The following is a 57,671-nucleotide window of genomic DNA, read 5'->3' as shown; positions in this document are numbered from 1 at the left end:
ACAGCAGCTCCCGATTTCTGATTTTGAAACTTTCCGTCAAGCCATCACTGTCTCTGAAGAATGCCAAAATTTGGAAGAATATTTGCAGTGTTTCAATGCTATCCTCCCAATTTTACAAACTACTGAAGCTCTAAGTGCTGCGGCATATGACGTGGTTGCCCAAGGGGCCGCTGAAAATGTTCACTATATGGAAATTCGTTTTGCTCCCCAACTACATACTAGAAACGGTCTAACCGTTAAGGAAGTCATTACGGCGGTCTTAACTGGTCTAGAACGTGGCCAGACTGAACTAGGCGTTAAAAATAATGCACTCTTATGTGGCATGCGCCACCACAACCATGAAAAAAATAACGAAGTCCTAAAAGCTGCAACCGACTTTTCTGAAAACGGGGTTGTAGGTTTTGACCTAGCTGGGGACGAAGCCAACTTTCCACCTCATGAGTTCGCCGAATTGATTCAACAAAAACCGGCAGGCGTTGGTCTGACGCTACACGCTGGCGAGTGCGGCTGTCCGCAAAACGTCGTCGAATCTATCCGCATGGGGGCGACCCGCATTGGCCACGGCATCGCGATCAAAAAAGAACCTGCCGAATGGGCTGCGCTGGCTGCTGCCGGTACTACCTTGGAAATGTGTCCCACAAGTAACTTCCACACCAAAACAGCAGACTCATTGGCGGACTATCCTTTCCAAGACTTTCTAGAGGCTGGGATTGCCATTTCTATTAACACCGATAACCGGACTGTTTCGCAAACTTCTTTGACGCAAGAATTCCAGCAATTGTCTGAGTGGTATGGTATTTCCTATGACATCATGCATCAATTGACCCAAAATAGTGTCCAAGCAGCTTTTCTAAAGGAAAACGCTAAAAGTGAATTAGCCGCTGCCATCACAGCAGGTTATCAACCTTACTTATCGAATCTATAGAAAAAATCCTGAGAAAGTTTTCAATAACTTTCCCAGGATTTTTTGATAACACTAACGAATACTTTTTAAAATGTAATACCCTTTATCTTTAGCAACAATTTCCACATTTCCAAAAGTTTCCTGCATCTTCTTTTCTGCACTAGGCGCGCCTTGTTTTTTCTGAATGACGACGGTTAAACTACCACCTGGCAGCAAACGCTCATAGGCGCCTGTTAAAATTTCATGCACTACTTTTTTACCGGCTCGAATTGGTGGGTTACTGACAATCGCCGCATATTGTTTTTGATGGGTTTCGCTATAAACATTAGAAGTATGAATATCGACTTGCGTCAATAAGGCATTGCGCTTGGCATTTTCCTGCGCTAAACCTAAGGCTCGTTCATTTACATCAATCATCTCTACTTTATGACCGCTGGCAGCAGCTAAAGATAATCCAATTGGCCCGTAGCCGCACCCGACATCCAACAACCAACCTTCTGGTAACTCTGACCAAGAAAAGTGGTCAATCAACACACGGGAACCGAAATCAACTGTTTTTTTAGAAAAAACGCCACTATCTGTCACAAATCGAAACGGGCGGCCAAGTAAGGTAAATGACCACTCCTCCAGTTGATGAGGGGTATCTGGATTTTCTGTAAAATATTGGTTACTCATTGGCTTCACTCTCCTGATTCAGCCATTTTAACCTTTAACGCATTGATAATCAAGGCGGCTAGAAATTCATAGCCCCACTCAGAGAAATGCAGCCCGTCTTCTTGCACAAACTCGTCACTACCTGGATAGAGCGTCATATGATGATACATGTCGATAATTGGTGTGCCGTACTCTTTGCTAAGCTCATGAACCTTTTCACCGTAAGCCAAGATCCGTTCTACTGGACGCTCTGGTTGCTTCTTAGAGGTCACATAAGGTGGTGTAATCAGAATTACTTTTTCAGCCCCAACCATTTCAATCATTTTTCGCAAATTCTCTTCATACTCATCGATTGGTACTAATTTATCAGTTGCCAAATCGTTAATACCAAAGAAAATCGTGACATAAGCTGGATCATACTTCACTACGTGGTCCTCAATACGAGCCAAACCTTCGCGGGTTGTTTCGCCTGGAACACCGGCCGAAATCACTTCAAAATCCGTAAAATCTTGAGCTTCTAAATCTTGTTCCACTAAATCTCGTAATAAAGGCGTTACTTCGCCTGCCAAATAGCCGGCGGTAATGCTGTCACCAAATAAAATCACCTTTTTCATCCGTTTCACCTCATTTTATTTTCTTTCTTCATGATACCATGAAGTTTCAGATTGCCAAAAGGCCAAGCCCTTAGGAATTCTACTCTCGATTGGATTTGTGAAAAGATTGCAAATCGTCACCATGAAAATTTTCAAAGGAACCCCTCATTTTAGGGGAAAAGACTGTAGTTTTCACATATTTGTGTTAAAATAAGCGAAGAATATCGAAGCGGGAGGTTGACATGGACGAAAAGATGAATTACTATCCCATTTCACGGGAAGAGTGGCAAGGTTTTTATCGTAATGGAACGCCACCACTAACCGGGGAAGAGTTGGAGAGTATCAAGAGTTTCAACGACCGGATCTCGATGCAAGACGTACAGGATATCTACGTACCTTTAACGCATCTGATCCACATCTATATGAAAGAATTTGAGTCGCTGATTCTCAGCAAAGGTCTCTTCCTTCATAAATACGTCCCATTACCACCGTTTATCATCGGCATTTCAGGGAGTGTCGCAGTCGGCAAAAGTACTACGGCTCGTCTGTTACAAAAAATCCTCTCCCGTACTTTCAAACGTCGGAACGTCCAATTGATTACGACCGACGGCTTTTTATATCCAAATAAAGTTTTGAAAGAGCGCGGGATTATGGACCGGAAGGGATTTCCAGAAAGCTACGATATGGAAAAGCTGATCAATTTTCTCAATGAAGTTAAAAGTGGGAAAGACGACATTCAAGCGCCGCTTTATTCTCATGACAGCTACGACATCGTAGAAGGTGAATTTTTAACGCTCCACCAGCCGGATATTCTAATCGTGGAAGGTATCAATGTTTTTCAGTTACCGGCGAATCAGCAGATTTACGTTAGCGACTTCTTCGATTTTTCATTATTCGTTGATGCTGATCCAGCCTTGATTGAAAAATGGTATCTCGAGCGCTTTGGTATGTTACTAGACACTTCTTTCAAAGAACCAGGCAACTATTACTATGATCTAGCGACTGGTGACCGCGAAAGAGCCTTTCATTTCGCTCGCGATGTGTGGCAGAACGTCAATTTACGCAATTTGACGGACTACATTTTGCCTACTCGTAACCGAGCAGATGTGATCTTACACAAAACTGAGAACCACATCATTGACAAGATTTATTTACGTAAATACTAGCATTTTAATGTGAAGGCCCAACCTTCCTTTAAGATAAAATTTAGAAGAATAGGGGTAATCAATGTGACAAACGTTGCCGATATGACAGACGTTGAAAAGATTATTGTATTAGACTATGGCAGCCAGTACAATCAGCTGATCACACGCCGCATCCGCGAATTTGGTGTGTTCTCTGAACTGATGAGCCATCGTATCACTGCCGCTGAGGTCAAAGCGATCAATCCAAAAGGAATCATCCTTTCTGGTGGACCAAATAGCGTATACGATGAGGGCGCTTTTGGGATCGATCCGGAGATTTTCGAATTAGGGATCCCCGTTTTAGGGATTTGTTACGGCATGCAGTTGATTACGTACAAATTAGGTGGGAAAGTCGAACCAGCCAAAAATCGTGAATACGGTAAAGCTGAATTAGAAATCACCGATAAAAACGCCGTGCTTTTCCAAGGCACACCTGAAAAACAAACCGTTTGGATGAGTCATGGTGACTTAGTAACGGAAGTACCAACAGGCTTTGAAGTTGTTGCGACAAGCAAAGATTGTCCAATCGCGTCAATCCAAGACACCAATCGTAACTTCTACGGGATCCAATTCCATGCAGAAGTCCGACACTCTGAATACGGTAATGAATTATTACGCCATTTTGCTTTTGATGTATGTCACTGTGAAGGCAACTGGACGATGGATAATTTTATCGACATGGAAATCGCAAAGATTCGCGAAAAAGTTGGCGATAAAAAAGTCCTACTAGGCCTATCTGGCGGTGTTGATTCCAGCGTTGTCGGCGTCTTATTACAAAAAGCCATTGGCGACCAATTAACTTGTATCTTCGTTGACCATGGTCTTTTACGTAAAAATGAAGCAGATCAAGTAATGGAAAGCCTAGGCGGGAAATTTGGCTTGAACATCATCAAAGTGGATGCCAAAGACCGTTTCTTGAATAAATTAAAAGGCATTTCCGACCCAGAAGAAAAACGTAAAATCATCGGAAATGAATTCGTCTATGTCTTTGACGACGAAGCGGCTAAACTAGCTGGCGACGAAGGTGTTTCCTTCCTAGCCCAAGGTACTCTATACACCGACGTCATTGAATCTGGTACCGAAACAGCCCAAACCATTAAGTCTCACCACAATGTGGGTGGTTTACCGGAAGATATGCAATTTGAATTGATCGAACCTTTGAACACGTTGTTTAAAGATGAAGTACGTGAATTAGGGACACAATTGGGAATGCCGGATACCATCGTTTGGCGCCAACCATTCCCAGGACCTGGTTTAGGGATTCGCGTTCTTGGCGAAATTACTGAAGACAAATTAGAAATCGTCCGTGAATCAGACGCTATCTTACGAGAAGAAATCGCTAATGCCGGCTTAGACCGCGATATTTGGCAATACTTCACCGTGTTACCAGGCATTCGTTCTGTTGGTGTTATGGGCGACGGCCGTACCTATGATTACACTATTGGTATCCGTGCCGTTACTTCCATTGATGGTATGACAGCTGACTTTGCTCGCATTCCTTGGGATGTCTTGCAAAAAATCTCTGTTCGTATCGTTAACGAAGTGGCCCACGTCAACCGCATCGTGTATGATATTACGAGCAAGCCACCAGCAACAGTTGAGTGGGAATAAAGAGCCAACACAAATTGAATTGAGAACGCCCATTTAACAGCGTTTATTGTGATTATAAAGTGGATAAAACTGCTTAATTTTATATGGTTTCCTGCCAAAAACCCTGCCAAACTTTCTATGTTTAGCAGGGTTATTTTGCATTACTTTCATCCTTTCACTACCAAAAATAGAAAAGGATGGATATAAAATGAAGACACCTACAAAATACAGCAAATTAGTAAAGAACAATGAAGTAGACAAAGAGTTGATTGGACATGTAGCTTTTTTACAATCAATAAACGTGCTAAGAATTATCGTGACAAAAGAAACGAATATAGATATTCAAATTATAGACACGCTTATTCATGCATGCAGAGTTATGAAGAAAAAATGAATGACGCATATACTATGAAATCAAATATCTTAAGTTTGTTTAAACCTATTGAAATCCATCAAGCAACTTTTAAGAGTGAGTTTTATAAAATTGTATACAGCGATCAACCCGAATACTCACAAATTAAACCTCATCAAGTCAGATCAACAGGTTGGTCATTAACTACAGGAAATAAATACAATTCTGATTGAAAAGAGCAGAATACAATATTTTCTTTATTATAAAATTGACAACTTTAAATTTCATCAGCCAATTGATGAGATTGAGTTGGAGAATTATACAGACTTATCCGTCAAGACTTTAGAAGATAACTTCAAAGTTGACGGAAGAAAGGGTACTGAATTACTAAGTGCTCAGTTCTGTAAAAAAGTCTATCAATTGATTCAATCAGAAAAATATACCTTTATTGAATAAATTAAAAGCAACCCAATCAATTTTGAGTGGATTGCTTTATCTCATTCAATAAACAAGTAATCAGTACAATCTTAAATATACACCGTCCTAATTATATTTTATGGTGACTTTATCAAGTCTTTCATCATAAGTTGCAAGTCTTTTTTCTTTAAGCAATCTAGCAAAATTTAAATAATCCTTGGAAACAGTCCTTTGACCCTTTTTATTAGAAATCATTGATACTAATTTCACTATATTTTGCTCATCACTTGGAACTTCGTTTAATAAAATGATACTTTCTCTCACTAATAATTCAACTGTTTCTCCCTCAAGTGATTCTTTCAAGAAGATAGAAATAAGATTTATCGAATACTCTATGCCAATTTTTTCATTGTGTAATAATTCTATTAAGTATTTTTTTCTCAAAGTGTAATCTTCAAAATTATTTAGTACTTGAATTACTGGTGCTTCATCCCAAGTCAATATTTCAGAGTATAAAGCTTCTTTTTTCTTATCAAATAGAAATTTCAATATTTTTAAATCACAGACACTAATACTTTCAAACGAATACTTAACTTTATCCCATTTATAGAGTATCTGTAATTTTTCCGGTGAAGAAATTGTCGTCGTTGTTTCTAAGATATCATCGTATTTTTGTACATACTTCTCAAACAGTTCAGCATCCACATTCTCATTCTCATTCTCAAAAAGAGCTTGATATACAATGTTTTTAATTTGTTCATCCTGAAAAATGTCTTCAATATCATTGTACAGTTGATAAAAATCAAAATCCCAATGTATTAATATTTCCTTTATCATTTCATCCTGTTCCTTATCTTCAATAGCAGTAGATTCATATAAATACTGCAAATTTAGATATGAGTTTTCATATAATATAGTGTATTTTGAAAAAATTGTAAGTTTAGAGAAGCTCAAATTTAAATCATTCAATGAGTGAAAAACTATTGGATTAAACTGACTCAAAAATTGTAGCGCTTCATCAAAATCACTATCACTTTGTTCATTAAATAAAAGAGATAATATTGCTTTATCCCATTCTTTTTCTAAGCTAAAAGATAGATTTCCATTTTTCTCTATATAGTCAAATAACTTAGTTTTGTTTTCTAAAGAATACTGTGCATACGGTTCAAAATCCTTTATTCGAGTGTTTTCAAACTCAGAAAGAATGAACTCCACATTCTCAATATTATACTCATATATATTATTCTTATATATGCGTGATAACAGTGCATCATTCTTAATATCTGAAAGTAATTTCACCTTGATGTTCTTCTCTATTCTGTATGCTCTGAACACGATTAATGCACTATTTTCATCTAAATTCGGCGTAAATATGCTTAGGTCTCGGTTGAATTCTTCTAGCCACTTACTATTATCAAAATCTTCTTCATCACGAATAAGATTTTCATACTTTTCCAGAATAAGATTTAAAAGTTCTACGTAGCCATTCCTTACTTTGTCAATAACAAAGATCAACGTTTTGTCCTCTGACATATCAGCTATTTCAAGCATTATCAATTCTTGATACAACTTTTCCTTATAATTCGTTGCCAGTATTGGGAGGCTATTTTTTTGAGAAATTCGGGATACAATACGTTCAAAGTCATCACAATTTCCATCTAACCAATCAATTATCTGCTTAAGACTATCAGAATTCTTAACTTGAGATATATTTATAAAAAGAAAATCGATTTTATCTATATCTTGTTCAAATTTTAAAAATTCATATATAAAGCTTTCCTCATTAACTGCATTATATATTAATTTATTGGTCTTACTATTTGATATCCCTTTTGTGTATATCCAACTGATAAGGTAAACATTCAAACCATTATGATTTCTGATTTTGTCTTCCTTCATTTTGGATAAAATCGTCGCAGGATCATATAGTTTAAGTGTATATAAATCTGTTCTGTTTTCTAAGAGATTAAAGTTCTTAATAAAAGTAGCGTCGTTAACTTCCAAATAGTTGTTTGAAATGTACATATTATAGTCATTCATATTCAAAATATTTTCAAGAATTCCCAGTTTAACAAAATCTATATTTAGAAATTCTTTAATTGAAAAAACAAGCTTATTCGGATCGTTTTTTCTTCTGTTTTCAACATCTTTAATAATTCCTGTAATCAATTCACTCTTATCAGAATAATACAAGGAAATAGTCTCTGACATACTTCTATCACTCAAGAATACAGGTGTTTTTCTTTTTTTTCTATATTCTTCTGCTGAAAAAATATACTCCATATTATTAGACTCAATATCTTCTAATACTTCATCTAATTTCAATACGGTTCCATATGAACTATACAAAGTGGTATTACCATAATTGATACTAACTTCTTCAATACTAGATTGCTCCTTTACACCACGCCAAAGTTGCTCCAGAGTTGAAATATTTATATGATTATTGGCATTTTTTCTCGCACCGACAAGTAAACATCTTGAAAAAAAATCTTCTTTCCGATTCTTTTCTATATGCTCATATTGGTCCTTACTATTATAAAGCTTTGTAATAAGCCGCATATCTTCAAAGATATCATGTATTATTTCATAAAAATTATAAAAGCGACTTTTTAGTATTGTGAAATAGAATAATTTTAAATCACTAAACTCTTCTTTATCGCCAATATCAATAATAGCCTTCATAATCTGATAATCATTAACCACATCAATTAGTACTCTGGGAGAATTAATATATTGAGAAATCATAAACAAGTCTTCATCTTTCATAGCTCCCTCACTAACTATGTTAGGGAATGTCTTCTTAATGAATTCATAGCTATTTTGATTATCCATAACCGGCGTAATGTTTATAGCAAAGTCAAAAAATTTTGTTACATTATCCTTAAAACCAGAGTGATATATCTTATCTATATCCACTTTATCTTTCTTTGAAAATTCTGAAAACAAACTATTTCCAACTGCATAAACAAACTTATAAAAATTTTTTTCATCACTACCATTAAGCAGATTATTTACTTCTCTTAACTGTTGGAAAATTTTTATATTTTCATATCTATCGATATCTTCAATTATAAGTAATAGATTCTTATTTTTCCTTCTCAAAAGATAGATTAGGTACTCTAAATAATCAAACTCGTCACTTGTGATGACATCTGTAAATTTTTCAACTTCTGCATCAATAGTCGACGCAACATTAAACTTACTAATCTTGAACCCCGATAGAAGTTTTGGATATAAATAAAGCAGAAACAGTACCACCGTTGCTATCAACAGAAAATACTGTACAATTTTGAATATTTCTAACGGAATCCCCCAATTTAGAACATGATTTACTATTGGCAGCTTAGCTAATAACTCTGTATTCATGAAGAAAAAAAACAAAAAAATAAAAATAAACATTGAGATAACAACTAACGATTTACGATTCAGTTGTAATGATCTAAACTTTAAAATGTTGTGTTCCAAATCTTTTTTAGGATTTTGAACAATTTGCTTAATTATATTTTTCAATAAAATTAAACTATCAGTCTCATCATTTTTAAGTGTCAGCAAAGACACGTTTATCACGTCATATTTATCATTATCTATTTCGTTTTTTACATAGGTTCCAATAACTGTGCTCTTACCAGTTCCATAGTCACCTATAATACCTATATTATTGATTTCATTCTTTTCAGTAAAACAATAATCCAATGCCTCTTTATATGTTTCGTAATTCTTTACTTCCTCTTTCCTATTTCTGGGTTTTAATGAAAAAAAATTCACTATCTCCCCTCCTCTCACAGTATATTTTTCGATAATTAGATCATTTCAATTTTCTGATTAGCTCTCTTCACTTTTTTTCATATTTTCTAAAGCATATTCACAAGCTTGAATAACAAAGCTTGAGAAAGTTGCATCATTCTCTGCTATAACTTCCTCAATTTTTTCTATTAAAGGAACAGGAAATCTAATAGTTTTATTTTCCGTTTCTTTTCTATTAGGTTTAATTCTAAAATTATTCATTTGTCATACCTCCATTATAGCTAATTGTATTTTGTTTAGCACGTCAAAGAAGCATTGCATTTTGCAATTCAAAAGCTGGTTATCATTGCTAAAATGGTTATTGTAAGCAAATTGATTAAGGAGGAAACTATGAAAAACAAGGAGTTCAAAAATATTACTGTTTCAGAAAAAGTGGAAAGAAAAACAATATACAAAGCAAAGAAAAAATGGCTTATTAAAAGTCTTTTATTCTCAACTGTTTTAGGTGGATCGTTACTATTAAGCGATACATCAGCTTTTGCCGATGAAAATGACGGTGTCTGGATTGCTCGAACAGCAGAACAAATCAAGGAAGAAATAAATGGGAATGAATATCTAATAAAATGGGGCGATACCTTATCTGCGATTTCAGAAGCAATAAACATTTCAATCACTCGTTTAGCTGAGATCAATCAGATTGAAAATGTTGATCTAATTTTCGCAGGAAACAAACTGGTTTTTGGTGCTGAAATTGACAAAAAAACGGGTGAAGATAATCGAGTGGTAGCAGTACAAGGTCAAGATGGTAAAACTAAAGTAGTAATGAATACAGATGAAAATAAGCCTGTTGTTAACCAAACTGAAACTGACAAAGCAAAGAATGTAGAAAGTAATGGTGGCACTTATACTCCACCAAAGAATAATGATACAAATACTAACCAAAATACAGAGAAACCAACTTTACCTTCTGCACCAGAACCACCTGTTCAACCTGAAACTCCTGTTGAACCAGAGAAACCAATTGATCCAGAACCACCTGTTAATCCTGAAAAACCTATCGATCCGGAAAATCCAACACCAGTGATCGTGGATAAAACTGTCTTAACCAATCTTTTCAATTCAGTGACTAACTTAATTTCTACTGAATATACACCTGATTCGTGGAACAACTTTAAAGTAGTAAGAAATGAATCCCAAGCATTGTTACAAAATACTGATGCTACTCAGGATGAAGTCGATACAATGGTTTCAAATTTACAAAATGTTATCGCTGGTTTAGTTAAAGTTGAACAACCTGTTCAAGTGGATAAAGCGGCATTGGTTCAGCTATATAATAGCGTGACTGACCTAACGAGTACGGATTACGAAACAAATTCATGGAATACATTCAAAACTGTTCGTGAACAAGCAAAAGTGATTATTCAAGATACTAATGCGACTCAAGTACAAGTTGATAATATGACTACTGCCTTACAACAAACAATTGATGGATTAGTAAAAGCTGAACAACCTGCTCAAACATATAAAAGTGCCTTGCAAGCGTTAATTAATGAAGTAAAAGATTATCAAGCTGATTCATATACAGCAGAATCGTGGAATTCATTCCATCAAGCTTTTTCAGAAGCAGTGACTGTTTTAGCCAATGAGAATGCCACTCAAGAAGAAATTGATAATGCTAAAGATTCTTTAGAAACAGCGAAAAATAATTTGGTTAAACAAGCAATCATTAACAAAGACGCGCTAATCTCACTTTATAACTCTACTTCTTCTTATGATCCAGATAAATTTACCGATTCTTCGTGGAACAAGTTTATCCAAGTAAAAGCGGAAGCAAAACAAGTGATTAATGATAAAAATGCTACCCAAAAACAAGTAGATGATATTAAGCAGAAATTGCAAAACGCAATCAACCAGTTAGAAGAAAAACAAGATACTTCTGATTTTTCGAAATTACCTGAAAAAACGCCAACTTATTCAGCAAGTATGACTGCCAAATTTGAGAGTGCTTTGAATGCTTATCGTCAAGCTAAAGGTTTCTACAAGAATGTTTACATTGAGTGGGAATAGCATAAAAGAGCTTAGAACCTTTTATTTATAAGGGTTCTAAGCTCTTTATTTGTGAACAATAAGTCTTTTTAACTTGATTTATTCTATAAGCTCAATACCTTTCTTCCTAGTCATCCTTCAATAATATCTTCCTAATCATATTCAAGAATTCTTTGCTAACATCACCTTATGCTATACTAAAAACTAAAAAGGAGTATTGTGATGCAGAAAAAAGCCTTGATTCTCACCTACGAAGGAATGTCATTGAGCGAGATTACCTTATTGACTGATTACTTAACGGTTTTCCAGCCATGGGAAGAAATGTGGCAGTTAGATACCGTTGGAACGGGAAAAAAGCTGATTCAATCGGAGGATTGTTTTCAAATCCAGCCAAATAAAAACTTAAAGGAAGTCAACTTTTCTGAATACGAAGTGATCATTTTGAGTGGGATTATGAATCCTTATCCAATAGCAGAAGACAAAGACCTGATTAAATTTCTGAAGCCGCTAGCAACTATGTCCGTGCGACCGTTGATTGTTGCTATTTCTTCTGCGCCTATGCTACTTGCCAAGGCTGGTGTCTTGGATAATGTGAAATTTACCTCCGGCTTGTTTGAGGAAACTCTGGATGAATTCACCTTTTTTCAGAAAGAGAACATCGTGCGTCAACCACTTGTTTATGATGACCAAGCCCGTATCTTAACCGCGATTGGTTTTGCATACCGAGAGTTTGCGGTAAAAACAGCACAATTATTAGGATTTGAAGTTAAAGATACTGCCTTCTCAGGCATACGTATGGCGCCACCCTACACAGCAGAGGAACTGACTTTCCATATGACTCCTAATGTACAGGAAGAATCTTAATCCTTTTTGCTTATAGTTATTCATTCTAGTCAGTGTTTTTATAGCGCTGACTTTTCATTTTTTTAAAATAATCGCCTTTAAAATAACCAAAAACTGCCAACCACCTCTAGCCGGCACAAATATTCGTATTTTTTCAAAAAACGTAGTAAAATCAAAATAATTTATCGGATCAATCTGATAAAGCATACATAAAGGAGGAACTTCCACCATGAAAAAAATTGGGTTTTTGAGTTTTGGTCATTGGATGGACCGCGGTTCATTGGTTAAAACTGCCAGTGATGCTTATCTGCAATCTATTGAGTTAGCCATAGAAGCAGAAAAAATTGGGATCGATGGCGCTTATTACCGGGTTCACCATTTTGCACCACAAATCGGTTCACCTTTCCCATTATTATCTGCGATTGGCGCTAAGACTAGCAAAATCGAGATTGGGACTGGTTTGATCGACATGCGTTACGAAAATCCGTATATGATGGCTGAAAATGCCAGCTTGACGGACATTATTACACAAGGGCGTGTGGAATTAGGCGTGGGTCGTGGCTCACCTGAACAAGTATTAGATGGTTGGCAATACTTTGGCTATGATTATAGTGAAGAAGAAATTAAAGAAATTACGCGCCAACGGACGTTGGAATTTTTGGATTTACTAGAAGGCAATGCTTTTGCAGAACCTAATCCAATGCCCATGTTTCCACAAGGACCTGGCAAATTGCGCTTGGAACCTTATTCTGAAGGTTTACGCGAACGCATCTGGTGGGGCGCTGGCTCAATAGAAACAGCGATTTGGGCGGCTCAGCATGGTATGAACTTACAATCTTCTACCTTGGTGAACTATGAATCCAACGAACCATTCCATGTCCAACAAGCCAATCAACTGCGGGCCTTTAAAGAAGCTTGGAAACAAGCAGGTCATAACTTTGAACCAAGAACACTAGTTACTCGTTCGATTCAACCAATCACCACTGACCTTGACCGCAAATTATTCGGCGCAGATGGCGAACCACAAGAGGATTCTGTTGGTTACTTGGCCTATCACCGTAACCCAACTATTTTTGGTCGGACTTTTGCTGGTGAACCAGATCAATTAGTGAAAGAATTGGCTGAAGACGAAGCCATCAAGGAAGCAGATACGGTGTTGATTACGATTCCTAATACACTAGGTGTCGAATACAATATCCACTTATTAGATACCATCTTAAAAGATGTCGCACCAGAACTTGGCTGGCGCTAAGCTCATTTTCAAACAAAATTAAAAGCTCCTTGATTCTGACAAATTGTCGAATCAAGGAGCTTTTGTTTTTATGCTTTATGGCGTTGGTCTTTGACTCGTACTACTACGCGAAACTGTCGCTCGGGATGATGCTCTAGATTGACCGTTTGAATTCGGGCCTCGAACAAATCAGAATGCCCGAAATACAAAAACGTACTAAACATCGTATTTTTGCTACTAGGAATATATCCTAATTTTTTCCCTTGATAGTATATAGCAACTGCGTCGGGATCATGAGGATTATCCGGCTCTCCAACTAAGGTTACTACTGTCCCCAGCTTCAGTTCTTCAATGACCTCCAAACCATCATAATAAGCAAAGCCGGCAATATGAAAATCCATGAAAAAACGACTAGGCTCATACCGTTGTTGACGAATTGATTCAAAGACGGCTTTTGGTACAAATTCTTCTGACATCTCAAAACACCCACTTCTTCTTTTCTTCATTATAACAAATATTCAATCAAACAAAGTATACGCTTTCTTTTTATCAACCTTTAAAAGCATAACCTACCTGAATTTTGAGTCTAATCGTTCATTTCAATAACTATTGATAAGGTACTCTCCGGCTGTTACAATACAATAAAATTAATCCGAAATTGATTTATACTCATCTGCTACAGGGGGGCCAGAACCGGTGAAAACTTCTTCCATCAAAATTTTTGCACTTTGCGCCATTGCGGTCTGCGTAAACATCGTTTTAGGAACCTTTATTGCTTATATACGTATTCCTTTTCTCTACTTAGACGTGATTGGTACGATTTTTATTGCTGCTAATTTCAAAATGCCCTACGGAATCATGACGGCCATCTGTACCAGTCTGCTAATTAGTATTGTCAGCGGTCCCTTATTTCTGCCTTTTGTGTTCGTTAGTATCGCCATTGCCATTGTGACAAATCTGATGGCTCGTAACGGCTTTGGTTATAAAAAAGCTCTCTTAACAGGCCTTCTGGTTACTTTAATAGGTTCTTTAGTGAGTGCCCCCATACGCCTTATTATGTTTGGAGGTCTATCGAATTCCATCACTAATTTTTTGATTTTGTCTTTAAAAGCGTCCGGACAAAAAATGATTACAGCGGCGTATTGGGGTGCATTTGCGGATAGTATCGTGGATAAGACGCTCTCGTGCCTGCTGGTGGCTTGGTTGATGCAGTTGCCTCTGTTTCAAAAACATTTGCAGACTATAGGAAACTAGTAGTCATTGTATACACATAAATTCTAAATCTCGCAATACTGCTCCATTTATAAGATGACTTAACTAATGCAGCCTTGCTCTTTTGCGTATGCCATATACTTCAAAACTTTTGCTTTTTTCTGCTGCTTAATTTGCTGAATTACTTCTGAATCAGGCTGGTGCAAACCTTCCTGTTGCAGCATTTCCATCACTGCCATCAACTGATAGTATTCTGTTAAAATCTCCTGCTCATTTGTCACGGTTGGTGTTTCCGGACGATGGTCCTGCAAGCCAAAACGTAAACTTTTCGCTATTGCCTGTTGAATCTCCGCACATTCCTCCATTGCCACTACCATTAAATGTTCTTTTTTATTCATGCCTGCTACTCCCTCCGTATTCAAAAAACCTCAGAAAAAGACAGTCGCTTTTTCTGAGGAAATTTCGTTAGTTTTCAATCAAGCCAAAATGAGCCATGGCCACGGCAATTCCGTGATCATCATGGGTCTCAGTAATATGATCAGCTACTGCTTTCAATTCATCACACGCATTCCCCATCGCAATACCTGTGTCAACTGCGGCAAACATTTCCAAGTCATTGTGACCATCGCCAAAAGCAAATGTTGCTTGATTACTCTCCCCGAGATGATTCAGTAAGTGCTGGATTGCGGTACGCTTGCTGATATTTGCCAAGGCAATCTCACCACTATCTTTTCCAAATGCGGGTACTGTACTGCGCATCATTTGAAACTTTCCATGGTACGTTTCGTGGATCTGCTCATAAGGAATTGATTGGTTAATAAAAGAAACCTTATTGATATCTTGATAGTCGATTTTCGTCTGATCTTCTTCCAACAAGTCTAAAAACCACTCAATTGTTGCTAACTTTTCCAGACCTTCCGCAGAAGTCGGATCAGTTCCTGCCAAGATGACCTTACGCAGCCGCGCTTTTAAGCCCGGGCTAGCAAACAAGCCTTGATTAGATTCTAAGTAATATTCAATTTGATTTTTGCTCAAAAAAGTCACCAATTGACGGACTTCTTCTTCATCAAACACCTTATGTAAAATGACTTCATCTTGTACTTCGCAATAGCCGCCACCGGCACCAATCATACCATCTAATCCTAGCGCCGCTACCTCATCTGTAATTTCCGCCTTTGAACGTCCCGTACATAAGAAGAAACGATGCCCACGTGCTTGGGCTTTTTTGATAGCTTGTTTAGCACTTTCTGGTACGATTCCTTGCTCGTTGCATAATGTTCCATCCACATCTAAAAAAATAATTTTTTCCATACTTCACCTCGGTAGTTGTTAGAGTAGGTCCATCATACCGAGCCTGGCATGAAAAGACAATCTTCTTTTAGTTTTAAAACTCAAATTTAGAGATAGGGGTCACTTGCTGCTCTTCATAGTTTCGTTCAAAATTCCGGTTAAAAATACATGAGTATAGTACGTTCAGCATGTATTCTATCGCCAAATGTGATGAAAAATTAGACACTTTAAACTTGGCACTTTCCTTATTTGGTAACAATAATACTTCGGAGGCATAAGTGGCTAAAGGGCTATGTTCATCACTAGTAATAGCAATAATTGGTGTCTTATTCTGGTAGAAAGTTTTCGCGTCATTAACAATTTCTGCTGTTCGGCCACTGTAAGAAACCATGATAGCCACATCGTCTGCTTGCGAAGATAGCGCTAAATGATACTGTTCAGCTTGCAAATTAATCATTCGAACAAACATATTGATGCGCAACAGTTTAGTCTGAAAATCTAATAACCGAATATAACTATCGCTAACACCGATAGCGTAGATATTTTTTGCTTCAATGATTTTTTGAACACAGTGGTTTAATTTCTGAGTAGTCAGCATTGCTTGTGTGGCTTCAATTGTTTCCGTGGTCAAACGAGCAATTTTTTGCGAAATCATCCGATCGGTATCCTTTGCCGTAAACGGAAGGTTAGCATCAACTTCTGAAATTGTCCGTAAAGAAGTAGCCAAATCATGGGCTAAGATGATTTTAAATTCTTTAAAACCTGATACTCGGCATTTTTTACATAAACGAATAATCGTAGAGGTAGAAGAATTGGTTTGGGTAGCCAAATCATAAATGGATAGATGCAATACCACTTCCGGATCTTTAAGAATAAATTCCACAATCAATTGCTCGTTATATGAGAAATGTTGTTCAGTCTGTAATTTTTCCAGTAGGTTCACCTTTTTCGCTCCTTTTGACACTTTATTACGCTTTCATCATACCTTATTTCCTTTTTATAAGAAACATTGTATCTCTTTCTTATCAGACTATTCTGTTTTGAGTTCAAAGTCCGTATGATAAAGGAAATTAACGAGGAGGTTTTCTCATGGAAAAAATGACAAACTGGGTTGAGCAGGTTTTAGTACCTCGCGTATCCAAAATTACGGAACTACGTTACTTCCAAGCATTACGTAACGGTTTTTTTGCTATTATGCCTTTAACAATTATTGGGTCTATTTTTATGCTGATTACAGATTTTCCGGTAGCTGGTTATGGTGATTTTATGGCTTCCATTTTTGGCCAAAATTGGGCAGATTTTATTTCACCTGCTTATCGGGCTACTTTTAATATGATGGGCTTGATGTTTGCTGGAACAATGTCTTATAAACTAGCGGAAAGCTATGATATGGATAAATTAACTTCTCTCATTCTGGGAGTCGTTGCTTATGTCATTGTTTTACCAAAAAGTGTCATTACAGAATCTGGTGAAGTCGTACAAAAAGTCCTTTCCTTTGATTGGACAGGTACGCAAGGTGTTATTACAGCTATCATTATGTCAATTGTGTCCGTTGAAATCACGCGTTTTTGTATCAAGAAAAATATCATGATCAAAATGCCCGATAGTGTTCCGACAATGGTTAGTAAGGCATTCAGTGCACTGATTCCTGGGGTCTTGATTGCGCTGGTTGCATTAGTTATCAATGGATTAGGAATCATGATTTCTGGATCGTTTCCTCAAATGATTTATACGATTATTCAAGCCCCGCTCCAAGGTTTGATTGGCACGCCATTTGCCATCATTATCGTAGCTGGTTTAAATGGTCTGCTTTGGTGGTTTGGTATCCATCCAACCGTCATTAATTCCATGCTTTATCCAATTCTTTATGCAAATGCTGAAAAAAATCAATTGCTTGCGGATCTCGGTCAACTTACTACACAAAATGGTAATTTTGGAACAGTTCAAATGTTGGATCAATTTGCCACAATTGGTGGTGCTGGCTGTACGATTGGTTTAGCCGTAGCAATGGTGCTAGTAGGGCGTTCTTCTCGTATGAAAGCAATGTCTAAGATTTCTTTTGTGCCAGCTTTTTTCAATATTAATGAACCCTTGATATTTGGATTGCCTGTCATCTTTAATCCTTTAATCTTAATTCCTGTTACAATTGCGCCAATCGTTGCTGTTTGTATCGCTTATCTTTCTATGTCTATTGGGTTTATGCCAATGTTCACTGGAATTCAAGCGCCTTGGGCCACACCGTTCCTATTTTCAGGATTTTTAGTTTCAGGTTGGCAAGGAGCAGTTACTCAAGTAATTGCTGTTCTGGCTTGTATTGCAATCTATTATCCGTTTGTTAAAGCATTAGATAATCAATATCAAAAAGAAGAAACCCACGAAATTCCAGACGTTATTTAGGAGGAACCTATTTTGACACACCCAGAAGAAAATTTTGACTACTATGAAAATATTTGCTGTGAAGTTTCCAAAGAAGTAAATACTGATTTTATTCCTATGGCACCAGAAATCGTGCAAACATCTTCCTTTTACTTCCCAACTTACGAAAAATTCATGGATGCTAGCGATGACGAAAAAAACCATTATGTTTATAGTCGTGGAACCAATCCGACAACAGAAACATTGGAACGAATGCTAGCACAGCTAGAAGGCGGTGAAAAATGTAAAGTTTTTGCCTCTGGTATGGGTGCTATCTCCGCAACTTTGTTTACCTTGTTGCAAGCGGGCGATCATGTTCTGATGGTAAATACAATTTATGGCGAGGCCGTTTCATTTATTCAGTATATGACAAAATATGGTATCAGTGCCGATCGTGTTGATGTTGCTACAACAGAAGACATCCTAAATCATCTGAAATCTGAAACAAAAGTCATTTACTTCGAAAGCCCTTCTTCACAAAAATTTGAGCTCTTGGATTTAGACTTAATCACTGCTATTGCAAAAGAGCGGGGTATTACTACGGTAATTGATGGGACTTGGTCCTCACCCCTTTTCCAAAAACCGCTTGCTCACGGAATCGACTTGGTCATTCACTCTCTGTCAAAATATATTGGTGGACACTCAGATATCGTAGGTGGTGCAGTGATTGGCGCAACACAACTTGTGGATACTATTTTTGAACACGGGCACCAAGCTCTAGGTGCTGTAAGCAGTCCTTTTAATTCGTGGTTAGCAATTCGCGGTATTCGTACTCTACCAGTAAGAATGCAGCACTTATCTCAAGCAATCACAACATTGCTGGACGGATTAGCAGCTGATACTCGAATTGCTAAAATTTTTCACCCTCACTGCGGAAATACGGATCAGCAACAATTGGCCCAAAAATATTTGACCGGTTATGGTTCTCTGTTTGCGATTGACCTAGCCGATGAAAGTTTTGATAAATTGAAAGTTTTCGTTAATTCCTTATCTCTCGTTTCTATTGGAGTTAGCTGGGGCGGCTTTGAAAGCTTGGCCTTGCCAGCATATAAAGGAAATAATTTAACAAACTTGCAAGCACGGGGTTTATCACCCGCGCATATCCGAATGTATCTAGGATTGGAACACCCAGAATCAGTTTTAGCCGATATTCGCCAAGCGTTAGATAAAGCTTACGGACCAATGGAGGAATGTTAACTATGAAACAAGTATTAAACTCAAAACAATTAAGTCAACTAGGACCCTATTCTCATATTGTAAGAACCGGCAATACCTATTATTTTTCTGGACAATTAGGTATCAACCTTCAAACGGGTCAAATGGGTGAAACGATTGAAGAGCAAACAACCTTTGCCCTAGAAAATATTCAATTGCTGTTGCAGGAAGCCGGTCTAACCAAAAATGCAATTGTCAAAACATTGGTACTTTTAAAAGATATCCAAGATTTTCCAGCAATGAATCAAATTTATGGTAACTTTTTTGATCATGAACCACCTGCTCGCAGTGCTTTTCAAGTAGCTGCTTTACCAAACAATGGCCTAGTTGAAATTGAAGTCATCGCAGTAAACGAGTAAAACTAATTCCTTTTCCTTAGAACATTTTTCTGCTATACTCGTTTCCACTAAAAGGAGACGAGAGAAATGCACTATGTGATGGCAGAAGAAACTTTTACTTGTCCAGCAGAGGCTTTGGCGACCTTATTAGGAAAAAAATGGGTGCCGCAATTGCTGGAACAACTTGCTACTGGGGAAAAACGCTTTGGCGAATTACATCGTGCCCTGCCTGGCAGCACTCCAAAAATGCTTAAACAACAGCTGCAGTTACTGATGACCAACGACTTAGTCCTAAATAGCAAACAAACTATCGGCAATAGCCTACGCTCTAGTTATTGTTTAACGAGTAAGGGACTTTCCTTGATTCCGCTCGTTCAACAGCTAAAAACTTGGGGTCAGCGTGAATTGGTTTGTGAAGCCTAAAAAAACAGTATCGTCATGATGACGATACTGTTTTTGCTATTATTTCAATACATCATTAAAGGCTTCTGCCATGGTTGGGTGAGTGTAGATCATATCCCGCAGTACGGTATAGCTAAGATCAGCTTTCATAGCCAAAGCAACTAGATTAATGATCTCATGCGATTCTTCCGCATAGATAGAGGCGCCTATTATACGTTCATCAGGTCCTACTAAAATCTTGAACATTCCTTTTGGGTCTTCTAACACTTGCGCTTTTGGCACATTAGCCGTCATAAATTTAAAGACTTTATAGTCCAAGTCTTGCGCCTTTGCTTGCTTTTCTGTTAAACCAACATTTGATAATGGTGGTGTCAAGAAGACCGTGTAAGGTACGATTGTCCGGTCAGATACCCGGCGTGTTCCGGCGCCAAACAGTTGATCCATTACAATTCGATAATCATCTAAGGAAATATAGGTAAACTGTAAGCCACCTTTGACATCGCCCAAAGCCCAGATATTTTCGGCTGCCCGCAATTGGTCATCCACCACGATGGCACCACGTTCGTCTAGCTTGACGGCTGTATGTTCTAAGCCTAAATTAGCCGTGTTAGGCGTACGACCAGTAGCTACTAATAGTGCATCACCACTAATTTTTTGTTCAACGCCATCCTGATAGGTAACCGTCACTTGTTCGCTTTCTGCCACACTTAAAATATCTACACCTAGATGGAAAGTAACGCCTAGGTTGACCAGGTCTTGATAAATCATAGCAGCAATGTCATCGTCTTCTCGGGGAATAAACGCCTTGTGAGTATCTAAAACTGTCACCTTGGTACCATAGCTAGCAAACATCGCGGCAAATTCCAACCCAATATAGCCAGAACCAAGTATCACTAATTCGCGGGGCAGTTCTGCTAACGTCATGGCTTCTGTTGATGTCACGATTCGTTGGCTAAGCGCCAAGCCTGAGATATTGGGAATCACCGGTTTTGCACCGGTATTGATAAAAATGCGTTCACCTATTACTTCTTGCGTGCTACCGTCTAGCATTTTTACTTGTAACTGATGATCATTCATAAAAGTCGCCGTGCCCGTCCAGACCTCACCAGTAGCTTCGTCTGCAATCAGGTGATAATTCTTGTTGCGCAAACGACTCGTCAGATCACCACGAATCGCCACAGCCTCGGTAAAGGGTGTCCCCTTTTCACCATTCAGAATCATGGATTTAGAAGGGATACAACCAATATTGATACAGGTTCCGCCGTACATCTGATCACTTGCTTCAATGACTAGTACTTCCTCGCCTCGCTGCGCCAGTGCTTTGCCTAAAGTTTTACCACCTTTACCAAAACCAATAATGATGTTTTTTACTTTTTTCATGACGTTCCCTCACTTTCTATTTCCAGTGTAAAACGAAATAGTAAAAGGAGCAATTAGTTACTTTCAAGTAACTAGTTTGCTCCTACGTGTCCGCCACAATAAAATGACCAATTTGATCCAAATATTGTAGTGATTCTTTTAAAGGATATACCACAAAATCATGCATCATTTCCGGCACCACCACCAAATCCAAGGTTGTCCCTTTTGAGTGCTTGATGCTTTGCTGCAGCCGCAGAACATCAGGGTAAAGAATATCATCTGTCCCACTAATGACTAATAATTGCCCCAATTCATCAAAGCCACCATAAAGGGGCGAAACTCGTGGATCATCCAACGCCCAATCACCCGCGTAAGCTTTGCCAGCTTGCTTCAGCAAGTCCCCCGCTAGCAAAACATCTTTTACAGCTAATGCTTGTGACCGCGGATCGCTTAAGGTCATATCCAGCCAAGGTGAAATTAAAGTCATTTTTTTCGGGCGCTTAGACCAGCCTTCATTCCGCGCCTGCTGTGCCAAACTCATTGCTAGCCCACCCCCAGCTGAATCGCCAAAAAAAGTAAACTGATCATCTGGATATAGATAAGCCAATCGCTGAAATGCTTCTTTGGTCAGCGCCAACGTTTCCTTAGCTGTATGCTCTGGTGCCAGTGGATAATTGAAGTAGCTGACTTTCAGTTGATACGTTTCCACAAAATAGCGCTGAATTTGCGCATGAAAAGGCGAAGCCTCTAGGGCATAACCACCACCATGCAAATAAAAAATATGTCGATTACCCGTCATTTTAGGAAACAGCGTCACCAGCTCCTGTCCGCCGATCCACTCCGTTTTTTGAGGAATCGTTGTCTGCTGTAACTGTTTTGCTGTCAAATGCCGCCGTTTTGGTGGTGTCACCATGGTGCGTCCTACGAGCTGTTTCATTTGAATCACTTTAAATACGCTTTTAACAAATTTAGCTGAATAGCGCACCACACACCCTCCTTTTTACTGATAATCGCCCTATTTTCAAACAAGTCGTGTTAAAATAACAATATAAAATTAGCATAAACTAGTCTGTAGGAGGTGTCCACTATTTCACCTAAACGCGAGCTCATTTTTGATAATGTGCGCGGAATCCTGATTTTTTTAGTCGTCTTGGGACACGCTCTCGAGTATTTCCGGCTGCATAGCGGGATTGGCTCATTTCTTTATATCTTTATTTATTTGTTCCATATGCCAGTCTTCGTCTTTATTTCTGGCTATTTTTCCAAAAATCTGCAAAAAGGACGGCAAACAGCGGTTAAAACCTTTTTGATACCATACTTGTTGCTGAATATCATGTTAAGTCTGATTTTACTCGCGACGGGGAAGATTGAAGCCATCCTAATCCTCAGCCCCGGATGGACCTTATGGTTTCTCTACTGTATGTTTATCTGGCGGCTATTGTTACCTGACTTAGTCAAAGTTCGTCATGTCTTGATTTTGAGCCTAATCGTCGGAATTTTTTCTGGCATGTTAACAGAATTTGGAACTTACATGGCAATGGCCCGAACGCTGGGCTTCCTACCCTACTTTTTGGCAGGTTATTTTACGACACCAGAGAAGGTTCAAAAAATCCGCCAATTTCCTTTTCGTAAAACCTTAAGTCTACTGATTATTGGATTAGGCGTTGCAACTACAATTCTTTGGCGTCAACTACAATTACCCGCAGAATTACTATGGGGAGATCGTGCATATAACCTCTTTGACATTCCCTTATGGCAAAATCTTTTAGCCGATATTTACTGGTATGCCTTGGGATTTGCCTTCGTTTTTGTTTTTTTAGCATTGACGACCAAGCGTACGACCTTCTTTACTCTATGGGGCAAACACACGTTAGCAATTTATCTACTTCATATCTACTTAATTGCCCCTATTGTGTATCTAGGCGAATGGATTCCCAACCCCATTATGCATCTAATTTTTCTCATACTCGGTTCTAGCTTGACGGTCTATTTCCTCTCACGTAAAAAAGTCACCGACTGGTTGAGCCAGACATTAGACCGCATTATCCATTTTATTATGAAGCCGTAAAACAGCTGACAACAGGTTTTCCTGCGGTCAGCTGTTTCTTTAGGCACCTACGATAAAGGTAAATTCGCAGCTACAAACTTTCTTCTCTTCAACAAATGCCGCTGCCTGTGCCGTACCAACATTGCCCCGAACTTTCTGGATATCAAATACCAGCTTTAATACATCTCCCGGCACAACTTTTTGACGGAAACGTGCTTTGTCAATACCGCCAATATAGGCTGTTTGCCCTTCAAACTCTGGTGATTTTAAAATTAAAATCGAGCCAGCTTGTGCCAAAGATTCTAAAATCAACACGCCTGGCATGGTGGGTTCTCCTGGAAAATGTCCTTGGAAAAATTCTTCGTTGATTGTCACATTTTTAGTAGCCATGATATGATTTTCTGACAGCTCATCCACATAATCGATATAGCAAATCGGATAACGATTGGGAATAATCTCCATCACTTCTTGTGCCGTAAAAACTTTTTTCATTTAGTCTTCCTCCCATTTTTTCAAACAAATCACTGCATTATGACCACCAAAACCAAAGGACTCACTTAACGCATACTGCGGCTTGATTTCACGAGCTTCTGGGAGATAATCCAAATCACAGGCCTCGTCTGCCACCCGTAAATTTGCCGTAGGGTGGGCCCAGCCAGTACGCAAAGTACAAACAGTGGCAATGGCCTCCACTGCGCCAGCCGCTCCTAGTAAATGACCAATCATACTCTTAGTGCTAGAAATAGGAATTTCTTTAGCCGCTGCCCCAAAGGCTCGCTTGATAGCGGTAGTTTCGGCCGCGTCATTGGCAGGAGTGGATGTACCATGAGCATTGATATAGTCAACATCTTCCCCTGTAATACCCGCTTCGTTCAACGCCGTCTGCATCGCCTCAGCTGCTAATTCGCCGTCTGTTTTTGGCGCGGTCATATGATAAGCGTCACAGTTAGCACCATAACCTACTACCTCTGCTAAAATCGTTGCTTGCCGCTTTTGTGCGTGGCTCAACTCTTCCAAAATCAGCATACCTGCACCTTCGCCCATCACAAAGCCATGGCGCTCTTTATCAAAAGGAATGGACGCACGCTCCGGGTCGGTTGCTTTACTTAAGGCATTCAGCGCGGCAAAACCTGAGATTCCAATCTCACAAATCGTGGCCTCTGCGCCCCCTGTCAGCATGACATCCGCTTCACCATATTTTATTTTGCGAAAGGCTTCGCCAATCGCATTTGTCGCAGATGCGCAGGCAGTCACCACCGTCTGCGAAATATTTTGTGCACCAAATTGTAAAGACAAATTTCCAGCAATCATATTGGGAATCACCATTGGTACAAAAAATGGTGTTACCCGTTGCGGACCCTTAGTATCCATCACGCGAACTTGATTTTGCAGCGTCGTCATGCCGCCGATTCCGGTCCCAACAATCACACCAAAACGCTTGGGATCAATGGTTGTTTTTTGCAGTCCTGCTTCTTCATAGGCTTGCATTGCTGCAGACACACCATATTGCGAATAGAGATCCATTCTTTTGAGTGCTTTTTTTCCTAATTCCGCTCCATCAAATTCTTTAACTTCGGCAGCTAATGTAATCCCCGTCGCCTCCGCATCAAAATGCGTGATAGGTCCAAAACCAATCTTGCCTGCTAATAGATTTTCCCAATAGTCTTTCACCTTATTTCCTAGCGGTGAAATAATTCCTTGTCCAGTAATCACAACTCTGCGCATAAAATCCTCCTATTTAGTTTGATTATCAAAATTTATAAGATTTGGTATTTTAGCAAAAATATAAAATATCACTAATATATATTTTGATAGTCAAAGTATTTATTTAAATAAAAATTGATAATGATTATCACTATCGTGTGTAATAGTATCAATAACTAGATATAACGTCAAATTTATTTTTACTCTTCTCATCAATTTCTTTCGAACCTTTTTATCCTGGACAAATAAAATAATAAGACACCTCACAAAGTAAAAGTTTTTATGGCAGTTTATACGAAATATAAATAACGATACATTTATTTTGTATTCTTCTCATTATTATTTAACTAAATACCGAAAAAGCGTTTTCTTTGCATTCTATGTTCAATTTTAGTTATGCTAGAAGCAAAGGAGGAGTTCGATGAAAGTTGCTACGATTTTAACCGACTTAGTAGAAGATGTTGAAGTAACCTCGCCCACAGAAGCCTTAGAAGCCGCTGGCCATGAGGTGGTCTTGATCAGTGATTCATTAGATGAAGTAAAAGGCAAAAAAGGAACTATCTTTGAAATCGATCAAACCATTGATGACACCCGTCTTGCCGATTATGATGCCCTTTTGATTCCAGGGGGTTTTTCTCCCGATCAACTGCGTACGGACGACCGCTTTGTACAACTAGTCAAAGACTTCCTGCAATCCGACAAACCTGTTTTCGCCATTTGTCACGGACCCCAGTTGTTTATTCAAACTGAGTTGTCTAACCAACTACAATTAACAGCCTATGAATCAGTTCAACCAGATTTACGTTACGCTGGTGCCACTGTAACAGACGAACCCGTTGTTTTCGACCAACAATTCCGACTAGTAACGAGTCGGAATCCAGATGACCTTCCTGCCTTTAATCAAGCTATTGTGATGACGTTGTGATTCGCCTTTTCAGATAATAAAAACAGCCTGCTACTCACCGTTAAAGATGAATAGCAGGCTATCTTTATAAGCAACCATAATTTGAAATGAAGTATTGTAGAATGATATTTGCAAAGTAATCATCTGATAAGAATCCGCCAACCATTATACAGATTGATTAGTAGCACCACTGCAATCACAGCTTGAAAAATTGTGGTTACTTTCTTAGGCGAGAGCTGCTGACTTGCCTTAGCACCTAGTAAACCACCTAGTATTGCGGCCGGAATCACATAAAGTAACATCGTCAGATCATAGCGGTCAAAACCAGTGTTAACGGTGATGGTTACTAATTTGGCTAGCTGGGAAAAGAAAATCGTACAAATCGAATAGATAGTCGCTTCCTTGATAGGCAGGCTAAACATCAGCATCAACAAAGATACGTTGATAGGGCCGCCACCGATTCCTAGTAAACTCGCTAAAAAGCCTAACGTAAAGCCGCAAAATAAGTAACCGATAATAGAATCAAAGTGGAAACTGCGCCAATCATACTTTGTATAAAGAAAAGCAAACAACAACGTCACAATCGTTAGACCAATCTGAATCAGTTGGACGGTGGACTCACTATCAAAATATCCTAGCAATGATTCAAAGCTGATATTCCCCAAAATCCCGCCTACAACGGCTCCTAGAGAGACCCACAGAACCGTTCGCCATCGAATCGTTTGACCGCTCTTAACTTGGCGGATTGTTGAAGAAATCGACATGGTAAATACGGCTACTGTCGAGTAAAACGAGATAGCAGCCACCGAGTGATAGCCGATAAAATCCAGAACAGGCTTGATGATCACACCACCACCCATGCCGGATATCGCACCGACTGTATTGGCCAAAATAATCACAATAAAATAAATAATTCCAATCATCACATACTCCTTAAGTCTTCTTATAAAAATTATCTCATACGAAAGAAGTTTCGTTAAGTCTAAAGAACGCCTTGAAGTGGAAGTCCTTCAAGGCGTTTTTCAAATTAGTCTGCGACGTATTTCTTCAGATAACTCATAAACTATTCCCGTTCCTGTTGGGATCTCAATCTGCGCGATTCCATCATCGGAGATCTCTTCAATAAATTTCACTAATGCTCGTAACGTGTTGCCATGAGAAACGACTAAAATATTTTTATCTTCGTTTATATACGGAGCAATTTCGTCTTGCCACCAAGGAATGAGTCGTTCCATTGTCTGAGCTAAATTTTCGCCTAATGGTAGTTGCTTAGGCTCTACACCTTGATAACGGCGGTCTTTCATGGGTTCACTGGCTAATGGTAACGTTGCCCGGTAGTCTCGGCGCCATGCTGCGACTTGCTCAGCACCATATTTTTCACTATTGACGGTTTTATCTAGACCTTGTAACGCTCCATAATGACGTTCGTTTAAGCGCCAAGTTTTAGTCACCGGTACATATAATTGATCGAGTTCTTCCAAAATAATATTAGTAGATTTGACGGCTCTTGTTAAAACAGAGGTGAAAGCCTGGTCAAATGGAATCGCTAGCGTTTTCAACTTTTTTGCAATTGCACGGGCTTCTTCTACACCAAGATCTGTAAGCGGTTCGTCTAGCCAACCAGTGAAAACATTTTGTTGATTGGCCAAACTTTGACCATGTCGAATCAGCACCAATTTCATGAAATCACCTGAGTTTCTTTTTCCTTAGTGTACCACAAAAAGATTCTCTTTTTTCTTCTATAGATTTCCAGCAGATTGCCCTGCGATACGACCAAAGGTAATAATATCCGTAATAGCATTACCACCCAGGCGGTTAGCTCCTTGAATCACACCAGTTAATTCTCCAGCTGCATAGAGTCCCGGAATGGCCTGATTATTCTTATCCAAGACTTCTGTCTTTTCGTTAATAACTAATCCACCCATTGTATGATGTACTGAAGGAACAGCTTTTTCAATATAATAAGGTCCTTTTTCCAAAGAGACTAACCCACCTCTGTGGTGAAAATCTTGGTCATCGCCACTTTTGGCATACTCATTGACTTTCTTGATAGTGGCTTTCAAATTGTCTACATCAATATCAAAGAAAGCAGCGGCTTTTTCGATTGTTTCTGCTTTTACCAATAATTTCTGCTCAATCAATTCATTATACTCATCTTCGTGTGCTTCTTTTGTTTTAGAAATGGCATCAATCGTGTCATTCCATAGCTGGTAGGCATAGCCACCAGTTTGATTCAAGATTGCTTGCGAGATCACATCCCGACGATCTAATTCTTCTACGAATCGTTGACCTTCTTGATTGATCAAAATTGCACCGTCAAAACGAGTGTCTGCTAGTAGTGAGATGACCCCTGTCTCAGGATTCGCTACTGGATAGGTTTGAATATTTTCCATATTGGTCAAAGCAGCACCTACTTTTTCTCCCATTACGATACCATCACCAGTTGTTCCTTCCGTATCAGTGGATTTGTAGCGTTCATCATATTCAGAATTGTATTTTTTGCGCATTTCGATATTTGAACCAAATCCACCAGTGGTCAAAATTACTGCTTTTTGGGCATTAAAAGTCACTTGATCCTTTTCATTATGAATAGCTTTAACACCTATGACTTTCCCATCTTTATCTTGAATCAATTCAGTTGCTTGGGTATTTAAGATGATAGGAATCTTCAAAGTTTCAGCTTTCTTTTTCATTTTACTAATAATTTCTTGACCCGTGTGCCTTACAGGAATCAGTGCGCGTTTATAACTATGTCCCCCAAACTGGAACAGCTGATCTTCTAAAAATTCCACTTGAATCTCATCCCGCAACCACTCAGCTGAGGTGAGAGCTTTTTCAGCCATTATACGCACCATTTTAGGATCACCAACATTGTCGCCCCCCTTCATCGTGTCTTCATAATAACTCTCGACAGAATCCCCTTCGATTCCTAGATTTTTTTGGACCCAATTTCCTGGAGCGTTCATTTCGCCTCCAGAAATCAACGTGTTTCCTCCAACAGTGGGCATTTTTTCAATGATTGCAACGGATTTACCTGCTTCTGCCGCTTCGATCGCAGCACTGAAACCCGCGCCTCCGGACCCAACAACAACCACATCGTACGTCTGATCTGATTCTAACTTTGTTTCTTTTCTGTTGGCTTTTTTCACAGCTGCCAAAGTCAAACCAGATTTTTCGATTGCATCCTTTACTGCTGCGATATACCCTTCACTAGTTGCTGTTGATCCTGAAACTACATCAACATTAGCAGAGTTTCCAGCAATGATTGTGTCCTTTAATTGACCATAAACAGGTTCTGCCAAGACATCATTTTCCTTTTGAGACAGCACTTTGATATCTTGAATTTTTTCGTCTTTTAAGGAAACTTCTACTTTAATATCCCCATGTTTCCCTTGTCCAACGCCTTCCACTGTTTGTGCATTCCCCGTACTACACCCCGCTAAAAATCCCAATAAAATAATTCCCGTTAACCATTTTCGTCTCACTTTTTCCAACTCCTCTTCCTATACTTGATAAGTTCAGTATAATGAGAAGTAACTAAAACGTCTTTGGACTTTCCCTATATTAAGTGGACATTTCCGACAAAAAGTGAAAAAATGAGCAAAGGAGCCTTTATGAAGTCCTTAAAAAAACAAATTATTGTCGTCTTTATCTTAATATCTGTTTCATTAATCGCTTCAATTTACGGTACAATGCAACTCCAATTAACTAGAATGGTAATACCTCTCAACATTTCAATAACACAAAAATTTGTAGATAACCGCACAAGCCAGATCAATAGTTGGTTTGGTGAACGCTTAGCAGAGCTTCGCTTACTTGCTGACTTACCTACTCGGGTAGCGTATGATCAAACGCAATTTTTTCAAGAAACCATCGCGGTATCTCGCTATGATTCTGATAACTACCTGTCCATTCGGTTGGTGACCGCGGATGGTATTTCACATTCACCCGACTACCCAGATTTTTCGATTGCAGACCGAAATTATTACCAAGAAATGGTTACACACCCTAACCTATCTTATACTGTCAGCCACTTGCTATCTTCTAAAGAAGATGATCGTGATGCGGTAATCATTCTCTATCGGCTGTCTCGACCACTAAATGACGGAACAATGTATATCGCCGCGGCAATCCCTTTGCATAAGGTACAATCATTAGCCCATGAATTGACCCTTTATGACGGACAGGGCTCTTTATTAGGAGGAGATAGCGATGCTTTGAAAATTGATCCTGTTAAAGAGCTACTCTTTACTAGCTCTATTGATTTGCTGTCAAATTGGAAGATCAATTATGTTGTCCCAAAAGCTAGCCTTGGGCAAAGTGCTAGCCAAATGCGTGACTACTTAGTGTTGGTTGGAATCATTGTGAGCCTTCTACTCGGATTGTTGCTATTCTATCTTTTTCGACAAATTATCCAGCCCTTATCTGCGATTCGCCATACTATGAAAGCTGTACAGCAAGGAAATCGCGGTGCTCGCAGCTTGGTCCAATCACCGCAAGAGATGGTCGAGTTAAGTCAGGCGTTCAATCAAACATTAGATGACGTTTATCAAAAAGAACAACAGTATCGATTGGCTTCTATCAAAACGTTACAAGCTCAAATCCAACCGCATTTTTTATATAACACGCTAGACACTATCCAATGGCAGATTCTTGGCGGCGACGCAGAGGAGGCCGTCACAACGATTGAATACCTCAGCACATTTTTCCGTAAAGGATTGAATCACGGAGCTGAATGTATCACCGTTTCCGAAGAGCTAGCTCATGTCCAAAGCTATTTAGCGATTCAAAAGATACGGCACGAAGAGCTTGCAACTGTCACGGTACGCTGTTCTCCAGACCTGGGCAATTCTCTCATGCTGCATTTTTTATTGCAGCCACTGGTTGAAAACGCCCTAAATCATGGGATTCGCCCGCAAAAAAGACCAGGAGAAATCTTAATCGATGTCTCCAAAAACGGACAATTTTTGCGTATCGCCATTCAGAATAGTGGTTCACCTATTTCACCGACTCAAGTAGATCAACTGAATCGAGGCTCTACGACTGGTTATGGTATTCTCAATGTCCGGCATCGGTTACAGCTCTTTTACCAAGGAGCTGCTTCTTTAACCTTTACTAGCGGCGAACGAACGACAGCAACCTTATTGCTACCAATTTGGGAGGAAACAGATGAAAAATCTCTTGATTGTGGATGATGAGCGAGCCTTAAGGGAAGGCCTCGCAGGCTATCTACGAAAAATAGTTAGTCCATTTGACAACATTTACACTGCTGCTAGCGGACAGGCTGCTCTTCAATGTTTGGAAGAAAAAAATATTGCTGCAGCATTAGTGGATATCAATCTAGGCGATATGAATGGACTCGACTTGATTGAAATCATGAAAAGTCGGTCACCACATACAATACTAGTAATTATCAGCGGCTATGATGATTTTGATTTCGCTCGCAGAGCAATTAAGTTAGGTGTCTATGACTATTTATTGAAACCTATCCCCAAAACCGACTTACAGCACTTACTTCAGAATTTGGCAACAGCCTGGCAGCAGCCAGCACCGCCTCCTATTCCTGAAAACAATCTCGTAGAAACTGTTATTCGTTATTTAGAAAATCATTATTCTGAAAAAAATCTAACATTAACTCAAGTAGCTCAGCGTTTTTTTGTTAGCGAGACTTACTTAAGTAAGCAAATGAAGCAGACTCTTGGCGCCTCCTTTTCAGAGTACCTAATTAATTTCCGTTTACAAAAAGCACAGGAGCTACTACAGGATGCTCAGCTTCGCTATACTATTGCAGAAATTGCCTTTAAGGTTGGTTATGAAGATGCACACTATTTTAGTCGTCTTTTCAAAAAGAAGCTAACTTGTTCACCTAAAGAATACCGACAACGTCATCTATAACTCACTTGTGGTACACTATTCTAAAAAGGAGAAAAAGAAATGCGTAATTCATATTTTGATGGCGGCTTATTATCCTATATTGGTACTTGGATTTTAGCGACTTTGGTAACCGTGCTGACTTTCGGTATTTGTGCACCGTGGGGTATTTGCATGATGTATAACTGGAAAATCAAACACACTGTGGTGGATGGCCACCGACTAGGCTTTGATGGTACTGCCATCCAATTATTCGGGAACTGGATCAAATGGTTTCTGCTAACTATCATCACCTTGGGGATTTACGGGTTCTGGGTCTTTATCAAAGTGGAACAATGGAAAGCTAAGCATACATACTTTGTGTATTGAGCCATAAACTCAGTGAAATAGTATAGGTGAATACAGTCAAAACGGTATCCTTACTAGTGTTCCTACTATTTTAAACCGTAGTGGTGCTAGTGATATTCTGGATGTGCCTTTGACGGATGCAGAACAAGCTAAATTCCAGCATTTTGTGGATATCATCCGTAGATACATGGCTAAAATTACCAAATATGCAGAATAAATCTACTTCACAAAAAAACCAGCGAGACGGTGGGCTAACCCTGGTCTCGCTGGTTTTTATTGATATTCTTTCAAAAAGGCTATCGTTTGTTGGTAACAAGTCTGTGCCTCAGGCAAGGCATAATCAAACTGATATTCATGGTTTAGTGCTTCTTGGAAGAAAAGAGATGTCACTGGGACTTGTAAGGCAGTCAATTTTTGCACAAGGGCCTCGCCTTGTGATTGGAAGGAAAAGTTTTGTGCGTCCGTTATAAATGTAGGTGGAAATGAGGCTGTGACGTGTTGTGCTACGCTAGCCTGCTGCAATTGGGCACTATGCTGCCAATCCTTTGTACCTAACAGTGACCAAGCGACTGTTTTGACAAAAAATTTCAAAAAGCGATCCTGTGATTGCTCATGCGCTACTTGTTGCAGATCAACTGGTCCACAATAAGAGAGCGTACCTTGCAATTCCTTGGTGATGCGCGGCGTCAAGTTCAGCGTCTTCGCGTAGTCTGGGTTAGTTTGAACTGTTGCATATTGTAAAGCAATTTGCGCCCCGGCACTATCGCCTCCAATAAAGATCTTAGTAAGATCTAGTTGAGGAAAATCGGTGGCATGGCGTTGTAAGTAATGAACCAACTCATCTACCTGTTGTAGCTGATTGGGATATTGTGAATCTGGTGCTAGCTGATAGTTCATCGCCACTACCGCAACATGCGCATCGGCAGCCGTCCGTGTAGCAAATTCCACCATACCAGCTTTATCACCTCCTACATAGCCGCCGCCGTGAATCCACAATAATACCGGCGCTTTGGCTTTAGGCAGATAAAGATCAAACTGATTTTCTTGATGGGTAGAAGGGTACGCTAAGTCCTTCGTTACCACGACTTGTTGCTGTGCAGCCTGAAATTTAGTTGGTTCTGTGATCTCCGCCTTACCTGCAAATAGACGGTTGATTAAGAACGCTCCCGGACGCGGTGAAACTTGAAAGGCGATCCAGACCACCAATAATATGGTGAATAGGCCACCCACTATACTCAGTAAAACTTTTTGCCACATCTCCACTCATTCTTCCTCAATTTTGCTAAAATATGCTCTATTATAGCACTTTTCCGGATTTGAACTAGTCCATCATTTATTAATTTAGGAAATCATTACGGTACTTTTTAACAACGCTTCCCAAAATATTTCCCATGAATAGTCCTTCAAACAATCAATTTAGCTGGATGTAGCTTCGAAATAAGCAACACCACTAGATTTTTTAAAATATCGCTCCATTACAAAGAGCCTCTGCCTTTTATTAAACGAAGAGAAAACGTTCAAAAAACGAGCTGCCTATCAATGGATAGACAACCCGTTTTTTTAATATTCTGCCACTGGGACTAACTGCTGCACTACCTGCTTTAATTGGGCTACTTCTTGGTGCAGGTCGATAAATTCTTGCGCAAAAGCTTTGGTCAATTCGGCACTCATCATTAAATCTTCTGCATGCGTCAATAACAGACTCATCCAAACCGTATCGCCGCCAGCTTCCTGTTTAACTAACTGTCCGTGCCAACTATGGGCCTCGGTGTAGTAGTTATCGCTGGTTTTTAACAGCTCCTGGCCTTTGTCTGTTGCACCCTGTTTAAAGTGACGAATGGCCTCAAAGCAAGCACTGCGGGCAGCTCCCGCATTGGAAATTAGTTGGAAGCAAACCTGTTCTCTTCCTTCCATCAGCGTCACCCGCCGATCATCGCCAAGGCCTGGTCGAGAACCTTCGCACCGTCCATCATGCCGTAATGACGCATATCGATTGATTCCACCGGACAGCTGACTGCGGAAGTAATCTCTGCTAATTGGTAGGAAACTTGTGGTCCCAACAAAACACAATCAGCATCTTGGCAAACAGTTTCTACCGCATTGATTGGGAAAGCATCAATAAAATACTCTTCTGATTTTTGCCGTGCAACAGCCTTCATATTATTCACCAATACTCCCGTAGACATGCCCCCGGCACATAGTAAAATGATTTTTTTCATAGTAACTCCTCCTAAGCTTCTTCTACAACAACAGCTACTGCTTCGGCTGCTTCTTTGGCTGCCACAGCTTTTTCTTCTGCTAAAGCAGCTTTATCTTGTGAGCGCATGAATGGAATGTAGATAGCCACACATAACACGAATTGGATAAATTGAGCCACAATTCCTTGCCAGCCATTAATTAAAAAGCCACCAAAGATTACCGGGAAACCGGTTGGGATTGACACACCATTGTGGTAAGGTAGGAAGCCAACAATCGTTAATAAGTAAGCTGACAATACCGATACAGCTGGTGTCAACATTAAAGGTACAATCATGCGCATGTTCATCACTTGTGGTACCCCAAATTTAATTGGTTCTGAAATCCCAAACATAGAAGGAATCAAGCCGACTTTCCCAACTGCTTTCAATTGTTGCGATTTGCAGCTGAAGATTGCCAGTAAGGCCACGGCGAAAGAACGGGCACCGCGGTTGTTCAAGATGAAGCCGATAGTGAATAGATGCGGCAAAGCTTCGCCAGCGCTATAAGCAGCTAAGTTCGCCAAACCTGGCTCATAGAAAACTAGCATCAAGACTGGATATACCGCTAATACGCCGTGGATCCCGAAGAACCAGAGGAATTCGATAAAAGCAACGATTACCATACAAGTGATGACATTGGCCCCTAATGAAGTCAGTGGCGCTTGAACCCAAGTGTAAATCATGTTCGTCAACGTGCCATATGGCGTTAAGGTCATTGCCACATAAACCGCCCCCATAGTAGAAGACACAATCACCGCTGGTACGATGGCTGCAAAAGATTTACTGACAATTGGCGGTACTGATTCTGGCATTCGAATCACTAGGTTTTTCTTCACACACCAGATGTAAAGACGCGCTCCGATTAAGCCGCCAAACATGGCCACAAACATCCCCCCGGAGCCTAATGTTTCCATCTTCAAAACTTTTGTTTCCTCCAACAGTGAAACTGGGCTTAAAATCAAGAAGGAAACTAAACTCATCAAGCCGGCATTCAGCATATCTGCTTTTAAAATTTCAGCTAATTTATACCCAACTAGAAAGGCAACATAGACCGAAATTACATCAATCGTCATGGCATTTACTTGCGTGAGTAACGCTTTTATCCCGATTTGTTCCATGATTTGCTGGCTACCACCGACATCAATTGCATTGATCAACGAGGCGATGGAACTAATCATCATGACTGGCATCAATCCCATCATGGCATTGGAGATTGCCCGCATGTAATTATTGTTTTGGATCTTCATGGCCCCACTTAAAATCCCATTTTTCATTTTATCTACTCGCTCCATATTTCCGCTCCTCCTATACTAGGTATTTTTCTTTAAACCGTGCAACTTGCGCATCTGACAACCCCAACCCATCTCGAACATAGACCTCGATGCCGCCGCGCTCCTCAATCAGCTCTAGTGCTGCCTCTAGGAAACTGGCATTGGCTTCTTTAAAGTAACGAACCGCTTGAACCAAATCTTCATTACCTGTTTTGGCTAAAAGCGCCGCCAGACTGGTTTCATTTTTTTCTTTTTTATAAACATTCGTTAGTAAGTAGTCCGTCATCACATCTTCCCGGTTCATTCCCAGTAAAAGCTGGATCAAGGCGACTCCGTAACCCGTCCGGTCTTTGCCACCGCGGCAATGCTGCACCACCGCTTGTTCGTTATCGTCTAAAAGAATCTCGAACATTTCTCGGTAGACTGCCTGACATTTGGGTGAACGAACGAATTCGCGATTCTGTTCCGTCATAAGGTGTTTGGCCAAGTCAGCCGTCATTTCGTTAAAATCTAGCTTGACCTCCCCATAATCCGCTGAGGCGAGCGCCGCAATGTCAGCAATGGGATCTAAATAGACAACCCGAGCTGTGCCAATGGCTTTATCTTCGTTATTCACTCGCTCTTTCTCATTACGATAATCAATAATCGTCGTCAGGCCTAAAGCCGCTAATTTTTCTTGATCAGCGGTGGTCAATTTACTTAATTCATCTGAGCGATATAATTTTCCGGTCACAATTCGCCGACCATCTTGGGTTAAATAACCACCAAAATCACGAAAATTATAAGCACCTTCTAAGGTGATTTTTTCTAACAATGCTTCCACTTATTCTTCCTCCATTTCTTTAACAAAAGCCGCAACGTTTTCTGCCGCTAGCAGCTTCTCGAGCCGTGCTGGATCACCGCAACGTTGGATCAAGCGTTCTGTCAGGGGTTTACTTTTTAAGGCATCTTCTTTGTTGATCAGCATCAGTACCACTAGACGGACGGGATTCTTATACCAGCGAATCGCTTTTTTTAGGGTCAGCACACAGACCTTCGTCACTGGCGCTACCAGCTGATTGGGGTGTGGCAAGGCCACTTGCGGCATCAAATCAGTGCCGAAGTAACCTTCCCGCTCTTGAATCAAGGCTTCAAAATCGGCTGGCAGTCGATACTTAGCCCGCACCTCACGGCAGAGAAAGTCTAAAACAGCCTCACGATCTTTAAAAGAGCATTCCGGAAAATAGAGATCTTCATCAAAATAAGTGCGTAATTGCTCCGGCGTTAGCTCTGCAGTCAATACCTCCTCAATCTTGCGCACCGTGGCCGGCTGCAAGAAAAATTCAAAGCTAAAGACTGGAATAGTTCCTTGATAGTTGAGTGTTTCCGTAGTAAAGAGAAAATCCACTGGTTCGTTAGCCAAATATGCTTCGTAATCCGTCAAATCACAAACGGTCAACGTCTCAATATGCGCGGGAAAATAGCGCTCAAATTTGGCTTTTAAAAGTTCTCCACTAGAACGACCATTGTGGCTCACCACTAAAATTCGTTTCGGTTGAATCTCTGTTTGACGATTCAGTGCCACTTCAAAATGCATGGCTAAGTAGCTTAACTCATGATCACTGAGTGCTTTACCGCTATGTTCTTGGATACGCTGTCCCGCAATAATCGCGACATCATAAGCAAAGATACATTGAATCTTCACTTCATCTAACAAAGGATTTTTCAGCTCAATGCCCAATTCTAGACGATCTAGTAACGGCGCCAAATGTAGCATCAGCATCGTTCGCAAATCTAAATCATGCAGTAAGTCGATTCCCTTTTGTTTTTCGATAACGCGTAACACTTGATCCACCAGACGATTGACTTCTTCTGAAACAATTTTCGTCTGATTTTTCTCCAGCATTCGTTTCCCAACAATCTGGCCAATCACATAAGCTAATTCATTTTCAGAAAAATGTACCTGACAAACCATTTCTAAGCGTTCCACGATACATTCCGCCAGACGACGCTGATCTTCAGTGGTGCTAGCAGTGATTGGCACCCCTTCTAGATACATCCCTTCCTTCATTCGCAAAACCGCAATTTCCAGGTGATCCGCCAGATTATGTAGGATGTTTTCTGAGATCGGGTAGGCGTGACGCAAAAACTCTTCACTGATAACCGTTTTGATGGCTTCCAAAAGTCCTGAAGTTGCATCAGACGCTGGATAAGCTAGCTGTTTATCAGTGGCTCGGTAGGCTTGGACATAATTACTAGCCAAGAATCGGCGAAAATTAAATTCACTCCCTTCGATTTTCATACCATAATGAGGTTTAGAAACAATCGTTAAATCGTAGTAGCCTAAAATTTTTCGTAATTCCTTCAATAACTGCGATAACTTACTTTGCGAGATAAAAAGCTCCTCGCAAACCTCCTCCGCCCGCAAATAGCCTTCCTGTTGGATAAAGCCCTCCATCAGCTGATCCAGCAGATTTTCCACTGGCTCCGCGACCCGTTGCCGTAACTGATGAAACTTAGTCGCATCCGTTACTTGTAACGCTAAGCCTTGTCCCTTTTTGCTGCTAATCTGGAAACCGTTAGCGGCGCCTTCTTCTTGCAGTAGAGCCACATAATGTCTGACAGTTTTAGCGCTGACTCCTAGTTGCAAAGCCACTTGCTTACTGGTGATAATACCTTCTGCCTCTAACAAGAGTGTTAGTAATTCCGTTGTTTTTTCCATTTCCTTACCTCGACTTCATTCTAAACGCTTTCATTTATTGATTCCATGTTAGAAATTTCCCTTTCGAAAGTTCCTTTACGAAAAAGAAAACGTTATCTATAAAATTATTTTCTCACTGAAAACCAATATAAACAAGGATAATATAAGGGGTAAACGAGGATATTTTCCAACAGTAAGAATAGTATCGTTATAAAAATATTGAACATTTGTTTTTTATTATCGTTCTTTTTCGTTATTTTCAGCATCACCTTTAAGATAATTGGGAAAGAGAGTTACCTCGTTTTAACTCCTCTCGTTTGCAAGAATAAAAAACAAAAGCATCAAGATGGTCCGTAAACAAATCTCCGAAAAAAGCAGCAAATGAACGTAACTTACATTGATATGACAGCGTTTTTCCGATATCATCAAGAGAGAGACTAAAAAGAACACCGTCTGGGTTAAGCTGGTCTTTACCATGATACCTAAGACGAGAAAGGAGCCCTCATGTCACTATTCGACAAGCTTTTTCGTAAAAAGAGCGAATTGCTTGAACCCACACCAGCAAAGGAAGTACCTTTTAAAGCGGCCGATATTTCAACTGATTGGCAAGAATTACCTGGATATGTGCCAGTCGATCCAGCAGCTGAAACGCTTGTCAGCCTGGTTGCCTCTGCCATTGCCGCTGGTGATCAGCCCGACAGTCAATTCCGTGTCAAACGAGTGCTGAAACGCAATCCTGAAATAGAGCTAGTCGCAGTGATCGCTAGCAGCCTCGCAGCTGAAGCAATGCCTGAAAGTCAGTTTCGCATTACGAAAATAGCCAAAAAAATCGAAGGAGTAAACTAACTATGCTACGTAAATTTAAAATCACGATCAATGGAACCGAATATTTAGTGGAAATGGAAGAAATCGGTGGCACGCCCCAACCTGCTACACCTGTAGCGCCACCAACGGTCCCTGTTCAAGAGTCCGCGCCACAGCCAACACCAGCTGCCCCTGCACCAAGTGCGCATGAAGGTGAAGCCTTGCTGGCACCAATGCCTGGCACCATATTAAAAGTACTAGTTGCTCCGGGGGACGCGGTGACAGAGAACCAACCCTTAATGATTCTAGAAGCCATGAAAATGGAAAACGAAATCGTTGCAACACAAACGGGGCACATTACCGGTCTTTTTGTAAAACCGGGTGACACCGTAAATCCTGGCGATCAACTGATTGCTATCGGGTAGGGGGGATTTTGATTGGAGACATTACTTGAAGGAATCATCGGCATGGGTCAAGAACCTGGCCGCATCGCCATGATGCTGATTGGCGGTATTTTAATGTACCTAGGAATCAAAAAAGAATATGAACCTACTCTCTTAGTACCTATGGGATTAGGCACGATTTTAGTCAATTTCCCTAATTCTGGTGTTTTAAGCGCTGGTGGTGAGCCCGGACCTTTCCAAGAATTATTTAAAGCCGGTATCAGTACGGAATTATTTCCCTTATTACTTTTTATTGGGATTGGCGCGATGATTGATTTTGGGCCGCTCTTGCAGAATCCCTTCTTATTACTGTTTGGAGCAGCAGCTCAATTTGGTATTTTTTTCACAGTAATCATGGCGGTCTTACTGGGCTTTGACCTGAACGATGCTGCCTCTATTGGCATCATCGGTGCCGCTGATGGCCCAACCTCGATTTTTGTAGCCAACACCTTAAATTCCAAATATATGGGGGCGATTATGGTAGCTGCTTACTCCTACATGGCCCTCGTGCCGATTATTCAACCGGTGGCAATCAAAGCAGTGACCACTAAAAAGGAACGGCAAATCCGAATGACCTATCGTGCCGGCGAAGTTTCCCAAACCGCTAAGATTCTCTTTCCTATCGTGATTTCTGTCATTGCTGGTTTGATTGCTCCAGTTTCGCTACCGCTAGTCGGCTTTTTGATGTTCGGCAATCTGCTACGTGAGTGCGGTGTTTTAGACCGCCTTTCCCTCACCGCGCAAAATGAGTTGGTAAACATTATCAGCATCTTACTAGGGCTTTCTGTCTCAGTCAAAATGCAATATCAAGAATTCCTGCAAGTTGACACACTCATGGTCATCGGACTGGGATTGGTGGCCTTTGTAATGGATTCTATCGGTGGTGTGCTTTTTGCCAAGCTCTTAAACCTTTTCCGTAAAGAAAAAATCAACCCTATGATTGGGGCCGCTGGAATTTCTGCCTTTCCAATGTCTAGCCGTGTCATTCAAAAAATGGCCACCGCAGAAGATCCACAGAACTTTATCTTGATGCATGCCGCAGGAGCTAACGTATCCGGTCAAATCGCTTCCGTGATTGCCGGTGGTCTCTTGCTAGCACTATTAGTATAGGAGGGCAGACAATGTCAGCAGATTTGATCAAAGCTTTTGAATTGCTTTTCTTTGGTTGGGGCGGCGTATTTATCGTGATCCTGATCATCTATCTTGCTTCACAATTACTAACGAAATTATTCCCTGTCAAAAAGGAAAAAGAACAGGAGTAAATCATGACGAAAACAATCAAATTTATGGAGACAGTCTTGCGGGACGGCCAACAAAGCCAAATTGCCACTCGCATGCCGACTTCCGATATGCTGCCAATTTTAAAAACAATGGATGAAGCCGGCTACTATGCCCTCGAAATGTGGGGCGGCGCAACCTTTGATTCTTGTATTCGCTTTTTGAATGAAGATCCTTGGGAACGCCTCCGCTTAATCCGTAAAGAAGTTAAAAATGCCAAGCTACAAATGCTACTACGGGGACAAAATCTACTAGGCTATAAAAACTATGCCGATGATGTGGTGCGGGATTTTGTCGAAAGGTCCGTAGCCAATGGTATCGATGTCATCCGTGTTTTCGATGCCTTAAATGATACCCGTAACTTGGCAACAGCTATCACCGCGGCCAAAGAAGCTGGTGGTGAATGTCAAACTGCTATTTCTTACACCACAAGTGAAATTCATACCGTGGATTACTTTGTTAATTTAGCTAAGGAGATGGCCAATATTGGCGCTGACTCCATCTGTATCAAGGATATGGCGGGCGTTTTGACACCCCAAACTAGTTTTGAGGTAGTCAGTCGCATTAAAGACAGCATTGATTTACCGCTACAAGTCCATACTCATGCTACCAGTGGTATTTCCGAGATGACTTATTTGAAAGCGGTGGAAGCCGGTGCTGATATTATCGATACCGCCATCTCTTCTTTCTCCAGCGGTACTAGCCAACCTGCAACCGAATCTTTAGCCTTATCACTTGCAGAAATGGGTTATGATACTGGCCTGAATATGGAGAGAGTCAGCGAAATTGCTAACTACTTCAACCCGATTCGCGACCGTTTTCGTAAAGAAGGGTTATTGAACCCTAAAGTCAAAGATATCGATCCAAAAACCTTGATTTATCAAGTTCCTGGTGGGATGTTGTCTAACCTATTAAGCCAATTAACCGAACAAGGCTTGCAGGATAAATATGAAGACGTTTTGCGCGAAGTGCCACTTGTCCGGGCTGACTTAGGTTACCCGCCACTGGTAACACCTCTTTCACAAATGGTGGGGACTCAAGCACTGATGAATGTGATTACCCAAGAACGCTACAAAATGGTGCCAACCGAAATCAAAGACTATGTTAAAGGCTTATACGGCCGACCACCAGTACTCATTAAAGCCGAAATCAAGCAAAAAATCATTGGTGAGGAAGAACAAATCACTGTTCGCCCCGCTGACTTGCTTAGTGATCAGCTCCCTGATTTCCGTGAAGAAATCAAGCAATACGCCCGCTCGGAAGAAGACGTCTTGATGTACGCCCTCTTCCCGCAGCAAGCCAAAGATTTTCTCGGACGTCGGGAAGACCGCTTTTATGATGTCCCGCTACAAGAAGTAAACGTGACAATTGATATCGATTAAAAAAACAAGCCTCCGCATTTTTGCGGAGGCTTGTTTCATTTATCCAATGGATATTTTGCAATAGCTGCTTGAATCAATTGATCTGCTTTGTCAATGATGGTGTGGTCTTTTTCTGTTACTTGTGGCAACGGTGCTCGGACTGTTCCGATTTCCATACCATGTTTGGCTAGAATTCTTTTCATTACAGCATAGAGATTGCCTTCCGCCTGGACCATGGTAAAAATAATTTGGTCAATACTATTTTGAATTTCTTGTGCCTTTTGAATATCATTGGCCGCGAAAGCTTGATTAGCAGCTATAAACAATTCAGGCATCACACCATAGGTACCACCAATACCCGCATCGGCCCCCATAATTCGACCTGCGATAAATTGTTCGTCTGGTCCATTGAATACGATTGCCTTCTTTTCACTACTGTGTTTGAATAGGTAAATATCTTGGACAGGCATTGACGAATTCTTAACACCGATAACCTGAGAATGACTCATCATTTCTCGAAATAGCTTAGGAGATAAGGCATAGCCTGTAGTTTGAGGGATGTTATAAATAATAAAGTCTAGCTTTGTAGCTTCTACCATCGCCAGCCAGTATGCTCTAATAGCTGCCTCAGGTAAAACAAAATAGATAGGTGGAATTGCTGCCAAGGCATCTACTCCTAAACTTTCAGCATGTTTTGCTAACGCAACACTATCCCTAGTTGAAGGTGCCGCAATATGGGCGATAATTGTCATTTTCCCGCCGACTGCTCGCATAACATGCTCTAATACTAGTTTCCGCTCTTCAACAGTTTGATAAATACACTCGCCTGAACTGCCACCTACATAAAGACCCTTAACCCCTTTATCTAAGTAGTAATTTGCTAACTTTTCCACACGTTCTCCGCTAATATTACCCGCTTCATCATAACAAGCATAAAATGCTGGAATGATTCCTTTATATTTGTCTAAGTTTGTCATGATTTTTCTGACTCCTTCATATCTTCATTTTTCGTAATGATTTTTATCGTACGACTCATCTTGTCATTAAGCTCAGCATTTTCAAGGAGCATTGTCGAAAGAACATCAATTTGATACATAATAGCGAATTGGGAATTCACAAAACGTTTATTGCCAATGAATAGACTGCTATATGCAATCAATGCAACCTCGGATAAATTAGCTAAAGTACTTTCTGGAAAACAAGTAATACTGATAATTGTAGCTGCATTTTGTTTGGCATACCATAATGAATCGTTTACTTCCTGCGTTTCACCGGAAGTGGAAATTCCAATAACTAAATCGCCTGCTTTAGCCATCGAACTTGTTATCAACATCATATGAGAATCAGTTGTAGAGATTACATTTAGTCCCATTCGTAGCAGTCGTTGAGTTAGCTCTAAGGCAGTCAGCCCTGAACTTCCTACACCAAAAATAAAAATTCTAGGGGCTGCTGTAATCAAGTTTACGATTTGTTTCATATCTGCGGGATCAGTCAGCTTCTCAGTATTTTCAATTACACGACTATAATAATCATAAACTTCTGTTTTTAATCCCTCGTCTGCTCGTTGATGCTTACTTTGCAATGCACCTAATTGGATTTTTAAATCCACAAAACTATTTTGCTTCAATTTCTTGGCAAATCGCGTAATCGTTGCTGGGGACGTGCCTGTTTCATGAGCAAGCGTAGAGATATTAATATTAGAGACAGTCCCACTGTTTTGTAATAGGTACGTTGCCAGCCGTTTTTCCTTTTCGGAAAAGGACGGAAATTTGCTTTGGATATCTTCTAAAATGCTCATCTTATTGCCTCGCTTATTGTCTTTTTATAAAATTATACAACGCACCTACCATTCCCGCATCATTTTTCAATTGTGCAAAGTGTAATTCTGTTTGCTTAAATTGATCATCTTGAATTTTTAAGTCCATTGCCTTTTGTATTCTGGGTTTTAAATAGGCTTCCTGCGCCATAATAGCGCCTCCCAGAACGATACGCTCAGGATTCAACAGATAAATAATATTCACAAGCCCCGTTGTAAGACTTTGGATTAACACTTCAATTTCTTCAATACAAATAGGGTCGCCTGCTTCTGCCAGATGGAAGATTTCTTTACCATCTAATGGTAAACCTTTACGCATTCTAACTCGTTGTACCAGCGCGGATGTTGCCGCAACATCCTGAAACCTAGCTCCATTAATAGTCATATAACCGATTTCTCCCGCTGTATACCCAGCGCCATGAAAAATCTGACCATCAATTAAGAGCGCCCCGCCAACTCCCGTGCCAACTGTCAAACAAATACCACTGGTAGTTCCTTTTAAGGCACCTTGCCAATATTCTCCCAAACAGGCTGCATTGACATCATTCTCCACTTCACAAGGCAGTTGAAATTCTGTTTCTACCATTTCCTTTAAAGCGGTCCCTGTATAATTGGGAATTGTATAGCCTGAATAGATAATTTTTCCGGCTTCAGGATCAACTACACCTGCGCTTGAGATACATACACCTGCTAAGCCGAGATGTTTTAATTCTTGGATCTTTTTACGTAGAGTATTACTAATATTCTGCTCTGCAATAGCATTATTCGTTTGATCCGAAGCAAAGGACGTCACTTTTTGACCGGTCCTATTATACAGACCATACTTGATTGCTGTACCACCGATATCGATACACAAATAATTTTTCATAACGTCACACCTTGATTTTAAATACTATTTTTTGAATGCTCTCACTTTGACCAATGGAAATCCCAGTCTTATGGGCTTCGTCAGGTTCTAATAGTAAAAATTGACCGGCGCTCAATAAAACACTCATTTCTTTTTTACCATGAAGAAGATAAAAATCATCTTCCTCATGGTATGGTTGCGGAGATAGCTGCGTACTCTTAGCTAAATCAATTTGCTCGTTTCCTTTTAAAACATAATGTAGGTCAATATGTTTACGATGTGCTTCCCATTCTCGCTCCGTATCAGCTGCCGTATCATATGATAAGAAATTGGCCCTTATTCCCTCAGCAACTACTTGACTGCCTATTTCAAAATCTGGTAGTTTTTGAATAAATTTAATAATCTCGATCAGTTTAGTTTGTAGTTCAGGTTCCGTTAATTCATTCCAAGCTCCATACAACATCTTACTTACCTGACTCAATCACTGATTTTTTCTTGTTATTCTCAATAATCCGATTTCCTTGTTCCGTAAAGTTATCTAAGCCTTCTTTTGGTGTTTTTGCATCGGTAAAGACTGCTTGTAATTCTGGGAAGAAGGCATTTCTCAACTCTGCATAACCTGGAGTATTATTTGAAAAATTAATAATGTAAGGTGCATTCTTGTTATAAGCTTCTAGGTACGGTAACTCCCCTGCCAATTCTTTTGACACGGATTCCCGAACAGGCAACGTATTTTTAGAAGCTTTCACTAATTCTGGGTCGGTTGAATAGAACTTAACAAAGTCTTTAGCTGCTTGCATCTTCGCATCATCACCGGTGTTAAAGACAACCGAGCTAGTGACATAAGTGAAGGACAATGGATCAGTTTCTGATGGAATATTAGCCAAACGCATATCAAATTTATTGACTTTACCATCTTCCATATCTTTTTGAATACCAGAGAAGAGGACAGCATTGGTAAAGTTAACCGCCGTTTGTTGGTTTTGGAACATCGCATTTACATCATTACTTGTTAAAGATTCTGGTCCTGAAGTCGTCAATCCTTTTTTACGAAGATCATTGATATAACTTAATGCCTGAACACCGTTATCCTCATTTACAATGATATTGCCTTCCTCATCAAAAAATTTATTACCAAACATTCGCATATAAGTCAGATTCCAGGTATCCCCTTGATTATTTTTTGCATAAAGTCCAAAAGGCGAAACCTTATCATTATGCTCTTTTAGAGCCGTTAAGATTTTCTCGAAATCCGCTACATTCCAAGTTGCAATCTCATGTTCGCCCGCGATATATTCCTCTAACCCGGCTGCTTTAAACATGTCTGCATTGTAGGCTAACGTACCTGGATTATGTCCAAATGGATAGAAATAAGTTTGATCATTGATTTGAACATTTTCCCAAATTGATGCGGGAATATCACTTTTAGTCTCATCATCAATAATGTCATCTAATGGTGTCAAAACACCCATATGGGCATATTCGCTCAAAGCAAAACTAGAATCGAAGAAAATATCTGGTAAAGTTTTTGTTTGAATAGCAACACTTAGCTTATCTGAACGTTGCTCTCCTGGGATTACCTGGACATTGATATTAACATCTGGATTTTCCTCTTTATAACGTTTAGCTGCTTCCTTAAAGAAACTATCGTAATCTGCTCCATCTTCCGCAGCGTCCATGACACCCTTCCACTGTGGGGTCAACCAAACTTCCACATCTACAGCGCCACCCCCGGCTTCGTTGGTCTTCTCATCACCACCGCCACAACCAGCAAATACTAGTAAAGCCATTCCTGCAACTACTGCTGAACTAAACCATTTTTTCATGTTTTTCTCTCCCTCTATTCTTTTACAGCTCCTGCTGCGATTCCTTTTGTAAAATACTTTTGGAAAACGATAAAAATCACAACCATTGGCAAAGCAGCTACTGCGGCCCCTGCTACACGCAGACCGATATTTGGATTGATTTCTTGCATCAAGCCCGCTACCCCAACTGTCAACGTATTCATGTCTTTACTACGTGCCATTAACAACTGCCAGAGATAATCATTCCAGAAAGTAACAAAATTCAGAATAAACAACGCCCCGATTCCCGGTTTGGCAATTGGTAACATTAGCTTCCAAAAAATTGTCCACTCACTAGCACCATCAAGCTTTGCAGATTCACGAAGCGAATCCGGAATCGATTCGAAAAACGACTTCAACATAAACACACCGAAACACATCGCCAAATTAGGAATAATTAAAGATTGATAGGTATCGACCCAATCAAATGCCACGACGATTTTAAACAACGGAACAATAAAAGTTTCCTTCGGTACCATCAACGAAGCGATAAATAAAGCAAATAGAACTTTTTTCCCTTTGAAATTCAGTTTAGCAAAGGCATACGCCGCTGCTGATGAAAGAACTACACTAAGGGCTGTCGTGATAAAGGAAACAAAGAAACTATTAAATCCCCACCGTAAAGCTGGTTGATTATTAAATAACTCTTTAAAATTCCCTAGATAAAGTGATTTTGGTAAAATATCTGGCGGCATCTTATAAATGTCAGCTGATGTCTTAAAGGAATTAGTAATGAGCCAAATGATTGGAAACAGACTCAACAGTGCTAACAAAAATACAATAATGTTTGTGATTAGATCATAAGGCTCCATACTTTTTATTTTTTTGATCAGTTTCATGTTCTCACTCCTCACTTCTTCCCAAACGTTTTAAATTGCGGTACTGAAAGCAATAAAGCTACCACAAACATCAATACTCCTACCGCTGCTGCTACCCCGGTATTATTGTAAACAAAGGCATTTTGATATAGATAATACATCATGGTCACTGAAGCGTTGTTTGGACCCCCACCGGTTAGCAACTGGATTACAACGAAAATCTTTAAGACTGCAATAATATTGATTACGGTTAAATACAACGTTGTTGGTTTTACTAGCGGAATCAAGATTTTAGTAATACGTTGCCATCTGGTAGCGCCATCAATTTGTGCCGCTTCAAAGTAGTCTTCCGGTATTCCAATCATCGCTGCCACATATAAGATAATCGATTGCCCTACGTTTCCGACAAATGTTACGAAAATAATGGTTGGCATAACCCACGTGCTACTTCCTAAAAGGTTTACATTACCAGCCCCCATCTGTTCAAACAAATAGCTAATCAACCCATTGGCAGGGTTTAATAAGAAATTCCAAATCATACTCATAACGACCATTGAGACCATAACTGGTAGATAAAAGCTGCCTCGAATAAAAGAAATATATTTGGCAGATTTATCGTAAACAGTCGTAGCAACAAATAGTCCAAAAACGATTGTTAGAAAAACAATAGCCACTACAAACAAAACCGTATTAAAGACTGACTTTAAAAAGACTGGATCTGCAAAAAGTTCCTTATAATTTTCCAAACCAACAAAAATTTCTTCTGTATAGGTTTGACGGAAAAGGCTCATTTTAAATCCTTCAAAAACGGGATAAACAATAAACAATAAAAATAAAATCAACTGCGGGCCAATAAATAAGTAGCCTGTTAGCGTTTCTTTGTGTCGTAGCCAAAAATTCTTTTTAGTCTGACTCTTCTTTTCCATTGTAGATTCCACGATAAATCCTCCTTTATACCGATAACTTTGTTCTTCTAATTTCACTAACAAACCGCTGTGTGATTTCTTGTGGTCGAGTAATGGCCCCGCCGCACACGACACTGTGACAACCAAGTTCTAAAACTTTACGTGCTTTTTCGGGAGTGTCAATTTTTCCTTCTGCAATAACTGGTAAGTAGGTTTGTGATAATACATCCTTTAAATGTTTAAAGTCATGATCAGCAATATTTTGACCTGCCGTGTCTTCTGTGTAACCAAATAGCGTCGTCCCAATATAATCAAAGCCCAAAGATTCTGCATAGTGAACATCTGCCAAGCTCGCCGTGTCTGCCATCAAAAGAACCTCCGGATATTCTTCGCGAATCACTGTGATAATATCTTCTAAACGTTCACCTAACGGTCGTGGCCGGGTCGTGGCGTCCATCGCTACAACCGCCACTCCAGTAGCACAGATTGCTCGGACCTCCTTCAATGTAGGAGTAATAAATACTTCTGAGTCTGGATAAACTTGCTTTAATAAGCCAATAACAGGCAGCTCTACCTGATCTTGAATGGCTTGGATATCTACAACCGAATTTGCTCGAATACCCACCGCACCTGATTCAGCTGCTGCTCTAGCCATTCTCGACATAATAAATGAACTATGTAGGGGTTCACTCTCCAATGCCTGGCAAGAAACAATAAGTCCTTGCTTTACTTGTTCATTAAAATTCATCTTTCTACACCTCTTCGATTTCAGTATTGACTAACCAATTAAAACAAAGATCATTTGCACCCACATTTAAAGCTTCGTGCCCATATTCTGGCAATAGAATGTGGACCTTATTCGTTTGAATACGGTTAAAAAAAGCATATTGTGTGGACGGGGGGCAAATGTCATCACGTAACCCTGTCAGCAGTTTGACTTTCCCTTTAATCATATGAGCAAAATTTTTGATATCAATATAGTCCAGGGCCGTAAAAATCTGCTCTTTAGTTTGATAAAAGGGATCTTGAAACTTAAAATAGCGGAATAATTCATCATAAGGTTCCGTAATTTGCCCCAGCTCCAACACCCGCGGAAAATCAGCAAGAAAAGGATAGATCGTTACAACTTGCTTAATATGCGGATGAAGTGCGGCCCCCACTACAGCTAAAGCGCCACCTTGAGAGGCACCAAAAGTTTGCATGTTTTCGTCGTCAATTTCAGGAAGCTTTCTTACTTGCTCAATTAAGGTATACACATCTAAAAAAATATCACGATAAAATAATTGCTCTCGGCCAGCTACCATTCCTCTCACGATTTGTCCCTTAACCGTAAGACCTTCAAATTGACCCTTATCTTGAGACTTTCCTGCTTGACCCCGCACATCTAAAGCAACCACCCCATAACCGCACGCTACAAATTTAAAATATTCCGACCAATCACTACTGCGCCCTTGATAACCATGAAAATGAAAAATCACAGGTATTTTCTGATTCGTATTTGGTAATAGCATTTTGGCATAAACTTGAGAACCATTTGTACCATCAAAATACAAATCAAAGCAGCGAACCTGCTTAACATGAAAATCTTTTTCTCTAATCTTCAATTCTGGTAACTGTAGTGACAAAATAAGTTGCTGCCAATAATCGGTAAAATCATGAGGAACACCTCTTATACCTTGATAACGCTGCATTTCTGCCTTTGACATTGTCTCAATCATCTAAAAAACACCTCTAATGTTATCGCTTACAATGTAACTATATCACCTGAAAATAATTTTATCAATATAATTTTTAAGAAAATAGTTTTCTTAGTGGTTTTTTTATTTTTTTACCATAATTAAAGTTATTCATTATAATCATTTGCACATTAAAAAGGACATGAAAAAATATTTCACGTCCTACGCCAATTCTATTAATTAGTCCTACCATGTAACCTGCATCTTGGTTCCTTAGGCTACTTTTCTTTACTTAAGTAGTTGCTCTCTTTTCTTTCAAAAAATTAATACCAAACAAAACACCAGCTAAAAAGAGCGCTGAGCCTAAACCTGTGTAGAAAACAGCGATAAATCGGTCTGGCAATAGATGAAAGACCCGAATCAAAACACCTCCTGTAATCATAACCGCCATAATGATAAAGGATTTGACGTCGAAAAATTTTAGAAAGAATTGCTTTTCAGCTTCATAATGAGTGATGCGGTCAGTATGCTTCACTGTCAGTTTATGAAAGACCATCCACCAAAAAATTACGAATACAAGGACAGACAGTAGCAGATTGATAATCGTCACATAACCACTGTAGGTATCAATACCAATTTTTAGTACGTTGAATCCCGCCATCATCCAGACAATGCTGGCAATTGCCAGTAAGCTTGTTTTTTTAACCATTTATTTTCCTCCTAAATCCAAACTGAACATTGTTCACTTTATACAAAAATTAATAAAGTGAATTCTCCACTAATTTTAAAATACTTTGAGCCGGATAGTCTTTCATAATCGCATTTAAAAACAAATCAAAAATGTAATCAACATATTGTTGCTTCGTCAAAGCTTCCTCGAAAATAGCCGGGCGCACTCTCTGATCTTGATCAAGAGCAGTCAACAGACTGTCTTTTATATGATGCCAATAAAGCGCCATTTTTGCCATACCCATATTTTTTTCGTCAAAAGCCAAAACTAGTGCCTGACTTGTAAAAAAATTAGGATAACGTCTTTTTCCCTCTGCAACACTTTTGAACAGCGCTGCCAAACAATCCGTAAAGTGTTTAAATTGATAAGAATCCTCGGAAAAATGAAAGATTTCTCCCCAGACACTTCCCAGCGTTTCCGCTAACAATTCTCCTTTATTAGGAAAATAGTTATAGACCGCGCCAACCGAAATCTGGCTTTTTTCCGCAATCGCACGAATACTAACAGCTTCAATACCTTTTTCTCGAACGATTTCCTTACATTGCTCTATAAGTTGCGCTCGAGAACTGACCGTGTTATTCATCTTTAAACCTCCTCTTCTGAGATTTTATTATGAGTATCATCAACATGAACATTGTTCATTTTCAATCCTACATCGTTCATCACCGTAAGTCAAAAATTTGATACGCTTTTTTCATTGATAGTCAGTAACCTCCATTTCCGTTAGTTCATGCCTAGTAAATATGGCTTTATGGTAGCTGATTTTCAATATCTTGTTTGAAATTCTCCTATAAGCCAGCTAACGACTCAAAGAATGGAGACACAATAAAACAAGAGACTCCTAATTTGGGCTTAGGAATCTCTTGTTATTATCTTTGAAACTCATCCAAAATCTCACGAACTTCGGCAATTGATTTCGTGTTCATTAGGCGAATCCGTAAATCATTTGCTCCTGGAAAGCCTTTGATGTAGATTTTGAAAAAGCGATGAAGTCCGGTAATCGAGCGCGGAACTTGTTCCGCATATTGTTCTTGCAAATCAAGTTGCAAACGTAATAAATCAATCAACTCTTCCGGCGAGTGTGCTTGCGGGTCTTTTTCAAAAGCAAAAGGATTTTTGAAAATTCCACGACCAATCATGATCCCATCAACGCCATACTTTTCGGCCAGTGCCAGTCCCATACTACGATCCAAAATATCACCATTAATGGTGAGCGTTGTTTGCGGTGCAAGTGCATCCCGCAGCCGCACGACATGCGGAATCAATTCCCAGTGAGCAGCAACCTTACTCATTTCTTTTCTAGTTCGCATATGCAGCGACAAATTCGCAATATCCTGCTTTAGCAAATGGCTGATCCAGTCTTCCAGCTCCGCCGTATCTGTAAAGCCGACCCGTGTCTTGACGCTGACTGGTAGACCGCCCGCTTTCGCTGCCTCGATTAATTCTGCAGCCGTGTCTGGACGTAAAATCAAACCGCTACCTTTACCACGTTCCGCCACATTAGGTACCGGGCAGCCCATATTAATATCAATCCCTTTAAAACCCATCTGCGCCAAAGCAATACTCATTTCGCGGAAAAACTCCGGCTTATCCCCCCAAATATGCGCCACCATCGGCTGCTCATCTTCTGTAAAGACTAAACGCCCCCGAACGCTATCAATCCCTTCTGGATGACAAAAACTATCAGAATTAGTAAATTCCGTAAAAAATACATCTGGCGCGCCAGCCTTTTGTACCACATGACGAAAGGTGACATCCGTCACATCTTCCATTGGTGCCAAAACAAAAAAAGGCTTAGACAGTTCAGCCCAAAAATTATTTGTCATTATGTATAGATCCCTCCACTACACTATAAAATTCCTACGAATTTAAAACAACGTCATTATACTAGGGAATAGCCTAAGAAGCAAAGATGCGGTCTGTACTTAAGGTAGATAAATTGAATCATTTAACACTACTATTAGTTTAGATACAACTAAAAAGTGTAAATCAGAATAGCTTTAATCAAAAAAAGACGCTTCGCAAAATGAATTGCGAAACGCCTGATAAGACTGATATAAAACAGTTTTTAACGTTTTGAGAACTGTGAAGCTTTACGAGCTTTTTTAAGACCTGGTTAGCCCAATCATTTTTTCAAACAGCTTCATAATGCTTTAATAGCAATGATTCCAAGAGATTGAAACACAAAAAATTTAATTGAATTTCAGATTATTTAAAAGCAATGGTGTCAATTAATTACTTGCGAGCCGATACTATCAAATACATATACGTAGAATATTGAGCAGAGTAAGGAAAAGCATTTTACAGCATTTCTTGATGTAAAATGGATAAGTATCATATAATCAAATACTTCCACGTTAAAATTTTTTAAGTAGTATTTGCTTGATGCAGTGAAGCAATTCAATAATCACTTGAACTATCTATCCTAGACATATTAGAACTTTTCTTAGCTATTTTCCTGACAAATGTTTCAGTCTTCGTATTCCAATCATAATATGAGTACCTAGTAATGTCTTCCCAAATATAAAGGTCATTGTCCTTTATATTTCCACTACCATCTAAAATAGTCTTTTTGTACTCTATTTTTAAACGTTTTTCGTACTTTTTTCTCAGACTAATTCTAAATCCGGGATACTTAGAAAAATCATTTAAAAAATAAAAGTATTCTCCTTCAAGGATTGGAAACTTTGCTCCCTTCTCTAAATAATGATATATTTTTTCATCTGTAACTGATTTTAGTTTATTCGCCACGGTTATATACCTAGTATCCAAACCAGACAAATCATCTTCTAAAATGTAATAAGCAATACTACAACAAACAAAATATGAGTCTTTTTTTTCCGATAATATTTTACACAAAAAACTAGGTGACAGTTTTTTGTTTAGGAGTTTCATAAGTATAAAAATTTCGTACATATCTTCAATTTTTCCAATATTGTTTTTTAAAACAAGAAATAAGTGTTGGAACATTTTTTCTTCTATATATTTTAAAGACTTCATTTGTTTGTCTAGCTCATTTATTTTTCTTTCAACATCTTCATTAATATTTTTTTCCAAAGAAAGTTCTTTTCTACTTAACTCCCATTCACGATTCAAATTCTTAATTTGGCCTAATAATTTGGCAAATATTGCAATTAGATAGTTAGTGCTTTTGTAGTTTATATCTAAAGTAAATATATTAGTTATAATTTCTAAAATATTAGAAATTACGTATCGGTGTTCATACTTTCCATCGTAAAATATTGCACCTCGAATGGTTTTTAGAAAGTAATTAATTGTTCTACTTTTAGAATTAGGATACATTGCAATCAAACTTTCTATCTTAAAAAAAAGATCATTCCATTGATTCTTTTCACCTTTATAGTCCTCAACTTCAATATGTTTTTTTACTGCAGATAATAACTTATCAAATTCAAATTCCTTAATTGCTCTCTTCAAACCAATTATCGAAGCGTCATATATCTCAAAGGGTTTCTCTTGCAATTCAGTTTTTCCAATATTTAAAGTCAAATTATACTTTTCTAATTCGCTACGCAAGAACGACTGTAATAACTCGATATGCTCCTTTTTTGTTGCAAATATAAAATAGTCGTCAATAAATCGATATAATGAATACTCCCTTTTATTTTGCAAGCCATTTTTTTTTGCAAAAATTTCTAAATCAATATCAATTCGCGTAAAAAGTAATTCAGCTATTACACGAGAAAATTCTGGACCTACAACTAAGCCATGAGTTTCATTAAAGTTAATTTTTTGAGATATTTTATCACTTGCATTTGGAAAAGAATTATCGATACCTATATATTTTTTGGCTAAAGACTTATCTCCAAATATCGCCCATGCTAAAGAATGTGTATAAATACTGGGAAAACACCTCTGTATATCTAGTTTTAAAAAAAAGTTATATTTATATTTATCTCTATTAAATCTAGGTGAATTATACAAATCAGTAATCTTTTTATATTTTCTATAGGAAAAGAAATTGTAAAATAAAATTTGATCTTCTTCACTTGTTACGGATAACTGTTCATTAAAACTATATTCTTCTTCAATCTTAGCTATTTCTTTTTTTCTAAGCTCAATATCTTTAATTTTAGGGCGATTTCTCTTCATAGGAGATCTAACACTATATGGGGAATTTTCACAGAAAGATAAAATTAATTGTTCATATTTGAGCATGTAATCGAATATTTGAATTTGTGCAATTGGATGCAGAAGGCCTATTTTTCTTTTTTCATTCGCAGATTTAGGTATATGAAAAAAAAGAGGCACCGTTATAGATTCTAACAATTTGCAGTTGTCCCGATGCTGCTGCATTCTTTTTTTAGTGAAATTCATATACACAGCTTTATTAGAAAAAAGAATTGGGATTTCTTCAGCTAAGACATCCGTTCTCAAAAACAAATTTTTTTCACGATATCCTCCTTTAATACTTTAGTTGAAACATAGGCAATTTTATAATAAAATTCGAGTATAATATGTTTCATATTATACACTAGCCTCCTTGTAGTTCTCAATGAGAACTATAATTCCCACCTTGATAAGCAGTTAACAAGATTAGCTACTTAAATTGTAGGACGGAATACACACTTGATGGTTACTCAATTAATTTGTATCCAAATGCTTTAATCGAGCATTTACTCCTCACTCAAGTAAAGGAGTGAGGAGAAGGAGTCTAGTAAAAAAAGGAGTTTTTAAGTGAAATCTATTCCGAAATTGAATAAGATTAATGCTGGGCAACGAATTTTTTATAATCCAACAAAAATTGAAAAACAAATATTTCTTGATATTAAAAGAGAAATAGAAAAAAAATATGGTATTAGATTATCCAGTAGAGAACAAATTATAAAACAGCTTATTGAAACCTTGACTCATGGAAATCATGAGTCTTATTTGCTTCCCAGAATAGACCTTAGAATTATTCGTTCGGATATTAAAAATTTCTTTCCTTCCGTTAATAAGCATTCTTTATACAAAAAAATATCGCAAGGAAACATGTTATCCCTCTCCACGATAGATATCTTGAAACCAATGTTTTTTTCAAGTTCTGTTTCTGGAATCCCCTTGGGATTACCATTTTCAAACGCGCTTTCTGAAGTCTACTTAGAAAATTTTGATCAAGATATACGTACAGCTTTCAATCCAATTTTCTATTTTAGATATGTAGATGACATAATAATAATCAATTATAACAATAATAGAATAACCTCAGAAACCGATTTAAACATTTTAAGAGAAGTATTTAAAACTCATTTTTTATTATTAAACGAAACAAAAACCGAATTTTCAGTTTTCAAAAATAATGAAGAACTAAATTTCAACTATCTTGGATACCACTTTACTTCAGATAAAGGTAAATTATTAATCAATATCTCTGACTGTAAATTCAAGAAACTGATTAATAAAATTAAACGGGATTTCTATAATTATAAACAAAGTTCTAGATCAAAAAAACAATTTTGGATTCTGTACTATAAAATAATGAACATAATTTATGGAGTCACATCAATAGATAAATATGGGAAAAACATGCAATTTGGTCTAGGCTTTACTTATAGATTTATTAACGATAAATCCCAAATGCTTGATTTACTCAATATAATAAAAGGACTGATTTTTTCTTGTAAATTTTCTTCCTACCAATGCTCAACATTACTTAGCCTTATTTCTTATAAGAACACACCCCTAGAAATTCTTGGTAGACGATATGATTACACGAGATTAACAAAAAATCAATTCAGAATAATAAAGAATCGACTCAATTTAAACACGGCAAGCAATAATATAAGTAGAATATTCTTTTCTATTTATAAATAACCAACCATATAATATTCTTTATGTAAAAAAACATCTATCTATACTAGATAGATGTTTCAGACCGTAGACAAATACCGTTTCGAGTAGTGATAAAGGCTACTTGAAACGGTATTGAGAGCTGGATTGCTTTCTGGTGGTACCTGATAGTCAGAAAACAGCTTAGATATGGGATTATTGACAAATTAAAAAATCTAATACACCCCAGTAAATTTTGATTGAGAAGGTCAAAAGTATGGTCAAAAAATACTCGCCAGTATATTGTCTTATTCTTTCGACAATAGAATACTATCGTTTCTAGCATATTGAGAAATCGAATGAATATTTTGCATTTAATAAGATAGCCAGTAAAAAAAATCTTTTAAAGCATATAATTAGTATTGATAAGCTAACTCATTCCCAAAAATAATCCGCTTTTTTAATAAGTGCGTCATAAATTAATTGTTTATTTTCGTCAACTTTTAAAAATTCTTCAGCAGTA

General features: G+C 39.0%; 58 protein-coding genes (1 of these 58 running past the window's edge). 24 read left to right on the top strand and 34 right to left on the bottom strand.

All coding sequences use genetic code 11. The features are described 5' to 3' along the window. Nucleotides 1-925: the 3' portion of an adenosine deaminase gene (gene add, locus ECA01S_RS08390; protein ID WP_067393951.1), read on the top strand. The gene continues 98 nt to the left of window position 1, outside the view; the window shows 925 of its 1,023 coding nt (coding positions 99-1,023); its start codon lies off the left edge, out of view; it ends in the stop codon at nucleotides 923-925. 51 nt (nucleotides 926-976) lie between these two features. Here add and ECA01S_RS08385 read toward each other — a convergent pair whose 3' ends face one another. Both ECA01S_RS08385 and ECA01S_RS08380 read right to left on the bottom strand, forming a co-directional pair. Continuing rightward, nucleotides 977-1,579 (bottom strand): class I SAM-dependent methyltransferase, encoded by a 603-nt coding sequence (locus ECA01S_RS08385; RefSeq protein ID WP_067393949.1) that lies wholly within the window; start codon nucleotides 1,577-1,579, stop codon nucleotides 977-979. A gap of 5 nt (nucleotides 1,580-1,584) precedes the next feature. After that, the gene (locus ECA01S_RS08380) at nucleotides 1,585-2,172 is read right to left on the bottom strand and encodes a GDSL-type esterase/lipase family protein (RefSeq protein ID WP_067393947.1); all 588 of its coding nucleotides are present in this window, start codon (nucleotides 2,170-2,172) and stop codon (nucleotides 1,585-1,587) included. Between the two features lie 221 nt (nucleotides 2,173-2,393). Between ECA01S_RS08380 and coaA the strand changes: the two genes are divergently transcribed. From coaA to ECA01S_RS14170, 4 genes are all read left to right on the top strand, one after another. Next, nucleotides 2,394-3,317 carry a type I pantothenate kinase gene (gene coaA, locus ECA01S_RS08375; RefSeq protein WP_067393945.1) on the top strand — a complete coding sequence of 308 codons (924 nt, stop codon included), beginning with the start codon at nucleotides 2,394-2,396 and terminating at the stop codon, nucleotides 3,315-3,317. A 63-nt stretch (nucleotides 3,318-3,380) separates the two neighbouring features. Then, nucleotides 3,381-4,946, top strand: a complete 1,566-nt coding sequence (gene guaA / locus ECA01S_RS08370; RefSeq protein WP_067393943.1) for a glutamine-hydrolyzing GMP synthase — start codon at nucleotides 3,381-3,383, stop codon at nucleotides 4,944-4,946. Nucleotides 4,947-5,133: 187 nt separating this feature from the next. After that, nucleotides 5,134-5,319, top strand: coding sequence for a hypothetical protein (locus ECA01S_RS08365; protein ID WP_067393942.1), 186 nt, complete (start codon nucleotides 5,134-5,136; stop codon nucleotides 5,317-5,319). 267 nt (nucleotides 5,320-5,586) lie between these two features. After that, nucleotides 5,587-5,733 (top strand): hypothetical protein, encoded by a 147-nt coding sequence (locus ECA01S_RS14170; RefSeq protein WP_157490289.1) that lies wholly within the window; start codon nucleotides 5,587-5,589, stop codon nucleotides 5,731-5,733. A gap of 87 nt (nucleotides 5,734-5,820) precedes the next feature. Here ECA01S_RS14170 and ECA01S_RS14440 read toward each other — a convergent pair whose 3' ends face one another. Then, a complete protein-coding gene (locus tag ECA01S_RS14440; protein ID WP_174519973.1) occupies nucleotides 5,821-9,462 on the bottom strand; it encodes a YobI family P-loop NTPase in 3,642 nt (1,213 codons plus the stop codon). 57 nt (nucleotides 9,463-9,519) lie between these two features. Beyond that, a complete protein-coding gene (locus ECA01S_RS08350) occupies nucleotides 9,520-9,702 on the bottom strand; it encodes a YlcI/YnfO family protein (protein WP_067393939.1) in 183 nt (60 codons plus the stop codon). 129 nt (nucleotides 9,703-9,831) lie between these two features. Between ECA01S_RS08350 and ECA01S_RS08345 the strand changes: the two genes are divergently transcribed. The 3 genes from ECA01S_RS08345 (at nucleotide 9,832) to ECA01S_RS08335 (ending at nucleotide 13,582) form a co-directional block, all read left to right on the top strand. Further along, nucleotides 9,832-11,508, top strand: coding sequence for a LysM peptidoglycan-binding domain-containing protein (locus tag ECA01S_RS08345; protein WP_067393933.1), 1,677 nt, complete (start codon nucleotides 9,832-9,834; stop codon nucleotides 11,506-11,508). A gap of 201 nt (nucleotides 11,509-11,709) precedes the next feature. Further along, nucleotides 11,710-12,351, top strand: coding sequence for a DJ-1/PfpI family protein (locus ECA01S_RS08340; protein WP_067393931.1), 642 nt, complete (start codon nucleotides 11,710-11,712; stop codon nucleotides 12,349-12,351). 208 nt (nucleotides 12,352-12,559) lie between these two features. Continuing rightward, nucleotides 12,560-13,582 carry an LLM class flavin-dependent oxidoreductase gene (locus ECA01S_RS08335; RefSeq protein WP_067393928.1) on the top strand — a complete coding sequence of 341 codons (1,023 nt, stop codon included), beginning with the start codon at nucleotides 12,560-12,562 and terminating at the stop codon, nucleotides 13,580-13,582. Between the two features lie 68 nt (nucleotides 13,583-13,650). Here ECA01S_RS08335 and ECA01S_RS08330 read toward each other — a convergent pair whose 3' ends face one another. Then, nucleotides 13,651-14,037, bottom strand: coding sequence for an HIRAN domain-containing protein (locus tag ECA01S_RS08330; protein WP_067393926.1), 387 nt, complete (start codon nucleotides 14,035-14,037; stop codon nucleotides 13,651-13,653). Between the two features lie 220 nt (nucleotides 14,038-14,257). Here ECA01S_RS08330 and ECA01S_RS08325 point away from each other — a divergent pair, with 220 nt between their 5' ends. Then, nucleotides 14,258-14,815, top strand: coding sequence for a hypothetical protein (locus ECA01S_RS08325; RefSeq protein WP_067393923.1), 558 nt, complete (start codon nucleotides 14,258-14,260; stop codon nucleotides 14,813-14,815). Between the two features lie 59 nt (nucleotides 14,816-14,874). Here the strand turns inward: ECA01S_RS08325 and ECA01S_RS08320 are convergent, their stop codons facing one another. The 3 genes from ECA01S_RS08320 to ECA01S_RS08310 all read right to left on the bottom strand — a co-directional run bounded on the left by ECA01S_RS08320 (nucleotide 14,875) and on the right by ECA01S_RS08310 (nucleotide 17,006). Next, entirely contained in the window at nucleotides 14,875-15,171 is a 297-nt protein-coding gene (locus tag ECA01S_RS08320; protein ID WP_067393920.1) for a hypothetical protein, read from the bottom strand. A gap of 67 nt (nucleotides 15,172-15,238) precedes the next feature. Beyond that, the gene (locus tag ECA01S_RS08315) at nucleotides 15,239-16,084 is read right to left on the bottom strand and encodes a Cof-type HAD-IIB family hydrolase (protein WP_067393918.1); all 846 of its coding nucleotides are present in this window, start codon (nucleotides 16,082-16,084) and stop codon (nucleotides 15,239-15,241) included. 73 nt (nucleotides 16,085-16,157) lie between these two features. Beyond that, nucleotides 16,158-17,006, bottom strand: coding sequence for a MurR/RpiR family transcriptional regulator (locus tag ECA01S_RS08310; protein WP_067393915.1), 849 nt, complete (start codon nucleotides 17,004-17,006; stop codon nucleotides 16,158-16,160). 146 nt (nucleotides 17,007-17,152) lie between these two features. Between ECA01S_RS08310 and ECA01S_RS08305 the strand changes: the two genes are divergently transcribed. The 4 genes from ECA01S_RS08305 to ECA01S_RS08290 all read left to right on the top strand — a co-directional run bounded on the left by ECA01S_RS08305 (nucleotide 17,153) and on the right by ECA01S_RS08290 (nucleotide 20,454). Further along, nucleotides 17,153-18,460 (top strand): PTS sugar transporter subunit IIC, encoded by a 1,308-nt coding sequence (locus ECA01S_RS08305; protein WP_067393912.1) that lies wholly within the window; start codon nucleotides 17,153-17,155, stop codon nucleotides 18,458-18,460. Nucleotides 18,461-18,472: 12 nt separating this feature from the next. Continuing rightward, complete coding sequence (locus ECA01S_RS08300) at nucleotides 18,473-19,675, top strand: aminotransferase class I/II-fold pyridoxal phosphate-dependent enzyme (protein ID WP_067393910.1); 1,203 nt, start codon at nucleotides 18,473-18,475, stop codon at nucleotides 19,673-19,675. Between the two features lie 2 nt (nucleotides 19,676-19,677). Further along, nucleotides 19,678-20,052, top strand: coding sequence for a RidA family protein (locus ECA01S_RS08295; protein WP_067393907.1), 375 nt, complete (start codon nucleotides 19,678-19,680; stop codon nucleotides 20,050-20,052). A gap of 66 nt (nucleotides 20,053-20,118) precedes the next feature. After that, a complete protein-coding gene (locus ECA01S_RS08290) occupies nucleotides 20,119-20,454 on the top strand; it encodes a winged helix-turn-helix transcriptional regulator (protein ID WP_067393904.1) in 336 nt (111 codons plus the stop codon). 39 nt (nucleotides 20,455-20,493) lie between these two features. Here the strand turns inward: ECA01S_RS08290 and ECA01S_RS08285 are convergent, their stop codons facing one another. Both ECA01S_RS08285 and ECA01S_RS08280 read right to left on the bottom strand, forming a co-directional pair. Further along, the gene (locus tag ECA01S_RS08285; protein ID WP_067393902.1) at nucleotides 20,494-21,813 is read right to left on the bottom strand and encodes an FAD-dependent oxidoreductase; all 1,320 of its coding nucleotides are present in this window, start codon (nucleotides 21,811-21,813) and stop codon (nucleotides 20,494-20,496) included. An 82-nt stretch (nucleotides 21,814-21,895) separates the two neighbouring features. Then, on the bottom strand, nucleotides 21,896-22,777 hold the full coding sequence (locus tag ECA01S_RS08280) for an alpha/beta hydrolase fold domain-containing protein (RefSeq protein WP_067393899.1): 882 nt from the start codon (nucleotides 22,775-22,777) through the stop codon (nucleotides 21,896-21,898). Between the two features lie 93 nt (nucleotides 22,778-22,870). Between ECA01S_RS08280 and ECA01S_RS08275 the strand changes: the two genes are divergently transcribed. Beyond that, nucleotides 22,871-23,860 carry an acyltransferase family protein gene (locus ECA01S_RS08275; protein WP_067393892.1) on the top strand — a complete coding sequence of 330 codons (990 nt, stop codon included), beginning with the start codon at nucleotides 22,871-22,873 and terminating at the stop codon, nucleotides 23,858-23,860. 39 nt (nucleotides 23,861-23,899) lie between these two features. Here ECA01S_RS08275 and fabZ read toward each other — a convergent pair whose 3' ends face one another. Continuing rightward, nucleotides 23,900-24,331: a 3-hydroxyacyl-ACP dehydratase FabZ gene (fabZ, locus tag ECA01S_RS08270; protein ID WP_067393889.1), complete on the bottom strand. Its 432-nt coding sequence runs from the start codon at nucleotides 24,329-24,331 to the stop codon at nucleotides 23,900-23,902. Beyond that, entirely contained in the window at nucleotides 24,332-25,564 is a 1,233-nt protein-coding gene (gene fabF / locus ECA01S_RS08265) for a beta-ketoacyl-ACP synthase II (protein WP_067393886.1), read from the bottom strand. It abuts the gene before it with no gap. 400 nt (nucleotides 25,565-25,964) lie between these two features. On the opposite strand from fabF, the gene ECA01S_RS08260 reads away from it, so the two are divergent. Continuing rightward, entirely contained in the window at nucleotides 25,965-26,468 is a 504-nt protein-coding gene (locus ECA01S_RS08260) for a type 1 glutamine amidotransferase domain-containing protein (protein WP_067393883.1), read from the top strand. Nucleotides 26,469-26,587: 119 nt separating this feature from the next. Here the strand turns inward: ECA01S_RS08260 and ECA01S_RS08255 are convergent, their stop codons facing one another. The 3 genes from ECA01S_RS08255 to ECA01S_RS08245 all read right to left on the bottom strand — a co-directional run bounded on the left by ECA01S_RS08255 (nucleotide 26,588) and on the right by ECA01S_RS08245 (nucleotide 29,932). Beyond that, on the bottom strand, nucleotides 26,588-27,370 hold the full coding sequence (locus ECA01S_RS08255; RefSeq protein ID WP_067393880.1) for a sulfite exporter TauE/SafE family protein: 783 nt from the start codon (nucleotides 27,368-27,370) through the stop codon (nucleotides 26,588-26,590). Between the two features lie 99 nt (nucleotides 27,371-27,469). Next, nucleotides 27,470-28,129: a 2,3-bisphosphoglycerate-dependent phosphoglycerate mutase gene (locus ECA01S_RS08250; RefSeq protein ID WP_067393877.1), complete on the bottom strand. Its 660-nt coding sequence runs from the start codon at nucleotides 28,127-28,129 to the stop codon at nucleotides 27,470-27,472. 57 nt (nucleotides 28,130-28,186) lie between these two features. Beyond that, on the bottom strand, nucleotides 28,187-29,932 hold the full coding sequence (locus tag ECA01S_RS08245) for a flavocytochrome c (RefSeq protein ID WP_373277549.1): 1,746 nt from the start codon (nucleotides 29,930-29,932) through the stop codon (nucleotides 28,187-28,189). A gap of 129 nt (nucleotides 29,933-30,061) precedes the next feature. Here ECA01S_RS08245 and ECA01S_RS08240 point away from each other — a divergent pair, with 129 nt between their 5' ends. The 3 genes from ECA01S_RS08240 to ECA01S_RS08230 are packed head-to-tail and all read left to right on the top strand — an operon-like array spanning nucleotide 30,062 to nucleotide 32,687. Continuing rightward, nucleotides 30,062-31,642 carry a sensor histidine kinase gene (locus tag ECA01S_RS08240; protein WP_067393871.1) on the top strand — a complete coding sequence of 527 codons (1,581 nt, stop codon included), beginning with the start codon at nucleotides 30,062-30,064 and terminating at the stop codon, nucleotides 31,640-31,642. Further along, a complete protein-coding gene (locus ECA01S_RS08235; protein ID WP_067393868.1) occupies nucleotides 31,617-32,342 on the top strand; it encodes a response regulator transcription factor in 726 nt (241 codons plus the stop codon). The genes ECA01S_RS08240 and ECA01S_RS08235 overlap by 26 nt, the downstream gene beginning before the upstream one ends. A gap of 39 nt (nucleotides 32,343-32,381) precedes the next feature. Next, complete coding sequence (locus ECA01S_RS08230; RefSeq protein ID WP_067393865.1) at nucleotides 32,382-32,687, top strand: DUF898 family protein; 306 nt, start codon at nucleotides 32,382-32,384, stop codon at nucleotides 32,685-32,687. A gap of 252 nt (nucleotides 32,688-32,939) precedes the next feature. On the opposite strand, the gene ECA01S_RS08225 is transcribed toward ECA01S_RS08230, so the two are convergent. From ECA01S_RS08225 to ECA01S_RS08200, 6 genes are all read right to left on the bottom strand, one after another. Continuing rightward, nucleotides 32,940-33,923 (bottom strand): alpha/beta hydrolase, encoded by a 984-nt coding sequence (locus ECA01S_RS08225; RefSeq protein WP_067393862.1) that lies wholly within the window; start codon nucleotides 33,921-33,923, stop codon nucleotides 32,940-32,942. 303 nt (nucleotides 33,924-34,226) lie between these two features. Then, nucleotides 34,227-34,580 (bottom strand): PTS sugar transporter subunit IIA, encoded by a 354-nt coding sequence (locus ECA01S_RS08220; protein WP_067393860.1) that lies wholly within the window; start codon nucleotides 34,578-34,580, stop codon nucleotides 34,227-34,229. A 5-nt stretch (nucleotides 34,581-34,585) separates the two neighbouring features. Then, entirely contained in the window at nucleotides 34,586-34,885 is a 300-nt protein-coding gene (locus ECA01S_RS08215) for a PTS sugar transporter subunit IIB (RefSeq protein ID WP_067393858.1), read from the bottom strand. A gap of 11 nt (nucleotides 34,886-34,896) precedes the next feature. Further along, nucleotides 34,897-36,195 (bottom strand): PTS sugar transporter subunit IIC, encoded by a 1,299-nt coding sequence (locus ECA01S_RS08210; RefSeq protein WP_067393855.1) that lies wholly within the window; start codon nucleotides 36,193-36,195, stop codon nucleotides 34,897-34,899. Nucleotides 36,196-36,208: 13 nt separating this feature from the next. Then, nucleotides 36,209-36,997, bottom strand: a complete 789-nt coding sequence (locus ECA01S_RS08205; RefSeq protein ID WP_245631212.1) for a tyrosine-protein phosphatase — start codon at nucleotides 36,995-36,997, stop codon at nucleotides 36,209-36,211. Further along, the gene (locus ECA01S_RS08200; protein WP_067393853.1) at nucleotides 36,998-38,875 is read right to left on the bottom strand and encodes a BglG family transcription antiterminator; all 1,878 of its coding nucleotides are present in this window, start codon (nucleotides 38,873-38,875) and stop codon (nucleotides 36,998-37,000) included. Between the two features lie 483 nt (nucleotides 38,876-39,358). On the opposite strand from ECA01S_RS08200, the gene ECA01S_RS08195 reads away from it, so the two are divergent. Genes ECA01S_RS08195 through ECA01S_RS08180 form a run of 5 tightly spaced genes read left to right on the top strand, consistent with a single transcriptional unit; the run spans nucleotide 39,359 to nucleotide 42,761 of the window. Continuing rightward, nucleotides 39,359-39,700 (top strand): hypothetical protein, encoded by a 342-nt coding sequence (locus ECA01S_RS08195; RefSeq protein WP_067393850.1) that lies wholly within the window; start codon nucleotides 39,359-39,361, stop codon nucleotides 39,698-39,700. Nucleotides 39,701-39,702: 2 nt separating this feature from the next. After that, nucleotides 39,703-40,083 carry an acetyl-CoA carboxylase biotin carboxyl carrier protein subunit gene (locus ECA01S_RS08190; protein ID WP_067393847.1) on the top strand — a complete coding sequence of 127 codons (381 nt, stop codon included), beginning with the start codon at nucleotides 39,703-39,705 and terminating at the stop codon, nucleotides 40,081-40,083. Nucleotides 40,084-40,095: 12 nt separating this feature from the next. Continuing rightward, nucleotides 40,096-41,211 (top strand): sodium ion-translocating decarboxylase subunit beta, encoded by a 1,116-nt coding sequence (locus tag ECA01S_RS08185; RefSeq protein ID WP_067393844.1) that lies wholly within the window; start codon nucleotides 40,096-40,098, stop codon nucleotides 41,209-41,211. A gap of 11 nt (nucleotides 41,212-41,222) precedes the next feature. Beyond that, nucleotides 41,223-41,363: an OadG-related small transporter subunit gene (locus ECA01S_RS14165; RefSeq protein ID WP_143139574.1), complete on the top strand. Its 141-nt coding sequence runs from the start codon at nucleotides 41,223-41,225 to the stop codon at nucleotides 41,361-41,363. A 3-nt stretch (nucleotides 41,364-41,366) separates the two neighbouring features. Further along, nucleotides 41,367-42,761 (top strand): oxaloacetate decarboxylase subunit alpha, encoded by a 1,395-nt coding sequence (locus tag ECA01S_RS08180; RefSeq protein ID WP_067393841.1) that lies wholly within the window; start codon nucleotides 41,367-41,369, stop codon nucleotides 42,759-42,761. A gap of 35 nt (nucleotides 42,762-42,796) precedes the next feature. Here ECA01S_RS08180 and ECA01S_RS08175 read toward each other — a convergent pair whose 3' ends face one another. The 13 genes from ECA01S_RS08175 to ECA01S_RS08115 all read right to left on the bottom strand — a co-directional run bounded on the left by ECA01S_RS08175 (nucleotide 42,797) and on the right by ECA01S_RS08115 (nucleotide 55,774). Continuing rightward, nucleotides 42,797-43,717: a dihydrodipicolinate synthase family protein gene (locus ECA01S_RS08175; protein WP_067393839.1), complete on the bottom strand. Its 921-nt coding sequence runs from the start codon at nucleotides 43,715-43,717 to the stop codon at nucleotides 42,797-42,799. Further along, complete coding sequence (locus ECA01S_RS08170) at nucleotides 43,714-44,538, bottom strand: MurR/RpiR family transcriptional regulator (protein WP_067393836.1); 825 nt, start codon at nucleotides 44,536-44,538, stop codon at nucleotides 43,714-43,716. The genes ECA01S_RS08175 and ECA01S_RS08170 overlap by 4 nt, the downstream gene beginning before the upstream one ends. Before the next feature lie 13 nt (nucleotides 44,539-44,551). Continuing rightward, nucleotides 44,552-45,424, bottom strand: coding sequence for an ROK family protein (locus ECA01S_RS08165; RefSeq protein ID WP_067393833.1), 873 nt, complete (start codon nucleotides 45,422-45,424; stop codon nucleotides 44,552-44,554). Between the two features lie 4 nt (nucleotides 45,425-45,428). Next, nucleotides 45,429-45,866 (bottom strand): NanQ anomerase/TabA/YiaL family protein, encoded by a 438-nt coding sequence (locus ECA01S_RS08160; protein ID WP_067393830.1) that lies wholly within the window; start codon nucleotides 45,864-45,866, stop codon nucleotides 45,429-45,431. Between the two features lies 1 nt (nucleotide 45,867). Next, a complete protein-coding gene (locus ECA01S_RS08155) occupies nucleotides 45,868-47,229 on the bottom strand; it encodes an ABC transporter substrate-binding protein (RefSeq protein ID WP_067393827.1) in 1,362 nt (453 codons plus the stop codon). Between the two features lie 14 nt (nucleotides 47,230-47,243). Next, nucleotides 47,244-48,086: a carbohydrate ABC transporter permease gene (locus ECA01S_RS08150; protein ID WP_245631211.1), complete on the bottom strand. Its 843-nt coding sequence runs from the start codon at nucleotides 48,084-48,086 to the stop codon at nucleotides 47,244-47,246. 11 nt (nucleotides 48,087-48,097) lie between these two features. Then, nucleotides 48,098-48,991, bottom strand: coding sequence for a carbohydrate ABC transporter permease (locus ECA01S_RS08145; protein ID WP_067394394.1), 894 nt, complete (start codon nucleotides 48,989-48,991; stop codon nucleotides 48,098-48,100). Nucleotides 48,992-49,016: 25 nt separating this feature from the next. Continuing rightward, nucleotides 49,017-49,718: an N-acetylmannosamine-6-phosphate 2-epimerase gene (locus ECA01S_RS08140; protein ID WP_067393815.1), complete on the bottom strand. Its 702-nt coding sequence runs from the start codon at nucleotides 49,716-49,718 to the stop codon at nucleotides 49,017-49,019. 4 nt (nucleotides 49,719-49,722) lie between these two features. Further along, nucleotides 49,723-50,688 (bottom strand): acetylxylan esterase, encoded by a 966-nt coding sequence (locus ECA01S_RS08135; protein WP_067393812.1) that lies wholly within the window; start codon nucleotides 50,686-50,688, stop codon nucleotides 49,723-49,725. Between the two features lie 250 nt (nucleotides 50,689-50,938). After that, a complete protein-coding gene (locus tag ECA01S_RS08130) occupies nucleotides 50,939-51,355 on the bottom strand; it encodes a hypothetical protein (RefSeq protein WP_067393809.1) in 417 nt (138 codons plus the stop codon). Nucleotides 51,356-51,404: 49 nt separating this feature from the next. After that, the gene (locus tag ECA01S_RS08125; RefSeq protein ID WP_067393806.1) at nucleotides 51,405-51,959 is read right to left on the bottom strand and encodes a TetR/AcrR family transcriptional regulator; all 555 of its coding nucleotides are present in this window, start codon (nucleotides 51,957-51,959) and stop codon (nucleotides 51,405-51,407) included. Between the two features lie 286 nt (nucleotides 51,960-52,245). After that, nucleotides 52,246-53,202 (bottom strand): tRNA dihydrouridine synthase, encoded by a 957-nt coding sequence (locus ECA01S_RS08120; RefSeq protein WP_067393803.1) that lies wholly within the window; start codon nucleotides 53,200-53,202, stop codon nucleotides 52,246-52,248. Nucleotides 53,203-53,776: 574 nt separating this feature from the next. Next, nucleotides 53,777-55,774 carry an RNA-directed DNA polymerase gene (locus ECA01S_RS08115; RefSeq protein ID WP_245631210.1) on the bottom strand — a complete coding sequence of 666 codons (1,998 nt, stop codon included), beginning with the start codon at nucleotides 55,772-55,774 and terminating at the stop codon, nucleotides 53,777-53,779. A 300-nt stretch (nucleotides 55,775-56,074) separates the two neighbouring features. On the opposite strand from ECA01S_RS08115, the gene ECA01S_RS08110 reads away from it, so the two are divergent. Further along, nucleotides 56,075-57,193: an RNA-directed DNA polymerase gene (locus ECA01S_RS08110; protein WP_067393800.1), complete on the top strand. Its 1,119-nt coding sequence runs from the start codon at nucleotides 56,075-56,077 to the stop codon at nucleotides 57,191-57,193. The last annotated feature ends 478 nt before the right edge of the window (nucleotides 57,194-57,671 follow it).

It is taken from the genome of Enterococcus canis NBRC 100695 (assembly GCF_001544375.1).
Lineage (GTDB): Bacteria > Bacillota > Bacilli > Lactobacillales > Enterococcaceae > Enterococcus_H > Enterococcus_H canis.
This window is presented reverse-complemented; position numbering and strand designations above follow the sequence as displayed.

Excerpts from the sequence above, each read along its gene's own strand:
- ECA01S_RS08385 (WP_067393949.1), bottom strand. The coding sequence starts at position 1,579 with ATGAGTAACCAATATTTTACAGAAAATCCAGATACCCCTCATCAACTG.
- ECA01S_RS08380 (WP_067393947.1), bottom strand. The coding sequence starts at position 2,172 with ATGAAAAAGGTGATTTTATTTGGTGACAGCATTACCGCCGGCTATTTG.
- coaA (WP_067393945.1), top strand. The coding sequence starts at position 2,394 with ATGGACGAAAAGATGAATTACTATCCCATTTCACGGGAAGAGTGGCAA.
- ECA01S_RS08365 (WP_067393942.1), top strand. The coding sequence starts at position 5,134 with ATGAAGACACCTACAAAATACAGCAAATTAGTAAAGAACAATGAAGTA.
- ECA01S_RS08350 (WP_067393939.1), bottom strand. The coding sequence starts at position 9,702 with ATGAATAATTTTAGAATTAAACCTAATAGAAAAGAAACGGAAAATAAA.
- ECA01S_RS08345 (WP_067393933.1), top strand. The coding sequence starts at position 9,832 with ATGAAAAACAAGGAGTTCAAAAATATTACTGTTTCAGAAAAAGTGGAA.
- ECA01S_RS08340 (WP_067393931.1), top strand. The coding sequence starts at position 11,710 with ATGCAGAAAAAAGCCTTGATTCTCACCTACGAAGGAATGTCATTGAGC.
- ECA01S_RS08335 (WP_067393928.1), top strand. The coding sequence starts at position 12,560 with ATGAAAAAAATTGGGTTTTTGAGTTTTGGTCATTGGATGGACCGCGGT.
- ECA01S_RS08330 (WP_067393926.1), bottom strand. The coding sequence starts at position 14,037 with ATGTCAGAAGAATTTGTACCAAAAGCCGTCTTTGAATCAATTCGTCAA.
- ECA01S_RS08320 (WP_067393920.1), bottom strand. The coding sequence starts at position 15,171 with ATGAATAAAAAAGAACATTTAATGGTAGTGGCAATGGAGGAATGTGCG.
- ECA01S_RS08315 (WP_067393918.1), bottom strand. The coding sequence starts at position 16,084 with ATGGAAAAAATTATTTTTTTAGATGTGGATGGAACATTATGCAACGAG.
- ECA01S_RS08305 (WP_067393912.1), top strand. The coding sequence starts at position 17,153 with ATGGAAAAAATGACAAACTGGGTTGAGCAGGTTTTAGTACCTCGCGTA.
- ECA01S_RS08295 (WP_067393907.1), top strand. The coding sequence starts at position 19,678 with ATGAAACAAGTATTAAACTCAAAACAATTAAGTCAACTAGGACCCTAT.
- ECA01S_RS08290 (WP_067393904.1), top strand. The coding sequence starts at position 20,119 with ATGCACTATGTGATGGCAGAAGAAACTTTTACTTGTCCAGCAGAGGCT.
- ECA01S_RS08285 (WP_067393902.1), bottom strand. The coding sequence starts at position 21,813 with ATGAAAAAAGTAAAAAACATCATTATTGGTTTTGGTAAAGGTGGTAAA.
- fabZ (WP_067393889.1), bottom strand. The coding sequence starts at position 24,331 with ATGAAAAAAGTTTTTACGGCACAAGAAGTGATGGAGATTATTCCCAAT.
- fabF (WP_067393886.1), bottom strand. The coding sequence starts at position 25,564 with ATGCGCAGAGTTGTGATTACTGGACAAGGAATTATTTCACCGCTAGGA.
- ECA01S_RS08260 (WP_067393883.1), top strand. The coding sequence starts at position 25,965 with ATGAAAGTTGCTACGATTTTAACCGACTTAGTAGAAGATGTTGAAGTA.
- ECA01S_RS08255 (WP_067393880.1), bottom strand. The coding sequence starts at position 27,370 with ATGATTGGAATTATTTATTTTATTGTGATTATTTTGGCCAATACAGTC.
- ECA01S_RS08250 (WP_067393877.1), bottom strand. The coding sequence starts at position 28,129 with ATGAAATTGGTGCTGATTCGACATGGTCAAAGTTTGGCCAATCAACAA.
- ECA01S_RS08240 (WP_067393871.1), top strand. The coding sequence starts at position 30,062 with ATGAAGTCCTTAAAAAAACAAATTATTGTCGTCTTTATCTTAATATCT.
- ECA01S_RS08235 (WP_067393868.1), top strand. The coding sequence starts at position 31,617 with ATGAAAAATCTCTTGATTGTGGATGATGAGCGAGCCTTAAGGGAAGGC.
- ECA01S_RS08230 (WP_067393865.1), top strand. The coding sequence starts at position 32,382 with ATGCGTAATTCATATTTTGATGGCGGCTTATTATCCTATATTGGTACT.
- ECA01S_RS08225 (WP_067393862.1), bottom strand. The coding sequence starts at position 33,923 with ATGTGGCAAAAAGTTTTACTGAGTATAGTGGGTGGCCTATTCACCATA.
- ECA01S_RS08220 (WP_067393860.1), bottom strand. The coding sequence starts at position 34,580 with ATGGAAGGAAGAGAACAGGTTTGCTTCCAACTAATTTCCAATGCGGGA.
- ECA01S_RS08215 (WP_067393858.1), bottom strand. The coding sequence starts at position 34,885 with ATGAAAAAAATCATTTTACTATGTGCCGGGGGCATGTCTACGGGAGTA.
- ECA01S_RS08210 (WP_067393855.1), bottom strand. The coding sequence starts at position 36,195 with ATGGAGCGAGTAGATAAAATGAAAAATGGGATTTTAAGTGGGGCCATG.
- ECA01S_RS08200 (WP_067393853.1), bottom strand. The coding sequence starts at position 38,875 with ATGGAAAAAACAACGGAATTACTAACACTCTTGTTAGAGGCAGAAGGT.
- ECA01S_RS08195 (WP_067393850.1), top strand. The coding sequence starts at position 39,359 with ATGTCACTATTCGACAAGCTTTTTCGTAAAAAGAGCGAATTGCTTGAA.
- ECA01S_RS08190 (WP_067393847.1), top strand. The coding sequence starts at position 39,703 with ATGCTACGTAAATTTAAAATCACGATCAATGGAACCGAATATTTAGTG.
- ECA01S_RS14165 (WP_143139574.1), top strand. The coding sequence starts at position 41,223 with ATGTCAGCAGATTTGATCAAAGCTTTTGAATTGCTTTTCTTTGGTTGG.
- ECA01S_RS08180 (WP_067393841.1), top strand. The coding sequence starts at position 41,367 with ATGACGAAAACAATCAAATTTATGGAGACAGTCTTGCGGGACGGCCAA.
- ECA01S_RS08175 (WP_067393839.1), bottom strand. The coding sequence starts at position 43,717 with ATGACAAACTTAGACAAATATAAAGGAATCATTCCAGCATTTTATGCT.
- ECA01S_RS08170 (WP_067393836.1), bottom strand. The coding sequence starts at position 44,538 with ATGAGCATTTTAGAAGATATCCAAAGCAAATTTCCGTCCTTTTCCGAA.
- ECA01S_RS08165 (WP_067393833.1), bottom strand. The coding sequence starts at position 45,424 with ATGAAAAATTATTTGTGTATCGATATCGGTGGTACAGCAATCAAGTAT.
- ECA01S_RS08160 (WP_067393830.1), bottom strand. The coding sequence starts at position 45,866 with ATGTTGTATGGAGCTTGGAATGAATTAACGGAACCTGAACTACAAACT.
- ECA01S_RS08155 (WP_067393827.1), bottom strand. The coding sequence starts at position 47,229 with ATGAAAAAATGGTTTAGTTCAGCAGTAGTTGCAGGAATGGCTTTACTA.
- ECA01S_RS08150 (WP_245631211.1), bottom strand. The coding sequence starts at position 48,086 with ATGAAACTGATCAAAAAAATAAAAAGTATGGAGCCTTATGATCTAATC.
- ECA01S_RS08145 (WP_067394394.1), bottom strand. The coding sequence starts at position 48,991 with ATGGAAAAGAAGAGTCAGACTAAAAAGAATTTTTGGCTACGACACAAA.
- ECA01S_RS08140 (WP_067393815.1), bottom strand. The coding sequence starts at position 49,718 with ATGAATTTTAATGAACAAGTAAAGCAAGGACTTATTGTTTCTTGCCAG.
- ECA01S_RS08135 (WP_067393812.1), bottom strand. The coding sequence starts at position 50,688 with ATGATTGAGACAATGTCAAAGGCAGAAATGCAGCGTTATCAAGGTATA.
- ECA01S_RS08130 (WP_067393809.1), bottom strand. The coding sequence starts at position 51,355 with ATGGTTAAAAAAACAAGCTTACTGGCAATTGCCAGCATTGTCTGGATG.
- ECA01S_RS08125 (WP_067393806.1), bottom strand. The coding sequence starts at position 51,959 with ATGAATAACACGGTCAGTTCTCGAGCGCAACTTATAGAGCAATGTAAG.
- ECA01S_RS08120 (WP_067393803.1), bottom strand. The coding sequence starts at position 53,202 with ATGACAAATAATTTTTGGGCTGAACTGTCTAAGCCTTTTTTTGTTTTG.